This window comes from Brotaphodocola sp. (assembly GCF_050873365.1).
Classification (GTDB): domain Bacteria; phylum Bacillota; class Clostridia; order Lachnospirales; family Lachnospiraceae; genus Brotaphodocola.
Map to the genome: position 1 here is coordinate 115,343 of NZ_JBNMIQ010000006.1, position 42,226 is coordinate 157,568.

Sequence of the window (42,226 nt, forward strand, 5' to 3'; positions counted from 1 at the left end):
GATGGATCTCTGTCCTGCTCACAAAATCCGACTGTGCAAACGGAATCACCGGAAGTGGGCGATAGATCAGTGTAGAATCATCCGCAACCCGAATCTGCGTCTCGCGCTTTGCACATCCCTCATTCATCTTGTGGATCTTTTCAAAGGACTGGGAGGTACACTCCATCACCGCACCAGCCTCTGTCTCAAGCTCGATCTGCTGGGTATCTCCCTCCATGATTCCGGCGGACACAGCGAGAATCATCACCTCAATGCTCCCGTCTTCCCGCTTAAATGGCGAGAGCACCTTGTACGGAGCGGTAAAGCTCATCTCTTTCAGATAAGTCTCTGCCCGACCACTCTGGCTACTTCGCTCTGAGACAGATGCTGTCAGATGCAGGGTGGAAATTCGCCCAAATGGATTTTCTTTCATCGGATTTCTCTGCCTCCTTGCTTTCTCTGGTTTGCACGTTTCCTTTTATGGCTCTGTTTATGGATCTGTTTATAGATCCGTTTTTCTGCTTTTCTGCTTTTTTCTCTTAATTCTTCTACTTACTTTCCTGCTTTTCTTATTTTGCCTCTTCTAAAAGTACACTTCGCTTGATCCATCGCACAACCTCATCCACGCCCTGATCTCCGCGGATATTGGTGAAAAGGAACGGTCTCTCACCTCTCATTTTCTTTGAGTCTCTCTCCATGACCTCAAGACTTGCGCCAACCATCGGTGCGAGGTCAATCTTGTTGATTACCAGCAGGTCAGAGCGAGTGATTCCCGGACCGCCTTTTCTCGGAATCTTGTCTCCCTCTGCGACATCGATGACAAAAATCGTCGCATCCGCAAGCTCCGGGCTGAATGTTGCAGAGAGGTTGTCTCCACCGCTCTCAATAAAGATGATCTGAATGTCTGGGAAACGGCTCATCATCTCATCAACCGCCTCAAGATTCATCGAGGCGTCCTCGCGGATTGCGGTGTGCGGACAGCCACCAGTCTCGACACCGATGATACGCTCTCTCGGCATGATACTGTTCTTGCAGAGAAATTCCGCATCTTCTTTCGTGTAAATATCGTTGGTGATGACACCGATGCTGTATTCCGATGCCATCTTTCTTGTCAGGATCTCAATCAGTGCAGTCTTGCCAGATCCAACCGGACCTGCAACTCCGATTTTTACGTATGACATTTTTCTGCCCTCCCGTTTCTTTCTCATGTATCCTTACTCTTTAGATTTTCGTGTTCTACTTTTTCCACTTTTTAATCAATCTAAATCTATTCTCTTAATTCTATTCAAAATTTATCTTTTTCAATGGCTCCTCCGGCGGGTAAAGTCATGCAAACTAGTCACTGATTACGCGTTGCGTAACCAGTAACTGATTTTGCCGATGCTTCGCATTTCAAATCGGCAAAATCTGCAATTTTACTGTACTGTACGGTATTTTCGGTTCCGAAAATACCTATATCCACAAATAATGTTTTAAAAATGCACTCCTGGGTTCGACGTAGCGGTGCATAAGGTCGCATAGTACGCGACCTAAACACCGACGTCTCACACGGGTTTGCCTGCACTTTCCCGCCCTCCGTCGCCTTAACTAAACCGTTCTTACTCTCATATAAATTTCTATGCAAATAACAAAGGCTCCTACATACAATATCCAAGCCAAACTAATTGATCATCGCGAAAAATGATTTTCACCCTATATTTAGGACATATAAAGACGCGAATAAAGTGCCTCATGTTGCATACAACGGATCTCAAATCCCGGTGCTTCGGCGCCAAGGTCATCTTCATCTAATTCCTTCAATCGTGTCATAACTTCATCAAATAATTCCTGCGCTTCAAATAAAATCTGCTGTCCGGCAGTTTGACTAAGTGGCACGGTTTTTACGCAGTTTGTGACCATTGCGGAGGTCTGTGCATAGAGATAATGTTCCAACATCATCTGCCTGTCAATTCCCGCTCCCGCACAAAAAACTCCGTATACAACAGAATGATTCTTCGCTCCTGGAAGTTTGATATATTCATGAAAAATCTCACTTGTAAATGGAATCTCCCACGCCGAGACTGTCTTTATAAAACGAGAACCCAACTTTTCTCCTGCCTGACGAATTTCCATCGCAATACGAGTCGCTGTCACCATCTCATCCAGTTCTGCAAGACGCGCCAGAATCTCCATGCTTTTTTCAGATGTATCATCCTGCATTACACTTTTTTCTATATCAACGTTTACACGATTTGGGTGATTTTCATTTAAAGCAAAATCAAACTGTTCTGCAAGATCATACGCCATCGCCACCGTCAACAATTCATTCTGGCAAAAACTGTGCAGGAGCATGCTTCTGATATAAGCTCGTGCAGTCTTTACATCTTTCACGATTCCTTTTTGGATATACGTTTCCAAACCATAAGAATGAGAGTATCCTCCGATCGGAAACAACGCATCATTAATCTGCAACAGCAGGTAATGTTTTCTCTGTTCGCTCAGACTCCTCATGTCTCTGCCTCCGTCTTCTCTCTTAATTTCTTCACGTTACTTTAATATTATTGTGTAAATCCGATTTCCAACCTTATATTCTTTTAATGAGTATGACTGCTGACCGTTGAGGAGATTGCGCGGTCAAAATCAAGTTTTCTCACTGCCTTTTCAACAGTCACTCCATGCAGTTTTGCAAGAAGCTGAAATGTCGGCTCATTGTAAGGAGTGATGAACTCATTATCCTCCTCGCCCCACATCAGAGCACCATGTTTATTTCCAATCTCAAAGCAAACTTTATGTGCCATCTTCGGATGATGCGCATCCACATGAATGACAATGACCTCACACGGTGGAACATCCACTGCAATGACTTCATTTCCATCCTGCCACAGCACATCTCCCTGACGCAATCCCTTCGTGAGAATCTCCGTTCCAAGGCGAACTCCGATCTCTCGTCCGCTCTGCGTCATTTTCTGGTGAATTCTCTTATATGCTTCATGCCATTCGATCTCTACATAATCAATCTTATATGTTTTGCCGGAAAATTTTTCATCAGAAAGATTTCCCAGCACCGTTTCACAAAGTATCATGGCTTCCAATTTTCTTCCTTCCTCTACTTATCCTATTTTCAATTCAACTCTCGCGGAGCGTATAACTCAGAAGAGGATTGTCGCCCCTCCTTAAAATATTTGTTATATCTCTACTTATAGAGGAGGGGAACATCCACTCTGAGCTATAAAACACATCTCGACGCAGGCGACGTAGTGCAGGGAAGTCACTGGAAACCCGTGTGAAACGTCGGTGCTTAGGCTGTGTATTTTACAGCCTTATGCACCGTTACGTTGAACCCGGAGCGAGAGCGCGTTTTCAGGACTTTCTCTGCCGGAGGCGCCGTCCTTATCACGTCTATGTCTATCGGTCTATTATGTCAGTCTATTGTGTCGATTTATCATGTCGACGCTCTTAAAACAGCGCAATATTCCAACCTTAAAACAGCGAATACATCTGCGTCAGCGGAAGTCTCTCCGCCGGTTTTGACGTCAGCGACTCTCCATCCGCCTTAACCTCATACGTCTCCGGATCTACGGTGATCTCCGGTGTCTTATCATTCCACTTCATATCCTTCTTTGAGATATTCCGCGTGTTGTGAACCGGGAGAATCATCTTCTGAAGACCAAGTTTCTCCTTGATTCCTTCATCCAGAGCAATCTGCGATACGAAGGTCGCACAAGTCGCATACTTTGCTCTTCCGTGTGCTCCAAACATATGCTGGTACATCACCGGCTCCGTCGTCGGAATCGATGCATTCGCGTCTCCCATCTTCGACGCAATGATCATTCCACCCTTAATGATGATGTCCGGTTTCACTCCGAAAAATGCCGGATTCCAGATCACAAGATCTGCAAGTTTTCCAACCTCAACGGAACCAACATAATCCGAGATGCCGTGCGTGATTGCCGGGTTGATCGTGTACTTGGAGATATACCGGCGAATTCTCATATTGTCGTCGTTCTCCGTATCACCCTCAAGCGGTCCCCGCTCCTCTTTCATCTTGTGTGCCGTCTGCCACGTTCTCGTGATGACCTCTCCGATTCTTCCCATCGCCTGAGAATCCGAACTCATCATACTGAAAACGCCCATGTCGTGAAGCACATCCTCCGCCGCGATCGTCTCCGGTCGAATACGAGAATCTGCAAATGCGACATCCTCCGGAATGTTTTTATCGAGATGGTGGCAAACCATCAGCATATCGAGATGCTCATCGAGCGTATTCTTCGTAAATGGCATCGTCGGATTTGTCGAGGACGGAAGCACATTCGGGGCAGAAGCTGCGCGGATGATATCCGGAGCATGACCACCGCCTGCGCCCTCGGTATGATAGGTGTGGATTGTTCGCCCATTAATCGCTCTGAGCGTATCCTCAACGCATCCACCTTCGTTCAACGTATCGGTATGAATTGCGACCTGAACATCGTACTCATCTGCGACATTGAGACAGTGATCGATGACTGCCGGTGTCGCGCCCCAGTCCTCATGAATCTTGAGTCCCATCGCACCCGCCTTGACCTGCTCAATCAGCGATGCCTCATCGGAACAGTTTCCTTTTCCGAGAAAACCGAGATTCATCGGATACTCCTCCGCCGACTCGAGCATTCTCGCAAGGTTCCACGGTCCCGGTGTGCACGTCGTCGCATTCGTTCCGTCCGCCGGTCCGGTTCCTCCGCCGATCATCGTCGTCACGCCTGAAAACAGCGCGCAGTCAATCTGTTGCGGACAGATGAAATGAATGTGCGTGTCGATTCCGCCCGCAGTCACAATCATCCCCTCAGTTGCAAGAGCTTCTGTCGAAGCGCCGACCGTCATTCCTGGTGTGATTCCATCCATGATATCCGGATTGCCCGCTTTTCCGATGCCGACAATCTTTCCGTCCTTAATTCCGATATCTGCCTTGTAGATTCCCGTGTAATCCACAATCAGCGCATTTGTCAGCACGAGATCGAGATCCCCGTCCGCACTCGTCGTCTTCACCGACTGACCCATCCCATCGCGGATCGTCTTTCCACCACCGAACTTGATCTCATCTCCGTAGCGCGTCATATCGTATTCCACCCGCGCAATCAGATTGGTATCTGCAAGCCGAATCCGATCTCCGGTTGTCGGACCGTACATCATGCTATATTGTTTTCCACTGATTTTGAAACTCATCTCGCCAGTCCTCCTTGTCTATGCATCTAAATTCCTCTCATCTGTTTCGCTCTCGCACGCTCAAGCGCCCGATCAAGATTTTCCGGGATCGCCTCTCCGACGGTCAGATCGTTGCATCCGTAGACAATTTTCTTTCCTCCAAGTGCGACGAGTCTGACAAGTCGTTTCTCTCCCGGCTCAAAACGCACAGAAGTTCCGGATGGAATATCCAGCCGGAATCCAAATGCTTCTTTTCGATCAAATTCCAAACAGCGATTGACTTCAAAAAAATGGAAATGAGAGCCAACCTGAACCGGTCTGTCTCCCATGTTCGCCACCATCAACTCTCGCGTCTCTTTTCCCTCATTCAAAACGATGTCCCGATCAAGGGGCAAAATCTCTCCCGGTCTCATAAGCCAGCCTCCTTCGCATTTTTTCGCGCCTCCCAGCAGGACGGTCCCGGCTGAATCGGATTGTGGACTGTCACGAGCTTTGTCCCGTCGGGGAAGGTTGCCTCAACCTGAACCTCCCCGACCATATCTGCAACGCCGTCCATCACATCCTCCTCGCTCAAGAGTTTTCGCCCAAGCTCCATCAGCTCCACGACCGATTTTCCATCGCGGGCAAGCTCGAGAAGTTCTGAACTCAGGTAAGCGACTGCCTCCACATAGTTGAGTTTCAGTCCTCTCGCCCGTCGCTCCCCTGCAAGCTGTCCCGCCATATGGAGCATCAGTTTTTCCTGTTCCTTTGGTGTCAGTCTCATTTTGAAAATCCTCCTCCATCTATTCCAGTCAGCACGTTACAACGACATCGTTGCCTGAAGTTTTTCCTGATCGAGGTCTGCCGGAGCACCGTCCATGATGATGCGCCCGTTTTCCATCACATAACAGTAATCTGCGATTTCCAGAACGAATTCAAGATACTGTTCCACAATCAAGACCGCCATTCGGGATTTGAGTCCGGTGATGACTCTTCCGATCTCCTGAATGATCGATGGCTGAATGCCCTCTGTCGGCTCATCGAGAATCAAAATCTTCGGCTCTGACACAACGGCTCTCGCGATTGCCAACTGCTGTTGCTGTCCGCCTGAGAGATCTCCGCCCTTTCTCTGAAGAAACTCTTTGAGGATCGGAAACGTCTCAAAAATGAAATCCGGGATCTCGCCTTTTCCCTTCTTTGCTTCCAGTCCGAGAAGAATATTTTCCTCGACCGTCAACTGTGGGAAAATCTCTCTGCCCTGCGGGACATAGCCGATTCCCCTTCTCGCCCTCTCGTAAGCCGGAAGATGAATCAGTTCCTCCCCGTCAAGCTGGATACTTCCCTCCGGGGTCTTCACAAGCCCCATGATCGCCTTCATCGTTGTCGTCTTTCCTGCTCCATTTCTTCCCACCAGACAGGTGATCCGTCCGGTCGGTGCCTCAAGATCTACATGGCGCAGAACCATTCCCTCGCCGTAAGTTGCATACAAACTTTCTGTCTTAAATGTCATACCCGATCACCTCCATTTTAGCCTCTGCCCAGATACACGTCAATGACCTTCTGGTTCTTCTGAACCGAGTCCATTGTGCCCTCATCGAGCACCTGTCCCTCATGAAAAACTGTGACGGTGTCCGAGACATCCTTTGCAAACTGCATGTCGTGCTCCACCACGATGATCGAGCAGTCCTTCTTGATTTTTTTCAGGAGTTCCGCAGTCTTTTCCGTCTCTTTTCTTCCCATTCCTGCGACCGGCTCATCGAGGAGCATCAGCTGTGGTTTTGCCGCCATCAGCATGCCGATTTCAAGCCACTGTTTCTCTCCGTGTGAGAGACTTCCGGGATATTTAAAACGCTTGTCCTGAAGACCGATGAACTCGAGAACGTAGTTCATGTAGTCCTTTTTTTCTTTTGAGAGTTTCAGAAATGTCGTGCAGTAGATCGAATGTTTTCTCGCGACTGCAAGCTCAATATTTTCCTCGATCGTGATGCCTCCAAATACGCTCGGTGCCTGAAACTTTCGACCGATTCCAAGATCCGAGATCTTGTACTCTCGCATCTTCGTCACATCTTTATCGCCATCCTTGTCACTGTGGAAAATGATATGTCCGTCTGAGACTTTATTCTTTCCGCAGATCGCATCGAGAATCGTCGTCTTTCCCGCTCCGTTCGGTCCGATGAAAAACCGGATCTCATTTTTTCCGACACTCGTGGAGACATCCTTGATCGCCTTAAAATCACCAAATTTTATACTCACATCCTGAATATCCAGAACCGGATCTTTTACTTCCATGATTCATTCTCCTTTCGCGTCTCTGTCTCTCTGCTCATTTCCTATCCTCAATACCAAAACCGATATCCGCAATTCTCTTATCTTTCGCCCTCACTCATGAATGAAAGGGAAATCGTGCCCGCACTACGAACCAATCAATGTGCACGGCTCTGCTTTTCCTCTGAGACGAAATTTTCCGTCTCTCTCGGCTTCTCATTCTTTCTGACCTCGAGCGCATGACGGATTCTTCCCGGAACCTCTTTCAGGGAAACAAATCCACCCGGAAGCCACAGAATTACGACAACAAAGAGAACACCGATGAAATACGACCACAGCTCCGGGAAATTCTCACTCGCGATCGTCTTGAATCCGTTGACGGCAAGAGCACCGAGGATCGGACCTGCAAGCGTTCCCTTTCCTCCGATTGCAACCCAGATGATCATCTCAACCGACGGCGTGATGCCAACCTCGTTCGGGGAAATGATGCCGACCTGACCGACATAGAGCGCACCTGCGATTCCGGCAATAACTGCAGAGAGCGCATAGACAAATACCTTGTAACTTGCGGTGTTGTAACCTGCGAATCCGGCACGATTCTCTCCGTCACGGATTGCGATCAGCACGCGACCGACACGGCGACCGGTCAGGAATCGGCAGACTCCGTAAATCAGAACCAGCGCGATCAGAGTTGCATAAAACATCTGAATCTTTGTGACCGGGGAGCTGATGCTCTTTCCGAAAATCGTCTTAAAGTCTGTCAGACCATTCGAACCACCTGTGTATGCCTGACTTCCGATCAAAAGCGTGCTCATAATCATCGCCATCGCCTGAGACAGAATTGAGAAATACACACCGCGGATCTTATTTAAGAATGTCAAATATCCGATCAGGATCGCAAGCGCCATCGGCACAAGAACTGCCATCGCAATCGCAAAAACCGGATTTGCAAACGGCTTCCAGAAGGTCGGCAGGGCGCTCATTCCGGTCCACTGCATGAAGTCCGGAAGAGCTCCGCCCGAGGCTTCGAGTTTCAGATACATCGCCATGCAGTAAGCGCCAAGTCCAAAGTAAACACCGTGACCGAGACTTAAAATTCCCGTGTATCCCCAGATCATATCAAGTCCGAGGGCGACAATCGCAAAGCACATATATTTTCCAAACAGGCTGACACGAAACATCGGCATGTAAAACGGAAGTGTGCCGAGAAACAAAAAGATCAGAAGAACCAGAATCGTGGTTCCCTTTATTTTCATCGCAGGTCTAGGTTTCATCGCTGTACCATCCTTTCCTCACCTTAACTCATTCAACGTTACCGCTCATGCATTACACCAACCATCACGGCTTGTTTTCTTTCCCGCTGTTCCTTAATAATAACAATAAGTACTTGGAAATCTCGCTTTCTCAATGAATTCTCGATTAATCCTCAAGGGAGCGGGTATGTACGGCAAAAATGCCCTTAGGACGAAACTGAAGCAGGATGATGACGCACACAAAGATCAGAACTTTTCCCATTGAAGCGGTTGTCACAAACTCAAATGCAGTCTCACCGACTCCGATAAATCCAGCTCCGAATACCGAACCGATGATGCTTCCTGCACCGCCCACAACAACCGTCATGAATGTATCCACGATGTAGTTCGTTCCGAGTGTCGGTCCGATTGCTCCGATCCAGGTCAGCGCACAACCGGCAAGTCCCGCAAGTCCTGAACCGATCGCAAACGTGGAAGCATCGATCCGGCTTGTGTTGACTCCAAGGCTCGCAGCCATGTTTCGGTTCTGCATAACCGCACGAATGTTTCTTCCCTGACGGGTCTTGAACATCAGCGCATAGACACCGAGGAGACAGATAACTGCAATCAGGAGAATGAAAAGACGTTTGTACGGAAGGGCGAGCATACCGGAAATCTTTAAGCTGTTCTCAAGGAAGGACGGTGCCTCCACTCCGACGTTCGGAGAACCAAAAATGCTTCGTGCTCCCTGCTGGAGAATCAGGCTGATGCCCCAGGTCACAAGCAGGCTGTCCGCCGCTCTTCCATAGAGCTTTCTAATAATCAGCTTTTCCAGAATCAGACCGCAGAACCCTGCGACGAGAAAAGAAAGAAGAATTGCCACGATGCAGTAACTGTCAAATACCGATGCCGGAAGATACTTCTTAAAAAAGTTCTGAACGACGTAGGCGGTGTAAGCCCCGATCATGATAAATTCTCCGTGAGCCATGTTGATGACTCCCATAAGTCCAAATGTAATCGCCAGTCCAAGCGCTGCCAAAAGCAGAATGGAACTGACGCTGATTCCGTTAAACAACTGCATCAGAAATAGTTCCATAGTTTTCTCTCCCTTCCAGTTTTTTCTCAAACCAAATCCTGTTTTGCTCTCACCAAAATGAATTTTGCCTCTTAACGAAGACATCCCGACCGAAGTCGGGATGCCATTATCACCATTGTCTGTGAACGATATTCTCTTTTGCCAAGTTCTTTTTACTGAGTGGAAAGTCCGCTCGCCCACTCGTAAGTGCTTAAGTACGGGTCCGGCTTCACTGCCTCGTCCGTGCTCCAAACCTCATCGATCAGACCGTCTGCATTGATCTTACCGATTCGTACCGGCTTGTACATGTGCTGGTTGTCACCGTCGATTGTGATCGTGCCCTCCGGAGCGGAGAACTCAATTCCGCCTGCTGCCTCTTTTACTTTGTCAACATCGGTGGAACCTGCCTTCTCAACGGCTTTCGCCCAGAGATAAACAGCATCATAACCAGCCTCAATCGGATCATCCGTCACACGGTCCTCTCCGTATTCTGCCTTGTACGCCTCAACGAATTTCTCGTTTTCCGGTGTGTCGGTCGTCTCATAATAGTTCCATGCGGTCAGATGACCTTCCAGATAAGAAGCACCGATTCCGGCAACCTCCTCCTCTGCGATCGATACGGAGAGGGTCTGGATCTGATCCGGTGTCAGTCCTGCATCCTTGTACTGCTTGAAGAATGCAACGTTGGAATCACCATTCAGGGTGTTGAAAATGAAGTCCGGCTGTGCCTGCTGGATCTTGCTGATGATCGTCGTGTAATCGGTGTGACCCATCGGGGTGTACTCCTCACCGACAACCTCCATTCCAAGTGCCTCAGCCTGCTTCTTCACGATCTCATTTGCCGTGCGCGGGAAAACGTAATCGGAACCGAGCAGGAATACTTTCTTTCCGTAATTCTCGCTCATGTACTCGATTGCCGGAACAATCTGCTGGTTCGGAGCAGCTCCCACATAAAAGATGTTCGGGGATGACTCCATGCCCTCATACTGTACCGGATACCACAGAAGACCATTGTTGCTCTCAAATGTCGGAAGCACTGCCTTTCTGCTTGCAGAAGTCCAACATCCAAATACCGTTGCAACCTTGTCATTCAGAAGAAGTTTCTCTGCCTTCTCCTTGAATGTTGCGTTGTCGGAAGCTCCATCCTCCACAACCGGCTCGAGCTGTTTTCCGAGGACACCACCAGCCTCGTTGATCTCCTTGATTGCCAGAAGCTCTGCATCCTTCACCGACGTCTCACTGATCGCCATCGTTCCGCTCAGGGAATGAAGGATTCCAACCTTGATCGTATCACCCGATGATTCCGGGGTGCTCGCCTGCTCGCTTCCAGACTCTGAAGTCTTGCTCTCTGTCTCAGTTGATGCACTGCTTCCCGATACCTCCGACATTGCACCACCGCTACAGCCTGCGAGGGAAAATGCCATTGCAACCGCCATGACTGCGCTTGCCACTCTGTTCATCTTCTTCATAATTGTTTCCTCCTCATCAAGTTTTTCGTTCTGGCTTTCCGCCGTATGAAAAGTCCGATAAAAATTTTTTTGAAATAAAAAAATAGCCGTCCGTTCCCTCTTTTTGGAACATGACAGCTTCGTCTTTTCATACCGCTTATTTTGTTTTTCCTGCGTTCTGCAGATGAGAGAATCATACATGATTTGTGACGTAAAAAAAACCATACATTTTCGGTTTTATACCCGACATTTTCGGATTTCAGCATGATTTCCGGTATCCGGCAGGGGTGTAGCCCGTATAATTTTTGAACAGTTTTGTAAAATAATCCACGGTCGCATACCCGAGTTCCTCGCTGATTTCATAGACTTTTTTGTTCGTTCCGCGGAGCATTCCCTTCGCCTTTTCCATCCTCATTCGCATGCAGTAATCCGAGATCGTGACCCCGGTTCGCCGTCGAAATCGTTTTCCCATGTAGTCACGACTCAAGTCAAGCTGTTGCTCGAGATAATCCTGAATATTCTCCATCGAGGCATTCTGTTCCACAATTCCGGCAATCCGGTTGACAAGGGAATCCGGAGTTACCAGCTCATATCGACGGATGCGCTCTAAAAACTCTGTGATCACCTGCTTTGCAAACCGGCGAATCTCCGCCCCCTCGCTCTCCATTTTCTGAATTTCAATCTCTCCGGAATCTCCCTCTTTCCCACTCCATTTTTCACTGAGTTTTTTGCTGAGTTTTCCACAGAATCGCCCACTTCCGTCCGGAATATCCACAGGATCTAAGAAGCGCAACCAGAGCGCTTCCTCCTCCATCTTCTGCCAGATCTGCTCGAGAATATCCAGGACCCGCCCGCGAAGCTCCGCCTCGGGATTTAAACAACCTCGCTTTGCCTCTACACAGAGTTCCTCCACGATCGCTGTGATATTGATATCCGCCTGATCCGGGTTCTCAAGCAATTTGCGGTAAAACCGGATTCCCGTATCCTCCTCAGGCACAAGCCGACTCCTGCCGGCGAAAAACAGAGCTTCGGTCAATTTCTCCTCGCTGTACGGTTTTTCAATGTAATCGACTGCGCCGAGACGCATCCCCTCCCGCGCACAGTAAAAGTCATTCTGAGGACCGGCCAAAATCACACAGGAACCATATCCGCTATCCCGGATCTGCCTGCAAAGTTCCAGCCCTCCCATCACCGGCATCGTCACATCTGCAATCACAATGTCATAGCGGTTCACCGCCATCTTTTCGAGGGCATCCTTTCCGTTCACTGCAACTCCAGCCAGCCTGTAAAATCCATGTCTCCAGAGCGGATACGAACACGCCTGCGCCCTCGTCCGCTCCTCATTCTCCACAAGAAGTACCTGATACACGATTCGGATTCCTCCTCTCTAAAAAAATGTGCCTTGATTCCAAAAAGAATGTGCTTTAGCACAAAAAGAGGCGGAGCACCCGATCACGATATTCGCCATCGAATGCTCCGCCTCTGCTCTTATGTTGTTGGATTATACCGAATTATTTGTGAAATTGCAAGTGGTGATTAAAACTTCTCTCATTCCCACCCGTATACTGTAACGTGAGAATTTATTTTCCGTAGTAAGCCTTCAGGTACATCTCCTTGATCTCGCTCATCAGCGGGTATCTCGGGTTTGCACCAGTACACTGATCATCGAATGCCTGCTCGGTCATTGCATCCAGAGTGTCGAGGAAGTACTTCTCATCTACGCCGTAGTCTGCGATCGTCTTCTTCACGCCGACAGCCTCTTTGAGTGCATGGATCTTCTCGATCAGCTTGTTTACAGCCTCCTCATCGTTCTTAGCCTGGATACCTACGAAGCGAGCGCACTCTGCGTATCTTGCGCGGGTGTGCGGATACTCGTACTGCGGGAAGGTACCCATCTTTCTCGGAACCTCTGCGGAGTTGTATGCAATTACAAGCTCAAGCATCAGCGCATTTGCGATGCCGTGCGGGATGTGATGGAAAGCACCCAGTTTATGTGCCATGGAGTGACATACTCCAAGGAAGGCATTGTTGAATGCCATACCAGCCATGCAGGAAGCATCTGCCATCTTGCATCTTGCCTCAACATCGTTTCCGTTGTTGTAAGCGCGTGGGAGATACTCGAATACGTTCTTCATTGCCTTGAGTGCGAGACCATCGGTGTAGTCGCTTGCCATCACGGAAACGTAAGCCTCGAGTGCGTGTACCAGAACATCGACACCAGATGCGCTCGTCAGACCCTTCGGCTGGCTCATCATGTTGTCTGCATCGACGATGGACATATCCGGGAGCAGTTCGTAGTCAGCCAGCGGATACTTGATTCCGGTCTCCTGATCGGTGATAACTGCGAAGGAGGTCACCTCAGAACCGGTACCGGAGGAGGTCGGGATTGCTACGAAGTATGCCTTCTCACCCATCTTCGGGAAGGTGTATACACGCTTACGGATATCCATGAAGCGCATTGCCATATCCTGGAAGTCTACTTCCGGATGCTCGTACATTACCCACATGATCTTTCCGGCATCCATTGCGGAACCACCACCGAGTGCGATGATGACATCCGGCTTGAATGCGCTCATTGCCTTTGCACCTGCCTGTGCGTTTGCCAGAGTCGGGTCCGGCTGTACATCGGAGAAGCACTGGTATACGATACCCATCTCATCCAGCTTGTCGGTGATCGGCTTCGTATAACCGTTCATGTATAAGAAGGAGTCGGTTACGATGAAAGCTCTCTTCTTGCCAAGTACGTCTTTCAGCTCGCTTAATGCGACTGGCATACATCCTTTCTTGAAGTATACCTTCTCAGGTGCACGGAACCACAGCATGTTCTCTCTCCTCTCAGCCACAGTCTTGATATTGATCAGGTGTTTTACACCAACGTTCTCGGATACGGAGTTGCCACCCCAAGAACCACATCCAAGTGTCAGAGACGGAGCCAGTTTGAAGTTGTAGATGTCACCGATACCACCCTGAGAAGACGGGGTATTTACAAGGATACGGCAGGTCTTCATTGCTGCTGCATGCTTTGCGAGTTTCTCTTTCTCGTTGACATTGACATACAGGGAAGAAGTATGACCGTAACCGCCATCTGCTACCAGTCTCTCTGCCTTTGCGATTGCCTCGTCGAAGGTCTGTGCCTTGTACATAGCCAGTACCGGAGACAGCTTCTCGTGTGCGAACTCCTCGCTCAGCTCTACGGACTCAACCTCACCGATCAGGATCTTGGTATCTTCCGGAACATCAACACCTGCGAGCTTTGCGATCGTGTGTGCCTTCTGACCAACGATCTTTGCGTTCAGCGCGCCGTTGATGATGATTGTCTTTCTTACCTTATCAAGCTCATCCGGCTTTAAGAAGTAGCATCCGCGGTAGATGAACTCTTTCTTTACTTCTTCGTACACCGGAGCCAGAACGGTTACGGACTGCTCAGATGCACAGATCATACCATTATCAAAGGTCTTGGAGTGGATGATCGAGTTAACTGCCAGCTTGATATCAGCGGTGTCATCGATGATTGCCGGAGTGTTTCCTGCACCTACGCCGAGTGCCGGTTTGCCGGAGGAGTAAGCTGCCTTAACCATTCCCGGACCACCGGTTGCAAGGATGATGTCTGCATCCTTCATAACGGTGTTGGTCAGCTCCAGTGACGGAACATCGATCCATCCGATGATGCCTTCCGGTGCACCAGCCTTAACTGCTGCATCCAGAACAACCTTTGCTGCTGCAATCGTGGATGCCTTAGCACGCGGATGCGGGGAAATGATGATCGCATTTCTTGTCTTCAGACAGATCAGAGTCTTGAAGATTGCGGTAGAAGTCGGGTTCGTCGTCGGGATAACAGCTGCAACCAGACCGATCGGCTCTGCGATCTTCTTGATGCCGTATGCCTTATCTTCCTCGATGACTCCGCAGGTCTTCGTGTTCTTGTAAGCGTTGTAGATATACTCAGCTGCGTAGTTGTTCTTGATGACCTTATCCTCTACGATACCCATTCCGGTCTCTTCCACAGCCATCTTTGCCAGCGGGATTCTCATCTTGTTCGCTGCCAGTGCTGCACGGTAGAAAATCTCATCTACCTGCTCCTGAGTATAGGTAGCAAATATCTTCTGCGCCTCGCGCATTGCTTTCATCTTGGCTTCCAGAGCTTCCACGTTGTCAATGATTCCGGAAGTTACTACTTCTTCTTTCTTTGCCATCTTGATTCTCCTCCAAAAATGTTATTCTCTAACTCAATGTCTTGATGTCTGTGTCTCATAATCGATGAATCGATGTTAGGTTGACGATGTTTCTTTGTTGTAATGTTCTCGTTGTTTTTTGCTTGATATTTTTTTAACAACTTGATTCTATATGCATTATATCGAATCGTTAAATAATTGTCAATATGTCTTTTCAAGTTTTTTTCTATTTTTTAAAAAAATACATTTCTGTTATTTTTCGATGATTTTGCGTTACTGTTCACGCGCACATGCCCAGTAACGGAATTTGCCGTGGCTTCGCATTTAAATACGGCAAATTCCCGCAGAGCGTCGACTTAAATCAAACGAATTCTCCCCTGATACAAGAAAAAGTCCGGCATCCCGGACTCTCCTCATTTTTCGTATTTGATTTTTTGTATTTAACTTTTTATATCTTACTGCTCTCTTTCCTTATATCCGAGTGCCTGCTCCAATGCCTCCTTCTCCTCATTTCCGAGAAGAACTTCGGTCTCTCCGCGATCCACCTCTTTCAGATACAGGTAACAACCCTCTCTGCTGTGAACCGAATTGATGACAAATCCGGTGTTCGTGTAGTCGAGGATGGCAAGGGCGAAGCTCAAATTTCCGCCCATCCCCTGAAATGCATTGTACTTTACAATTCCAATTTTCTGAAAAGCCGCCCGGCTGTTCTTGTTCGCCGTCCGGATCGCGTCCTTATTTGCGCGATCCTGAGAGCGCAGTTCGAGAATCTCATCCATCTGCTCGGAGATCAGCTCCTCGAGAGATTCCGCATCTTTTCCTCTCATGAAATAATCGTATCCGCGATAGAGCTGTTGCATCTTCAAAACTCCCACAAACACGACGATCAGAAGGATCAGATTCAGAACTGCCAGCGCCAGAATAATATAAAACGGATCAATCCCAAGATTATTGAGAATGCTTCCTTCCATTCTGTCTTCCACTCCTATCTATTTCTGTGTATCTTTTGTCACTACTTTGTCTGCAATCCGATGTTACTGATGTTACTGAATGGACTCAAGTAATTCGATGATCCGCTCAAGCTCAGACTGAGAATAATACGAGATCTCGATCTTTCCTCTGTTGTTATCCTTTCGATTGATGACAACCTGAGTTCCGAGAATCTCTTTCAGACGATCCTCAAGATCCCGATAGACCATCGCAATCTGCTCATCCTCCCTCGTCTCCAAAGGTTTCTGATCCAGATTTTCAGTCATTTTCTCGGTGATCTTCTCTTTCGCTGTCTCCGCTTCCTTCGCCGTCGAAACAGAGGTCTCCGCCATATCCGCAGTCTTCTCGGCAGACTCTGCACTTACACCTGCATCCTCCACCACTGCCTTTGCGTTGGTCTCTTCTGCCATCTCTTCCTTCTTCTCTTTTCCGAAGGTTTTGACGGCTCTCTCAACCTCGCGGACGTTGAGGTGATCTCTCTCCACGATCTTTGCCAGTTCCAGCTGTTGATCCTGATCCTGAAGGCTCAAAATCGCGCGCGCATGACCGCTCGTGATTCTCTTTTCCGAAACCATCTTCTGAACTTCCGGATTCAGATAGAGCAGACGAACGCTGTTTGTGATAACGGTACGGCTCTTCGATACGCGCTTTGCAATCTCTCCCTGCGTCATGCGGAATTCGAGCATCAGGCGCTCATATGCCTTTGCCTCCTCAATCGGGTCTAAGTCCTCTCTCTGAAGGTTCTCAATCAGAGCGATCTCCATCGCCTCCTGAGGGCTGAACTCGCGGACGACAACCGGAACTTTCTCAACTCCTGCGATTCTCGCCGCACGCCATCTGCGCTCTCCTGCGACAATCTCATAGTGATCTCTCTTCTTCTGGACGAGAAGTGGCTGAAGAACTCCATACTGCTTGATGGACTCTGCCAGCTCGTTGAGCTGTTCCTCGTCAAAATATTTTCTCGGCTGATCCGGGTTCGGCTCAATCTCCGTCACCTTGACGAAAAGCTCCTTCTGAGCCTCTGCACCGTCTGCACTCTTTCCGGAAACCTCGTCTACAACTTCCTCTCCGAAAAATGCACCAAGTCCTCTTCCAAGTCCCTTTCTGCTTCTTCTCATTCCTCTCCCCCTCTGTTGATTACTTCTGAAGCAAGCATCCGATAGCTCTCCGCACCGCTCGAACGTGAGTCATAAAGATTGATCGGCATTCCGTGGCTCGGGGCCTCCGCCAGTCTCACATTTCGCGGAATGATCGTCTTATAAATCGTCTCGTTGAGATGTTTCTTTACATTCTCCACCACCTCAAGCGAGAGATTTGTTCTCGCATCGTACATCGTGAAAACGACACCCTCCAGTTCCAAATCCGGATTCAGGCGCTTCTTCACCATCTCGACCGTCTGAAGAATCTGGCTTAAACCCTCCAGCGCATAGTACTCACACTGAATCGGGACAAGCACCGTATCCGCCGCAGTCAGCGCGTTGATTGTCAAGATATTTAGAGACGGCGGACAGTCAATGATAATGAAATCATAAGAATCCGAAATCTTCTTGAGTTCTGTGCGAAGAAGAGATTCCTTATTCTTCACATCGAGAAGCTCAATCTCTGCCGCCGCAAGATTCATATCCGACGGCATCACATCGAGATTTTCCTGTACGTCCTGATAAATGCATGCATCCAGTCCGCAGTCTCCAAGTAACAGCTCATAGACAGTCTTGTCCATGTCTTCCTTCTCAAATCCCAGTCCGCTCGTGGCATTTCCCTGCGGATCAAAATCCACCGACAGAACCTTCTGTCCTGCCTCTGCCAGACACGCCGAAAGATTGATCGCCGTGGTCGTCTTTCCCACGCCACCTTTCTGATTTGCAATCGCTATTATTCTACCCATTCTGCATCCTTTTTATATGTATCTCTCATGGGTCTCCCTGCGGAAAGGTTCGGATTCTCCGCGGAAACCCGTTCTTTTTTACGGGGAATAGTATAACACAATTTTTTTTGTTTTCCTATAAGAAATCAATGAAATGCTTGCTGGAAGTTGTCTGATAATTCGTTCCTGTGAAACTGCTCTATCTATCTGATTCTAATTTTCTGTCTTTTTATTGTCTATCCCGACAATTTGTACTATAATATCAACAGATCTGTTGCTCTTTACGCTCAGATCAAACCTGTCTCGCCTGCAACAAGGAGGTATTCTATGAAGGCAAAAAACAAATTATTGACCCTGCTGATCCTGTCTGCCACTACCGCTGCCTCCGTCGCAGCTATCAATAAAATCATCAAAGTCACAGCTGTGTCAAAGAATCTTTTAAACGATGATAAGTCCAAGTCGCTGTGCTTCAAATGGCGTCTTGGAAATGTACACTACACAAAATCAGGAAGCGGAATGCCTCTGCTTCTGATCCACGATCTGAATTCCGCCTCAAGCGGTTACGAGTGGAGTCGAATTGTCTCCTCTCTTCAGAATGATTACACCGTCTACACGATCGATCTTCTCGGATGTGGACGCTCAGAGAAGGCAAATATGACGTACACAAATTATCTCTACGTCCAGCTGATCTCTGATTTCATCAAATCTGAGATCGGTCACCGCACAAGCGTCATCGCAACCGGAGAGTCCGCATCGATCCCGATCATGGCATGCGCCAACAAGCCGGAGCTTTTTGACCAGCTGATGTTCATCAATCCGCTTAGTGTACAGGATTTCTGTCAGATGCCGGGAAAAGCATCAAAGATGTATAAGTTCGTCGTAGAGCTTCCGATGATCGGAACCCTTCTCTACAACATCGCAAACAGCCGTCAGGCAATCCATGAGCGTTTCGTTGCGTCCGGCTTCCAGAATCCGTATTCCGTCAAATCCTCGTATGTGGATGCCTACTATGAGTCTGCACATCTCGGTGCATCTTCAAAATCCATGTATGCGAGCATAAGCTGTAATTACACGCGCTGTAACATCGTCAACGCACTCCGCAAGATCGACAACAGCATGTACATCATCGGCGGAAATGGAATCGAACACATCGAAGACCGACTGAATGAGTACAAGGAATACAATTCCGCGATTGAGACTGCGCTGATTCCGGGCGCAAAGGGACTGCCTCAGCTTGAGACTCCGGAAGAACTCGTCGAGCTGATCCGTACCTATATTCACTAAGTTCCGCTCACTGCGCACAATTTTCTGTGAAATTATGAAATAAAAAAGCGATTTTCCAATCTCATCTGAGGTATCCCCTCAACCGGATAGGAAAATCGCTTTTTCTCTTAATGTCCTAATATCACTCAGCCTTATTTATTACTCTTACTCATTCATCGCCTTGATTGCAGAGATTGTGCGAGCATAATCTGCCTGCACCTGTGTCCAGAGACGATTTGCCTCAGCCAGATCAATTGCCTTGTCCTCACCTGCCGGACGAAGGCACTCCGTCAGATCGGAAGAGGACTGCGCAAGACCGTCAAATCCCATGTTCTGGGCAACGCCCTTGATCGTGTGTGCGGCACGGAATGCCTCTTTATAATCCTCCGCCTGCATCGTCTGCTCCAGCTGTGAATAGCTCGGATCATCCACAAATTTAAGTACAAATTTTTTAATCAATCCTTCACTGCGAAGACGAGACAGAACTGCATCAAAGTCTGCTCCCATTGCTTCATAACACTCTCTCAGATTCATCTTCTCTATCTCCTTTCATCCAGCCGGAAGACTTCTTCCGCTCTTCCAATCACACCTACTCTGAGGGCTTCCTCGCCATCAGACCACAGCGTTCTCGCTACCAGACGATGTTCCTTCAACTCACCGAACGCATGAATCTTGATCTTGATATCGATCGACGGATTCTCCGGTGTCGTCTTTGCAAGCTCTGCCCGAACCATTTCCAATGTATCCTGATCCTGAAGTAACGCAGATTCTTTTCTGAGATCAAGCTGGTTCTTTTTCAATCCCAGAAGACGTCTTCCCCAGTTTGAGAACAGGATCACATTCGTCAGCTCGCTGTAATCAAATACCAGCGTTCTCTCATGCTCAAAGAAGAATTCCTTCTTTGCCTGCTCAATTCGCATCTGGTTGATCGAGTAGCCGTATCCGTGTAATTTCTTATGCTTGAGAATCTGCTCCACCGTCTCATGCACCTGAAACTCTCTCTCCGGTGAATTTACAGCAAGCTCTCTCTGAATATCTCCCGCTACTTCAAGCAGGCAGTCCAGCAACAGCGGATTGAATGCACCGCACTCTCCGTTCATGATCATGTTGATCGCAGTCTCATGCGAAAATGCCTTCTTGTAACATCGCTCACTCGTCAGCGCATCGTAGACATCGGCAAGGGAGACAATCTGTGCGGAAATCGGAATCTCATCTCCTTTGAGTCCATCCGGATATCCCTTTCCGTCGTATCTCTCATGATGCCAGCGACAGATCTCATATGCCGTCTTCACAAACGGCTCATTCTGATAAGCCGTGATCGCAGACAGCATCGAAGCTCCGACTGCCGAGTGCGTTTTCATAATCTCAAATTCTTCTTTGGTCAGTCTTCCCGGTTTGTTGATGATCTCATCCGGGATACTGATCTTTCCAATGTCATGAAGTGCCGATGCCGTGGAGATTCGGATGATATCTTCCTGAGTCAGTGGATATCTGTCCGTCTTTTCTACAAGGTGCTGAAGCAGAATCTCTGTCATCGTATTTATGTGAAGGACGTGAAGTCCACTTTCGCCATTTCTAAACTCCACAATATGACTGAGGATATTCACCATCATACTGTTGTTTCGTTCTTTCTCATAAACCTGATCCGCAACAAGACCTACCAGACGTTTCTGTTTTGCATAAAGCATCAGGGTATTTTCTACTCTGCGCCGTACAATCAGCGCGTCAAACGGACGGCTGATGTAATCCGTTACACCAAGTTCATAGGCGCGCTCCATGTAAGAAGATGCTCGCTCTGCTGAAATCATGATGACCGGAATATTGTCAATCAGATGATACTTGTTCATGATTGCCAATACCTCAAAACCATCCATCTCCGGCATGGTAATGTCCAGAAGAACCAGATCAATAGCATCGGAATATTTGCGGATGAGTTCAACTGCCTGTACTCCATTTTCTGCTTCCAGAGTCCGATAATCTTCCTGAAGCATATCCGTCAGGATCGCACGATTCATCTCAGAATCATCTACAATTAAAATGACCTGTTTTTCCTGAATCTTGTCATCCGTTTCTGTCTGTCTCATTCCATCCCCTCCTTTATCTCTGAATTTCAATGGATTTTTCCAAAATGTATCCCATTTCCTTATTATACGGGAAAATTCAAACGAAAACAAGCACTCATATATATAACGCTTGAGTTTTCTTCTCATTCCGGATACAATGAAAGGAAAAACAGGAAAGGAAGTGTTTATCCAAATGATTCGCTTCAATCACTTTAACTTCAATGTCCTTGATCTGAAAAAAAGTATCGCCTTCTATGAGGAGGCTCTGAACCTGCTTCCGGTCAGAGAAAAAACTGCGGAGGACGGCTCTTTCAAGCTCGTTTACCTCGGTGACGGAATCTCTGACTTCACCCTCGAACTGACCTGGCTCAAGGAGCGCACCGAACCTTACGATCTCGGCGAATGTGAATTCCATCTCGCTTTCACAACCGACGAGTTCGAGGCACTCCACGCCCGCCACAAAGAGATGGGGATCATCTGCTTTGAGAACGAAGCAATGGGAATCTACTTCATCGGCGATCCGGACGGATACTGGATTGAGATTGTACCTGCAAGATAAAAAGATACAAAAAGGGGACTGGCAGATGCCAGCCCCCTTTTATTTCAATCTTCCACAAGTATCTTCTTTATGCGATCGGCTCCTTCGCCGGAACTCCGGCTTTTCTCGGAAAACGCTTCGGCGTCTTCTCTGTCTTCTTGATCATCACAAGACTTCTGTCCGCCTCTGCACCGGAAAGTGTAAATCTCACAACGTTTTCCACATTTCCGCCGAGAACCTGAATCGCCTTCTCGCCGGCTTTCAGCTCCTCATCGATCTTTCCCGACTTGTACGGCACAAAGTATCCACCGACTTTCACGAACGGCAGGCAGTACTCCGACAATGATGCAGTATTTGCAACCGCCCGCGATACACTGAAATCGTACTGCTCGCGATACTGTGGATTCTTTCCAAAATCCTCAGCTCTTCCGTGGATTGTCTCGACATCCTCAAGACCAAGCTCCCCGATGACCTCATTCAAAAATTTGATTCTCTTATTCAGCGAATCGAGAAGTGTCACCTTGAGCTCCGGAAATGCAATCTTGAGCGGAAGTCCCGGAAATCCCGCTCCCGTTCCGACATCGATCAGCTTCGCGCCATCAAGCGCGGACGCCTCAACGGCGCGCACGAGCGCAAGGCTGTCCACAAAATGCTTCTCTGCGACATCCCCGACCTCGGTGATTCCGGTCAGGTTCATCACCTTGTTCCACTCAACAAGAAGTTCATAGTAGCGATAGAACTGTTCCATCTGCTTCTCAGACAATTCCAGTCCTGCCTCCCGAACTCCGACTTCCATTTTTTCTCTAAAAATTTCTTCCATTCCGGCTTTTTTCCCTTATCCTCTCTTAGCTTTCCTGTTTCTTTTCGTGACTGCCATGACTACCATGACCGCTGTGACGCAACTGCTCCAAATGCACCAGAAGAACGGAGATGTCCGCCGGTGAAACACCGGAGATTCTGGATGCCTGACCGATCGACGCCGGCTTGTAGAGATTGAGCTTCTGCACTGCCTCAATTCTCAGGCTGTTCACCGTGCTGTAATCAAAGTCCGGATCAAGACGCTTGCTCTCGAGCTTCTTAAACTGTGCGACCTGTTGCATCTGACGCTTTAAATATCCCTCATACTTCACATTGATATTGACCTGCTCGGCAGTATCGCGCGGAAGCTCCGGACGCTTCGGATCAATCTCTGCAAGCATAAAGTAATCAAGCTCCGGTCGTCTCAGAAGCTCTGCCATCGTCGCTCCGGTCTTGAGCTCGGTACTTCCGTGTGCGCGCAAAAATGCCTGCACTCTCTCGTTTGCTCCTGTCGTTGTGTGCTCAAGGCGATCGACCTCCGCCTCAATATCCTTCTGCTTCTGGCAGACTCTTTCATACTCCTCATCGCTGACGAGTCCGATCTCATGACCGATTCCACGAAGGCGAAGATCCGCATTGTCCTGTCTGAGGAGCAGACGATACTCGGCACGCGAGGTCATCATTCGATACGGCTCATGGTTCTCCTTCGTCACAAGATCATCGATCAGAACTCCGATATAAGCCTGAGAACGGTCAAGAATCACCGGTTCCCGTCCGAGTACCTGCATCGACGCGTTGACTCCTGCCATAAATCCTTGAACCGCTGCCTCCTCATATCCGGAACTTCCGTTAAACTGACCACCGCTGAAAAGTCCGTGAATCGCCTTAAACTCAAGCGAAGATTTGAGCTGACGGGAATTGATGCAGTCGTACTCAATCGCATACGCATTTCGCACGATTTTCACATTCTCAAGTCCCGGTACGGTGCGGTACATCGCATACTGCACATCCTCCGGCAGAGAACTCGACATTCCACCAAGATACATCTCATTCGTGTAAAGTCCCTCCGGCTCCACAAAGACCTGATGGCGGGACTTATCCGGGAACTTCACAACCTTGTCCTCGATCGACGGGCAGTAGCGCGGACCTGTTCCCTCGATTGCTCCGGAAAACAGCGGGGAGCGATCAAGGTTGTCGCGGATAATCTGGTGCGTCTCCTCATTCGTGTAAGTCAGCCAGCAGGATACCTGATCCTTCTGCACCGACTCCGGATCGGTCGAAAACGAGAACGGCACAATTCTCTCATCTCCAAACTGCTCCTCCATCTTTGAGAAATCAATGCTTCTCTTGTCCACACGCGCTGGAGTTCCGGTCTTAAATCGGAACATCTCCACCCCGTTTGCAATCAGGGAATCCGTCAGGTGGTTTGCTGCCTGAAGTCCGTTCGGACCTGTCGCATTGCTGACTTCCCCGTAGATACAGCGCGCACGCAGGTAGGTTCCGGTTGCCAGAACAACTGCCTTCGCATGGTAGATGGCTCCTGAGAACGTCTTAACTCCCTTTATGCAGTGATCCTCCACGATCAGCTCGGAGACCTCCGCCTGACGAATCGTCAGATGGTCGGTATTCTCCAGTGTCCGGCGCATATGACGGCTGTACTCCTGCTTGTCTGCCTGAGCACGCAGAGAGTGGACTGCCGGTCCCTTCGACTCATTGAGCATCTTTGACTGGATAAACGTCGCGTCAATGTTTTTTCCCATCTCTCCGCCGAGCGCATCGAGTTCGCGGACGAGATGTCCCTTCGAGCTTCCGCCGACATTCGGGTTACACGGCATCAGCGCAATGCTGTCCACGCTGACCGTAAATACAATCGTCTCAAGTCCCAGTCTCGCACACGCAAGCGCTGCCTCACAGCCCGCATGTCCGGCTCCTACGACGACCACATCATAGCTTTCTTCCAAACATTTCATAACTAAATCCTTTCATTTGTTATGGGCAAAAATCTACTACCTTCAAATAACAGATCGTTTGCTTCTATCCAAATTTATTTAACACGATTTTATTTTCCCATACAGAACTTGCTGAAAATCTCATTGACGAGATCATCCTCCACTGCCTCGCCGATGATTGTTCCAAGCTGGCGGTATGCGTCCATCAGATCAATCGTGAGGAAATCCTCCGGCATCTGATCTGCGATTCCCGTCTGAACCATCCGAAGCGAAGCCAAGGCCTGTTCGAGAGCCGTCTTGTGGCGCACATTTGTGATCAGAATCTCATCGTTGAAATCCAGATTTCCCTCATAGAAGAGTTTCTCAATCTCCTGCTCAAGGCGATCAATTCCTGTCTCCTCCCTCGCAGACACACTCAGAACCGTCTTTCCTCCGGTCAGCTCTGCCAGCTCTTCTTCCGAAACCTTTGTCTCAAGATCAGATTTATTCAGCAGAACAATCGCCTTGCGGTCACGGATCAGATCGATGATCATCCGGTCATTCTCATCGAGCGGACGCGAACCGTCGACCACATAGATAATCAGATCTGCCTCATTTGCAACCGCACGCGCTCTGCTCACACCGATCTGCTCAACGCGATCTTCGGTCTCACGGATTCCCGCCGTATCAATGATATTGAGGCTGATTCCTCTGAGGCGAATCTGCTCCTCGAGCGTGTCTCTCGTCGTTCCCGCAATGTCCGTGACAATCGCGCGCTCCTCGCCCACCAGAACATTCATCAGCGAAGATTTTCCTGCATTCGGCTTTCCGAGAATGACGGTCTTGATTCCCTCTGAGAGCAGTTTTCCGTTATCCGCCGATCTCAGCAATTTTTCGAGTTCCTCCACCATCGGTGCGAGAAGCCCATTTAACTTCTCCTCATATCCATCCAGCGAGATGTGCTCCGGATCGTCAAGTGCAGACTCAATGAAGGCAATCTGATACAGAATATCCTCCCTGAGTTTCTTCACCTTTCTTGAGAGTGATCCGCTAAGCTGGCTGACGGAAGAGCGCATCGCATACTCACTGCGGGAGTTGATCACATCGATCACCGCCTCCGCCTGTGACAGATCCATTCTTCCATTCAAAAATGCACGTTTCGTAAATTCTCCCGGTTCCGCCGGACGGGCACCGTTTCGGATCACAGTCTCGAGAATCCGCTTCATGACGAGAACACCGCCATGACAGTTGATCTCAACCGTATCCTCCGCCGTGTAGCTGTGCGGTCCGCGCATCACCATCGCGAGCACCTCATCGAGTGCTTCCTCCCCGTCATACACCATTCCATAATGAATCGTGTGCGTCTTTGCATCCGCCAGACGAAAGCCCTCTCTTCGGCTCCTAAAAATCCGATCTGCAACCTCAATCGCCTCCGGTCCGCTGATCCGGATGATTCCGATTCCGGAACTGCTCATCGCCGTGGCAACCGCTGCGATCGTATCGGTAACATTCTCCATATATTCCTCTTTTCTATCCTAATTTCTATAACTCAGGGTAGATATCCACTCCTGAAAAAGTTTGTGATACCTCCACCTATAGAGGAGGGGGACATCTACTCTGAGTTATATGTTACACTGAAGGCTCCGAAGGCAGGAAAGTTCATGCAAACCCGTGTGAAATGTCGGTGCTTAGGCTGTGTCCTTTACAGCCTTATGCACCGCTACATTCGCCCAGCGTATCGAGGAAGCGCCAGTGACGCTTCCGCTGATTTACCCGGAGCGAGAGCGTGTTTGCATAACTTTACCTTGCCGGAGGAGCGTCGCCAAAATCAACTTCTAACCAAGACGTGAAATATATATTCTGAATTATATCACATCCACTGACATTGCGTGAAAATTTCCAACACAAACGGGGGGCATCCGGCGGTGGTCAAACCCACTACCAGACACCCCCGTTTTTTCCAAAAACCGTCTGATGTTTTTTAACTATCCTATGATTCTGTTGTCTCAGAACCCGTTGTGATCGTCTCCACAACCGTGGTCTCCATCTTCACGAGAACGACTTCCTCCGTAGAAACAACCTGCTCTCCGATTTTCTCACTCTGCACGCTCAGACTCTGTGCATCCTGTGCATTTTTTGCACCCGGTACACGGTTCTGTGCAGAACGATTGCGAGAGCGATACGGCTTCTTTCCGCCCTTCTTGCCATCTGCCATCTCCGCTCCATTCTTGTCACGGCGTGACGGATAGCGATCTTTGCGGGTTGCATTTCCACTGTAAGGAACTTCCTTCTTCAGAGAAATCACAACATGGCGGTAAGGATCTTCTCCCTCGCTTCGCGTCACCACATAGCGATCATTCTGAAGAGCGGAATGGATGATTCTGCGCTCATACGGATTCATCGGCTCAAGTGCAACCGGATGCTTCGTCCGCTTTACCTTATAAGAAATATTCTTGGCAAGCGTCTCAAGCGTTTCCTTTCTGCGCTCCCGGTAGTTCTCGGTATCCAGCTTCACGCGCAGATATCCTTCGGTCTCCCGGTTCACGACAAGGCTTACGAGATACTGCAAAGAATCAAGGGTCTGACCGCGCTTTCCGATCAGGATTCCCATATCTCCGCCCTCCATCATCACGCGAAGTTCGCGCTCAGACGGATCGTACTCTGCCTCAACAGAAACTTCCATTCCCATCGCATCAAAAACCTGACTCAGGAAATTTTTCGCCGCCGTCTTGACAGCCACCTCATCGATCTTTGCAGACGCCTTTGTCTTCTTCTCAGACTCTGCCTGCTCCGGCTTCTCAGAGATTTCGGATTCTGCCATAACCTCAGCATTCTCTTTACTCTCTTTCTTCTCCGATCCTGCCGGTTTTGCGATCTGCCGTTCGGTCTGCGCTTTTGCTCTCAGCTCTCTCTGCTGTGCCTCTCTTGCTTTCTGCGCTTCCTCCTCGGCAATCTGAGCCGCTTTGATCGCTTTCGCCTTCTCTTCTTTCAGGGTCTGTTCTTCCGCCTCGCTCATCACTCTGGCGCGAATCACACAGGGTTTCGCAAATAAGCCAAGAAGACCTGAGCTTTCTTTCTGAACCACCTCATAATCAAGGTGATCACTCGTCGTCTGCAATTCGATCAGCGCCTTTGTGATCGCCTCATCCAAGGTCTTGGCAGAAACCGTAATCTTCTCCTCCATTGTGTCCCTCCCCCTTATTTATTATTGTGTTTCTCGTTGTACTTCGCAACCATTCCGGCCTTCGCCGCAAGACTGCCAGGCTTTGCATCCTTATTGTAGTAAGCAGTGGACTCTTTTACCAGCTCCTCGTTCTTCTCGAGCTTCTCCGCACGCTTCTTCTCTTCCTTCTCAGCCTCAATCTGCATGTTCTTTAACTTTGCAGTTGCGTTCTGAGTAATCTGCTGTGGCGGAAGACCCTGCTTCTCACGCTTCTTGTTTGCCTTTGCAACATTCTCTGCGATCAGCTGATCGAGATCCATGCTGTTTAAGTACTTGTTTACGATTAACTGCTGAAGAATCTGGAACACACTGCTGGATACCCAGTAGATACCAACTGCTGCCGGGAAGGTGAAGCAGAAGAAGACAGACATCAGAGGCATGGTAATGTTCATGCTCTTCATCATCTGTGCTGCCTGATTCTCATCCTGACCTGCGGAAGACGGGTTTGTGTTCATCATCAGCTTCGTGCTCAGGTACTGGCTCAGACCTGCCAGAATCGGGATCAGCCATGCCAGATTCGGAACAAAGCTTCCGTCAAACGGCTGTGCTGCCAGATTGATTCCGAGGAAGGAGTTCATACCCTCGATAACTTTATAATTTTCATGAATGACGTCTGCCGCATTCGGGAATGCGCCTGCCAGCTCGCCCCACTGGCTCGGGTTCATCTTGTAAAGGATGTCCACCATCTTGTTGCCGAGTGCCGTTCCGGTCACTCCGGTCAGATCACCGATGGCATTCATACCCTTTAAGTTCACACCATGCTCGGTTGCAAACTGAAGAAGGGAAGCTCCTGCTCCGTCTGCAAGGTCAGTCGCACTTGCCACTCCGGTCAGCGCGAAAACAATGTTCATGAAGTGTGTCTTTACAGAACCTACATATGCCGGGATGTTATAAATTACCCGGTACAGTGCCAGAAGGATCGGCAGCTGGATTACCAGCTGTAAGCATCCGCCTGTCATGGAAGTGCCGTATTTCTCGTAAACAGCCTTTGTCTCCACATTCATCTTCATCATGGAGTCATTGTCTGTTTTTCCCTTATACTTATTCTGAATCGCCTGAATTTCCGGTTGCATCACAGCCATCAGCTTGGACGCCTTCTGCTGTTTGATGGTCAGCGGGAACATCAGGACCTTAACGACCAGCGTAAATAAAATGATTGACAAGCCAATGTTCTGAACACCGAACAGGCTTGTGAACTTGAACAGCGCGCTCATGATGTAGCCCATGATCTCTACGATCCACGCGAACAAGAAAAATCCCCCGGTCTTTGTCAATGCCAAGTATTCCAATCTGTTACCTCCTCATAAGCTACGGAACTGGATCATAACCGCCTTCTGCCCACGGATGACACCGCAGTATCCTCTTCGTGGCCAACCATAGTCCTTTCACCACACCGTACCTGGTGAGTGCCTCAATGGCGTATTGAGAACACGTCGGCGTGTAAATACAGTGAGTTCTTACTTTCAGCGGGGAGAGGAAAATCTGGTACCCCCGAATCATTAAAATCAAGATTTTTTTAATCATGTTCTCACTTCGATTCTCTTACAATGTTATGAAGTCCGCACAGGTGCATAAATGCACGCTCAATGGTTTTATAATCTGAGTCCTTTGCAGTAGCTCTCGCCACCACGACGATGTCACAACCAGTCTCCAACATGTCCATGTGAAGACGGAAACTCTCCCGCACCAGACGGGTGATATGATGTCTCACCACACTGTTTCCGACTTTCTTGCTGACGGAAATTCCGATTCTGGTTGCCGGCTCCTCCGTCCGCTTTACATACATCACCAACTGTCTGTTGGCACAGGATTTTCCCGTCCGGTATACCGTCTGAAAATCCCTATTTTTTCTGATACTTGGAAATCTCTTCATATTATCCCTAAATTTAAGAAAAAGGCCACAATTTCTTGTGACCTTCGTTCATTAAGCTGATAATTTTGCTCTGCCCTTAGCTCTTCTAGCAGCAAGTACTTTTCTACCGCCCGGAGTACTCATTCTGGCTCTGAAGCCATGAACTTTCGATCTCTGTCTGTTCTTCGGCTGGAAAGTCATTTTCATATCGCAGCACCTCCTCTTATTCTCTCTTATCTGATGAACACATTACGACTATTTTAATTGACATCGTTTCAATTATAATGAAAAGCCCCCACTTCGTCAAGTAGTTTCTTATGTTTTCGAGTTGTTTTCAAGTGTTTTCCATTATTGTTTTATTCCCAATTGTACTACCTGGTTTTATGAGGAGGATTCCATACGGTTCCATTCCTATCCAATCAGAATCACGCGCCAAGTCGATGCTTGCGTCGACTGGAACAACTTTTAATCGGAATCTCTGCAAAGTTATCCACTTATGCACAATGGTTTTCAACCACTCTCAATGTGGATAACCTCCTCGTCTGCGACAGAATCTTCCCTTTCTTCGCACAGATTCTACATTTTGGGGATAAATCCGACAAAAAACAGGATATAGTTGTTTGGGGATGAGTTATCCACAAGATGTGGATAACTCTGTTGATAATCCACAGAAAACCTCCCCGTTTTTACTATTCTCGTTGAAAAAAACCCCATTTTGGTATACAATAATAGTAGATTGGGTTCTTATAAGTATCCACAATTTGTCCAGAGTTATCCACAAACAAAGTCTTGTTTGATTTGTCCGCTATCTATGCGAGCTCCGAGGATTATCCACAAAGATATCCACAGAGTTATCCACAATTTCAACTCTGGTCCACACTCTCGTAACTGCCCCACAAGTTTGCAGTTACCATCTTTATCATGTCGGGGATATTCGCCCTGGCATCATTTATTTATCACGATGTAACGATTCAAGTCACTGTGTATCCGATTGAGTGGACGATCGAGTATCTTCCTATTTATAGTGTTTTTTATATTTATTTTATATCTATATTTATTATTTATACGGATGATATTGATTGTATCACAGGATCAGCCATCTGGCAATTTCCGAATTGCAGGCAACACTTGTGGAGACTTGGATAGAATTAGGAGACATGGTATGTTAGAAACACTAAAAGAAAAATGGCCGGAAATTATCCACTTTCTGAAAAATGAGTACGATATTTCCGAGGTTTCCGTTGAGACCTGGCTTCTCCCGCTCGAGATTTACTCCATTGAGGACGAATCGGTAGTCAAGCTCATCGTACCGGATGCCAATTTCCTTGGGTATCTCAAAAAGAAATACAGCACGATGCTGGCGGTCTCCATCGGAGAAGTCACGGGATTCAAATGCAAGGTTGATTTCGTCGTGAAAGATCAGATTCAGGAAGAACAGCTCAAGGCAAACCAGCTGATTCAGAACAATCAGCTCATGGTCAGCCAGACGACGCTTCAGGAAGCCGGTCTGAACCCGAAATACACCTTTGACACCTTCGTTGTCGGCGCTAACAACAGCTTAGCACATGCGGCATCCCTTGCCGTTGCAGAATCCCCGGGAGAGATCTACAACCCTCTTTTCATTTATGGAGGTGTTGGACTCGGCAAGACGCATCTGATGCACTCGATCGCAAACTTCATTTTGAAGAATAACCCAAGCACCAAGATCATGTACGTGACTTCCGAGAAGTTCACGAACGAGCTGATCGATGCGATCCGAAACAAGAACAACTATTCCACAACCGAGTTCCGCGAGAAGTACCGGAGCATCGATGTGCTTCTGATCGATGATATTCAGTTTATCATAGGAAAAGAGAGCACGCAGGAGGAGTTTTTCCACACATTCAACGCGCTTCACGACGCGAAGAAACAGATCATCATCTCCTCGGATAAACCACCGAGAGAGATCGAGACACTCGAAGAGCGACTGCGTTCCCGTTTTGAATGGGGATTGTCTGTGGATATCCAGTCGCCGGATTACGAGACGCGTATGGCGATTCTGCGCAAGAAAGAGGAACTTGAGGGCTACAACATCGACAACGAGGTCATCAAGTATATTGCAACGAACATCAAGTCCAACATCCGAGAGCTCGAAGGCGCTCTGACAAAGATTGTCGCCCTCTCCAAGCTCGGAAATAACGGAAGCTCCAACAAGGAGATCAACCTTGCGCTCGCAGAGGAAGCGCTCAAAGACATCATATCACCTGACGGTGTGCAGAGCATCACCCCGGAACTGATTCTTCAGGTCGTAGCCGATCATTTTGATCTGACTCCGCAGGAAATCATTTCCCAGAAGCGCAACAAAGAGATCGTTTACCCGCGTCAGATCGCGATGTACCTGTGTCGCAACATGACTGCGATTCCGCTCCAGGTTATCGGAAAAGTACTTGGAGGACGTGACCACACAACGATTCTTCACGGAATCGAAAAAATCACAAAGGATCTGCCAAATAATCAGAGCCTGCAAAACACGATTGACATCTTGAAAAAGAAGATTCATCCGTAAAAAAAGCATGCTTTTTTTTATCCACATTATCCACATTTTATCCACAATGGCTTGTGGATAGTGAAAAAATCGAAAAAAATGGGGTGTGGATAACTCTGTGGATTGTTTGTGGATATTGTGTGGATACTCTGTGGAAAACTTTTTCGCGATTTTTTACACATTTTTCATTGTGGATAAGTGTGGATAAGTCCACAAGTTATCTACATGGTTTCCACATAGTTATACACATCAACTTTCCTTTAACCACAAGGATTTGAGGCACTTTTCCACATATCCACAACGCCTACTACTACTGCTACGGAAACTTACTTATATCTTTCTATATATAAGGACCGCCCCTACTAGATCACCAAGAAAGGAAGTTATCAACAATGAAACTCGTTTTTCAGAAAGACGCACTGCTGAATGGAATCTCTATCGTCTCCAAGGCAATCCCATCCAAGACGACCATGACCATCTTGGAATGCATTCTGATCAATGCAGATGCAAACGACATTAAGCTGACCGGAAATGACATGGAACTCGGAATCGAAACGAAAGTGGAAGGCTCTATCCTTGAGCGTGGAAAAATCGCTCTGGAGGCAAAGCTTTTCTATGAGATCGTCAGAAAGCTCCCTGATGGCAACTCTCCTGTAACGATCACAAGCGACAATCGCTTCAACACCTCGATTGAGTGTGAGAATGCATCTTTCCACATTCAGGGCAGAGATGGGGATGAATTTTCTTACCTGCCATATATCGAGCGTGATCAGCACATTTCCTTAACGCAGTTCACGCTTAAGGAATCAATTCGTCAGACGATTTTTTCCATCTCTCCGAACGACAGCAACAAAATGATGGCTGGCGAGCTGATGGAAGTCAAGGATGATGTATTCAAGGTTGTCTCTCTTGACGGTCATCGAATCTCGATCCGCAACATCCGCCTTAAAGATCATTATGAAGATCACAAGGTCATCATTCCTGGTAAGACTCTCTCTGAGATCAGCAAAATTCTCAACGGAGACAATGAGGCTGAGGTTCAGATCTATTTCAGCAAGAACCACATCCTGTTCGAGTTTGGGGATACCGTTGTCGTTTCCCGTCTGATCGAGGGAGAATACTTCAAGATCGATCACATGCTTTCGAGCGATTATGAGACCCGCGTGAAGGTCAACAAGAGAGAGTTCATGGACAACATTGAGCGTGCGATGATCATGATCCGTGACAGCGACCGCAAGCCGATCATCCTGAATGTCACCGACAACAGCATCAATATGAGAGTCAAATCTTCCTTCGGTTCGATGAATGCGGATATGACGGCGCACAAGACCGGAAGCGACATCATGATTGCATTCAACCCGAAATTCCTTCTCGATGCCCTGCGCGTCATCGATGACGAGGATGTGGAGCTCTACATGATGAATCCGAAGTCCCCGTGCTTCATCAAGGATGAAGATGGAACTTATATTTATTTGATTTTGCCGGTAAACTTTATCGCATCTGAGGTATAATGGAGTTGGGATTTTTTTCGTCAACAGCCAATTTAGATATCTACAACTCAGAATGGGTATTCCCCTCCTGAGTTATACGCTCCGCGTGGATGCGCAGTGATTCTGATGGGAAGATGTCAGCAGAGCTGACCAGAATCACGCGCCAAGTCGATGCTTGCGTCGACTTGAAGGTTATGCACATTTTATCCACATCGATGTGGATGAAACGAAGAAATTCACGAAACGGGTGCATAAGAGCGCAAGATCTGCTATAATTTGCAGATAGTTTGTGAGAACATGTATCGGTTTCGCACCTTTACTGTTACGAGGACGGAAAAAATCTGTCTGGAAAGGAAAATTATGGAGACAATCAAATTAAGAGATGAGTATATCAAACTTGGTCAGGCGCTCAAAGCTGCCGGACTGTGCGAGACTGGAGTCGATGCAAAGTATGCGATCGAGGATGGTCTGGTAAAAGTAAACGGAAATGTGGAATACCAGAGAGGAAAGAAACTTCGTGACGGCGATGTCGTGACGTATCAGGGAGAGACCATCCGGATTGTATTATGATTATTGAATCCATCGAACTGAAGAATTACCGGAACTATGAAGAACTTCACCTGGAGTTTTCCCCCGGAACGAACATTTTCTATGGCAACAATGCACAGGGAAAGACGAATGTCCTTGAGGCTGTCTATGTCTGTGCGACGACGAGATCGCACCGGAGCAGTAAGGATCGGGAGATGATCCGCTTCGGTGAGGATGAGTCTCACATCAAGATGACAGTGAGAAAACGAGATGTGCCTTACCGGATTGACATGCATTTGAAAAAGAATAAGGCGAAGGGTGTCGCGATCAACGGCATCCCGATCCGGCGGGCGAGTGAGCTGTTTGGGATTGTGAACGTTGTATTTTTCTCCCCCGAAGATCTGAATCTGATTAAGAACGGACCTTCCGAGCGCAGAAAATTCATCGATCTCGAGCTCTGTCAGCTCAATAAGCTCTATGTGCACTCTCTCGTCTCGTACAACCGTGTTCTGATGCAACGCAACCGTCTGCTCAAGGAGCTCGCGTTTCATCCGGAATACGAGGAGACGCTCGATGTGTGGGATATGCAACTTGTTCAGTACGGTCAGGAATTAATTCGCTACCGGGAAGATTTCATTCGTCAGCTCAACGAACTGATTTTGGGGATTCATCGAAAATTGTCCGGGGAAAAGGAGACCTTGAGAATCGTCTACGATCCGAATGCGCGGGCAGAGGACCTTGAGACGGCGGTTCGCCAGAGCCGAACTCAGGATCTCAAACAGAAGACGACGCTGTCTGGACCGCACCGGGACGACATTGCATTTTTTGTCAATGATATTGACATTCGCAAGTTTGGTTCCCAGGGACAGCAGAGAACGGCGGCGCTCTCACTCAAGCTCGCTGAGATTGAGTTGGTGAAAAAACTGGTGAAGGATTATCCGATTCTTCTGTTGGATGATGTTCTTTCAGAACTGGACGGAAGCAGGCAGAATCAGCTTCTCGATGCGATCTGTCATATTCAGACGATGATAACCTGTACGGGACTTGAGGATTTTGTGAATAACCGTTTCCACATTGACCGGCTGTTTCAGGTTGTGGAGGGCACGGTTTCCGAGGCTGTGAATTGAAATACAGAAATACAGATTTAGATTTATGTGGAATTTGAGTGATTGTGAGGGTACTGAATGAAGGTACTGAACAGTTGCGAATTTGAATGGAATTGAGAATGAGGAGGACATAACATGAGTGCAGAATACGGAGCAGATCAAATTCAGATTTTGGAGGGACTCGAAGCAGTCCGGAAGAGACCTGGAATGTACATCGGCAGTACCTCATCGCGGGGTCTTCACCATCTTGTGTACGAGATTGTGGATAACGCGGTGGATGAGGCATTAGCCGGTTTCTGCGACAAGATTGAGGTTACCATCAATGCTGATAATTCCATTACCGTCATTGATGATGGCCGCGGAATTCCGGTCGGCATTCAGAAGAAGGCCGGCATCCCGGCGGTCGAAGTTGTATTTACGATCCTTCATGCCGGCGGTAAGTTCGGCGGTGGAGGATACAAGGTATCCGGCGGACTGCACGGCGTGGGTGCATCCGTTGTAAACGCCCTTTCCACCTGGCTGGAAGTGCGCGTTTATCAGGACGGAAAGATTTATCAACAGCGTTATGAGCGCGGAAAGGTTATGTATCCGCTGAAAGTTGTCGGTGAGTGTGCTCCGGACAAACACGGTACAGAGGTGCACTTCCTGCCGGATCCGGAGATCTTCGAGGAGACGGTTTATGACTTTGAGATTCTTCGTGTGCGCCTTCAGGAGACGGCATTTTTGACGAAGAATTTAAGAATTGAGCTTAAGGATGACCGCGAGGAGAAAAAGGAGAAGATTTTCCACTATGAGGGCGGAATCCGTGAGTTCGTAACTTATCTCAACAAGGGAAAAGCACCTCTCTATGAGAACGTGATCTACTGCGAGGGAACGAAGGACAATGTCTATGTGGAAGTCGCAATGCAACACAACGACTCTTACACGGAGAATATTTACAGCTTTGTCAACAACGTCAACACACCGGAGGGCGGTACGCACCTCGCAGGTCTGAAAAACGCTCTGACAAAGACGATTAACGATTATGCGAGAAAAAACAAACTGCTCAAGGACAGCGAGGACAATCTGAGCGGAGAGGACATCCGTGAGGGTCTGACTGCGATCATCAGCGTCAAGATCGAGGAACCGCAGTTTGAGGGACAGACGAAGCAGAAACTCGGAAACAGCGAGGCGAGAGGTGCTGTCGACAACATCGTCAGCGAACAGCTCACCTACTTCCTCGAGCAGAATCCGGTCGCAGCAAAGACGATCTGTGAGAAGTCGATTCTCTCCCAGCGCGCTCGTGCGGCTGCGAGAAAGGCGAGAGATTTAACCCGCAGAAAGACTGCGCTCGAGAGCATGACGCTTCCGGGCAAGCTCGCAGACTGTTCGAATAAAGATCCGCAGAAGTGTGAGATCTTCATCGTTGAGGGAGATTCCGCAGGCGGTTCTGCAAAGACGGCGCGCTCGAGAGATACCCAAGCGATCCTTCCGCTTCGCGGAAAGATTCTGAACGTTGAGAAAGCCCGTCTCGACAAGGTCTATGCAAATGCGGAGATCAAGGCGATGATCACTGCGTTCGGAACGGGAATCCACGACGATTTCGATATCACAAAACTGCGCTACGGAAAAATCATCATCATGACGGATGCCGATGTCGACGGTGCTCACATCAGCACGCTGATGCTGACCTTCCTGTACCGCTTCATGCCGGAGTTAATCAAGCAGGGCCATGTCTATCTGGCACAGCCACCGTTATACAAGCTCGAGAAGAACAAGAAAGTCTGGTATGCATACAGCGATGAGGAGCTCAATCAGATCCTCAAGGAAGTTGGACGAGACAACAACAATAAGATTCAGCGATACAAGGGTCTTGGTGAGATGGATGCCGAACAGCTTTGGGAGACGACAATGGACCCGGAGCGCCGTATTCTTCTCCGCGTCAACATGGACGACGATGTGACCTCCGAGCTGGATCTGACCTTCACAACGCTGATGGGCGATCAGGTAGAGCCGAGACGTGAATTTATCGAGACGAATGCGAAGTATGTGCAGAATCTGGATATTTAAGCGCGTGTAAATCGAAATACGAACGGAATACCGAAGAGATAGGAGAGAAAGATGGAACCGAATATTTTTGATAAAGTTCACGACATAGATTTGAAATCCACCATGGAAAAATCGTACATCGATTACGCCATGAGTGTTATTGCTGCGCGTGCGCTTCCGGATGTCAGAGATGGTCTGAAACCGGTACAGCGCCGTGTGCTCTACTCGATGATTGAATTGAATAACGGACCTGACAAGCCACACAGAAAATGTGCGCGTATTGTCGGTGATACAATGGGTAAATATCATCCGCACGGTGACAGCTCGATTTACGGAGCACTTGTCAACATGGCGCAGGAGTGGTCGACCCGTTATCCACTGGTGGACGGTCATGGAAACTTTGGTTCTGTGGATGGAGACGGCGCGGCAGCAATGCGTTACACCGAGGCGCGTCTGAGCAAGATTTCGATGGAGATGCTTGCGGATATCGGAAAGAACACCGTTGACTTCATTCCGAACTTCGATGAGACGGAGAAGGAGCCGGTTGTTCTGCCGGCACGTTTCCCGAACCTTCTCGTAAACGGAACAACCGGAATCGCAGTCGGTATGGCGACGAACATCCCGCCACACAACTTGAGAGAGGTGATCTCCGCTGTTGTGAAGATCATCGACAACCGCGTCGAGGAAGATCGTGAGACCTCGATCGAGGAGATTCTTGACATCGTGAAGGGACCGGACTTCCCGACCGGAGCGGAGATCCTCGGAAGAGCCGGAATTGAGGAGGCTTATCGAACCGGACGCGGTAAGATCCGTGTGCGCGCAGTCTCCGACATTGAGACGATGCCGAATGGAAAGAGCCGGATTGTGGTTACCGAGCTTCCGTACCTCGTGAACAAGGCAAGACTGATCGAGAAGATCGCAGAGCTTGTCAAAGACAAGCGTGTGGACGGTATCACCGATCTGCGCGATGAGTCCGACCGTCAGGGAATGCGGATTGTGATCGAGCTTCGCCGTGATGCGAATGCGAACATTGTGCTCAACCAGCTTCTGAAGCACACCCAGCTTCAGGATACCTTTGGCGTGATCATGCTTGCACTTGTGGATAACCAGCCGAAGGTTTTAAATCTTCTGGAAATGCTGACCTACTACCTGAGCCATCAGGAGGATGTTGTGACCCGCCGTACCAGATACGATTTAAACAAGGCAGAGGAGCGTGCTCACATCCTCAAAGGTCTGCTGATTGCCCTCGACCATATCGACGAGGTGATCCAGATTGTCCGCAGTGCGTCGACTCCTCAGATTGCAAAACAGCAGTTGATGGAGAAATTCGAGCTCAGTGATGTGCAGGCTCAGGCGATCATCGATATGCGTCTTCGTGCGCTGACTGGTCTTGAGAGAGAGAAGATTGAGAATGAGTATCGGGAGCTGATGGCGCGCATCGAGGAACTCAAGGCAATCCTTGCAGACGAGAAGAAACTGCTCGGCGTGATTCGTGAAGAGATTCTTGCGATCTCCGAGAAATACGGCGATGACAGAAAGACTTCGATTGGATTTGACGAGTTTGATATGTCGATGGAGGATCTGATTCCGAACGAGAATACCGTTGTCGCAATCACGAAGCTCGGATACATCAAGCGCATGAGCGTGGACAATTTCCGCAGTCAGAACCGTGGCGGAAAGGGAATCCGCGGAATGCAGACGATTGATGAGGACTATATTGAGGATCTGCTGTTGACGAAGACGCACAACTACATCCTGTTCTTCACGAACCGCGGACGCGTTTACCGCCTCAAGGGATATGCGATTCCGGAGGGAAGCCGGACGGCGCGCGGAACGGCGATTGTGAACCTGCTTCAGCTTCTGCCGGAGGAGAAGATCACGGCGATCATCCCGATGAAGGAGTTCCATGAGAGCGAGTACCTCTTCATGGCGACGAAGAACGGTATGGTCAAGAAGACCCCGATGCGTGAGTATGAGAACATCCGAAAGAACGGACTTCAGGCGATTGTTCTTCGCGAGAACGACGATCTGATTGAGGTTAAGGCGACGGATGACACGAAGGATGTCTTCCTTGTGACGAAGAAGGGTCAGTGCATTCGCTTCCATGAGACGGATGTGCGTGTGACTGGTCGTGTCTCGATGGGTGTCATCGGTATGAAGCTCAACGAGGGCGATGAGGTTGTCGGCATGCAGGTGCATACGCAGGGCGATTATCTGCTGATCGTGTCGGAGAACGGCATGGGCAAGCGCACCCCGATTTCTGAATTTACGGCGCAGAACCGTGGCGGAAAGGGCGTTCTCTGCTACAAGATTACCGATAAGACCGGCGACATCGTCGGCGCAAAGATCGTGAAAGATGAGCATGATCTGATGATCATCACGAATGAGGGAATTGTGATTAGAATCTCCGTGGATGATATTTCCGTGATCGGAAGAAATACATCCGGTGTCAAACTGATGGCGATTGACCAGGATTCTGATATTCGTGTGGCAAGCATTGCGAAGGTGCGCGACGATGGAAACAAGTCAGAAGGAGACGGAATTGAGGAGTTGAATCTCGAGACGGGAGGAAATGATGGTGAGAACAGTCAGAACTGAGGAGATCTCCAAGGCGGTAAAGGAAATGTGCATTGAGGCAAACCATTTCCTTTCCGACGATATGAGAGCTCGCTTTGAGCAGGCAGTCGAGAAGGAGGAGTCCCCTCTCGGAAAACAGATTTTGAATCAGCTTCAGGAGAACTTAAAAATCGCGGGAGAGGATATGATCCCGATCTGTCAGGATACGGGAATGGCAGTGATCTTTGCGCGCGTGGGACAGGATGTCCATGTGGAGGGCGGAAGTCTGACTGACGCGATCAATCAGGGCGTTCACGACGGATATGTCGACGGGTATCTGCGCAAATCCATCGTGCGCGACCCGCTTGAGCGCGAAAATACGAAGGACAACACGCCGGCAGTCATTCACTATGAGATTGTCGAGGGAGATCAGATCGACCTGACGCTTGCACCGAAGGGCTTTGGAAGTGAAAATATGAGCCGTGTCTTCATGCTCAAGCCGGCAGACGGCATTGAGGGCGTGAAGGAGGCGATTCTGACCGCAGTGCGCGACGCAGGTCCGAACGCCTGCCCTCCGATGGTCGTTGGTGTCGGAATTGGCGGTACGTTTGAGAAGTGCGCGATGATGGCAAAACATGCGCTCACGAGAAACCTTGAGGAGGTTTCTCCGGTTGCGTATGTCAGAGATCTTGAGAAAGAGATGCTTGAGAAGATCAATGCGCTCGGAATCGGACCGGGAGGTCTTGGCGGTACGGTCACGGCACTTGCGGTCAACATTGAAACCTATCCGACTCACATTGCGGGACTTCCTGTGGCAGTCAATATCTGCTGTCATGTAAACCGGCATGCTCATCGGGTTTTGTAGGAGGAGAGAAGGATGAATCGAACTATTCAGGTACCGATCAGTAAAGAAGATGCGAAGAGTCTGCATGCGGGCGACTATGTGCTGTTGAACGGAACGATCTACACGGCTCGTGATGCTGCCCACAAGAGAATGTATGAGGCGCTCGCAGAGGGAAAGGAACTTCCGCTTGATTGGAAGGGAAATGTGGTCTACTATATGGGACCATCCCCGGCGAGAGAGGGTCGACCGATCGGCTCGGCAGGTCCGACAACCGCAAGCCGTATGGACAAGTATACCCCACAGCTTCTCGATCTCGGTCTCGGTGCGATGATCGGAAAGGGAAAGCGCAGTCAGGCGGTCATTGATGCGGTAGTGAGAAACGGAAGCGTCTATTTTGCCGCAGTCGGAGGAGCAGGTGCTCTGCTCTCCCAGCGAATCAAGTCTTCTGAGGTGATTGCCTATGATGATCTCGGAACGGAGGCAATCCGCAAGCTCGAGGTTCGCGATTTCCCGGTGATCGTCGTGATTGACTCGGAGGGAAACAATCTGTATGAGACTGCGATCAAGCAGTATGCAAAGTAAGAGATTGATTTCTCGTATGATATATGCTCCGCGAGGATGCGCTTGAATTATACTTGTTTTTGAAAAAGAGTCCGGTTTGCCGGGCTCTTTTTCTGTATTTTCTGTAATTTCTTGTTTTTTTCTTTGGCTTTTTGAAACTTTTTATTTTGCCTTAATTAGGAAGAAAGGCAAATTTCCGGGAGAAGATTGGAAGAAAAATAAAAAACTTCAAAATACCTGTTGACAAACACGAATGGATCAAGTATAATTACTCATGCGTTTGACAACAAAATACGTTTCAAATCGCGATCATATGGAATCACAAGTTCGGAGAAATACTCAAGAGGCCGAAGAGGCGCCCCTGCTAAGGGTGTAGGTCGGGCAACCGGCGCGAGGGTTCAAATCCCTCTTTCTCCGCTCAATTCCAAATGATTCTTTTTTTCACTCTAAAGCAAATTGCTGGTAAAGAGCTTGAAAAAATAAAGTAAAAAAGTTGTTGACAAACACAACAAGGTATGATAAACTACCAAAGTTGCTGTTGAGCAACTGAGAAGCGGAAACGCTTCAAAAAAACTTTTTAAAAAAGTGCTTGACAAAATCAAACAGCTCTGATATAATGAATGAGTTGCTGATGAGAACAAGCAACAGACTGAACCTTGAAAATGAAAGATTGAACAGTGTTTAAAACCCTGAAAATTCTTATAAAAAAGAGTCTTTTGGTAAAGACATCTTTGAATTGAGAAATTCAGAACAAAAACAAACC

36 protein-coding genes, 1 tRNA gene and 1 pseudogene (1 of these 38 only partly in view) are annotated in these 42,226 nt (G+C 48.5%); 11 read left to right on the forward strand and 27 right to left on the reverse strand.

Annotated elements, in window-relative coordinates:
* The 17 genes from ACR0QT_RS04895 to ACR0QT_RS04975 all read right to left on the reverse strand — a co-directional run.
* Window positions 1-412: the start of an urease accessory protein UreD gene (locus tag ACR0QT_RS04895; protein WP_432629755.1), read on the reverse strand. The gene continues 437 nt to the left of window position 1, outside the view; only the first 412 of its 849 coding nucleotides appear in the window; its start codon is at window positions 410-412; the stop codon falls past the left edge of the window.
* A 136-nt stretch (window positions 413-548) separates the two neighbouring features.
* Window positions 549-1,160 carry an urease accessory protein UreG gene (gene ureG / locus ACR0QT_RS04900; RefSeq protein ID WP_177976661.1) on the reverse strand — a complete coding sequence of 204 codons (612 nt, stop codon included), beginning with the start codon at window positions 1,158-1,160 and terminating at the stop codon, window positions 549-551.
* A 517-nt stretch (window positions 1,161-1,677) separates the two neighbouring features.
* On the reverse strand, window positions 1,678-2,469 hold the full coding sequence (locus tag ACR0QT_RS04905; protein ID WP_432629756.1) for an urease accessory protein UreF: 792 nt from the start codon (window positions 2,467-2,469) through the stop codon (window positions 1,678-1,680).
* An 83-nt stretch (window positions 2,470-2,552) separates the two neighbouring features.
* Window positions 2,553-3,041, reverse strand: coding sequence for an urease accessory protein UreE (locus tag ACR0QT_RS04910; RefSeq protein WP_432629757.1), 489 nt, complete (start codon window positions 3,039-3,041; stop codon window positions 2,553-2,555).
* Window positions 3,042-3,438: 397 nt separating this feature from the next.
* Complete coding sequence (gene ureC / locus ACR0QT_RS04915; protein ID WP_432629758.1) at window positions 3,439-5,157, reverse strand: urease subunit alpha; 1,719 nt, start codon at window positions 5,155-5,157, stop codon at window positions 3,439-3,441.
* A 26-nt stretch (window positions 5,158-5,183) separates the two neighbouring features.
* On the reverse strand, window positions 5,184-5,549 hold the full coding sequence (gene ureB, locus ACR0QT_RS04920) for an urease subunit beta (RefSeq protein WP_432629759.1): 366 nt from the start codon (window positions 5,547-5,549) through the stop codon (window positions 5,184-5,186).
* On the reverse strand, window positions 5,546-5,899 hold the full coding sequence (ureA, locus tag ACR0QT_RS04925) for an urease subunit gamma (RefSeq protein WP_177976666.1): 354 nt from the start codon (window positions 5,897-5,899) through the stop codon (window positions 5,546-5,548). Before ureA ends, ureB begins: the two co-directional genes overlap by 4 nt.
* Window positions 5,900-5,935: 36 nt before the next feature.
* On the reverse strand, window positions 5,936-6,625 hold the full coding sequence (gene urtE / locus ACR0QT_RS04930) for an urea ABC transporter ATP-binding subunit UrtE (protein ID WP_177976667.1): 690 nt from the start codon (window positions 6,623-6,625) through the stop codon (window positions 5,936-5,938).
* A gap of 17 nt (window positions 6,626-6,642) precedes the next feature.
* On the reverse strand, window positions 6,643-7,404 hold the full coding sequence (gene urtD / locus ACR0QT_RS04935) for an urea ABC transporter ATP-binding protein UrtD (RefSeq protein WP_432629760.1): 762 nt from the start codon (window positions 7,402-7,404) through the stop codon (window positions 6,643-6,645).
* Window positions 7,405-7,538: 134 nt separating this feature from the next.
* On the reverse strand, window positions 7,539-8,654 hold the full coding sequence (gene urtC / locus ACR0QT_RS04940) for an urea ABC transporter permease subunit UrtC (protein WP_432629761.1): 1,116 nt from the start codon (window positions 8,652-8,654) through the stop codon (window positions 7,539-7,541).
* Window positions 8,655-8,799: 145 nt separating this feature from the next.
* A complete protein-coding gene (gene urtB, locus ACR0QT_RS04945; protein ID WP_432629762.1) occupies window positions 8,800-9,708 on the reverse strand; it encodes an urea ABC transporter permease subunit UrtB in 909 nt (302 codons plus the stop codon).
* 152 nt (window positions 9,709-9,860) lie between these two features.
* Window positions 9,861-11,156 carry an urea ABC transporter substrate-binding protein gene (urtA, locus tag ACR0QT_RS04950; protein WP_432629763.1) on the reverse strand — a complete coding sequence of 432 codons (1,296 nt, stop codon included), beginning with the start codon at window positions 11,154-11,156 and terminating at the stop codon, window positions 9,861-9,863.
* 238 nt (window positions 11,157-11,394) lie between these two features.
* Entirely contained in the window at window positions 11,395-12,504 is a 1,110-nt protein-coding gene (locus tag ACR0QT_RS04955; RefSeq protein WP_432629764.1) for a response regulator transcription factor, read from the reverse strand.
* Between the two features lie 211 nt (window positions 12,505-12,715).
* Window positions 12,716-15,328: a bifunctional acetaldehyde-CoA/alcohol dehydrogenase gene (gene adhE, locus ACR0QT_RS04960; protein ID WP_432629765.1), complete on the reverse strand. Its 2,613-nt coding sequence runs from the start codon at window positions 15,326-15,328 to the stop codon at window positions 12,716-12,718.
* Between the two features lie 434 nt (window positions 15,329-15,762).
* Window positions 15,763-16,278, reverse strand: coding sequence for a DUF4446 family protein (locus ACR0QT_RS04965; protein ID WP_177976815.1), 516 nt, complete (start codon window positions 16,276-16,278; stop codon window positions 15,763-15,765).
* Window positions 16,279-16,350: 72 nt separating this feature from the next.
* Window positions 16,351-17,415 carry a ParB/RepB/Spo0J family partition protein gene (locus tag ACR0QT_RS04970; protein WP_432629766.1) on the reverse strand — a complete coding sequence of 355 codons (1,065 nt, stop codon included), beginning with the start codon at window positions 17,413-17,415 and terminating at the stop codon, window positions 16,351-16,353.
* A complete protein-coding gene (locus tag ACR0QT_RS04975) occupies window positions 17,412-18,182 on the reverse strand; it encodes a ParA family protein (protein ID WP_432629767.1) in 771 nt (256 codons plus the stop codon). Before ACR0QT_RS04975 ends, ACR0QT_RS04970 begins: the two co-directional genes overlap by 4 nt.
* A gap of 306 nt (window positions 18,183-18,488) precedes the next feature.
* Here ACR0QT_RS04975 and ACR0QT_RS04980 point away from each other — a divergent pair, with 306 nt between their 5' ends.
* A complete protein-coding gene (locus ACR0QT_RS04980; RefSeq protein ID WP_432629768.1) occupies window positions 18,489-19,445 on the forward strand; it encodes an alpha/beta fold hydrolase in 957 nt (318 codons plus the stop codon).
* A 144-nt stretch (window positions 19,446-19,589) separates the two neighbouring features.
* Here the strand turns inward: ACR0QT_RS04980 and ACR0QT_RS04985 are convergent, their stop codons facing one another.
* Both ACR0QT_RS04985 and ACR0QT_RS04990 read right to left on the reverse strand, forming a co-directional pair.
* Window positions 19,590-19,958: an Hpt domain-containing protein gene (locus tag ACR0QT_RS04985; RefSeq protein ID WP_432629769.1), complete on the reverse strand. Its 369-nt coding sequence runs from the start codon at window positions 19,956-19,958 to the stop codon at window positions 19,590-19,592.
* 5 nt (window positions 19,959-19,963) lie between these two features.
* The gene (locus ACR0QT_RS04990) at window positions 19,964-21,508 is read right to left on the reverse strand and encodes an HD domain-containing phosphohydrolase (RefSeq protein WP_432629770.1); all 1,545 of its coding nucleotides are present in this window, start codon (window positions 21,506-21,508) and stop codon (window positions 19,964-19,966) included.
* Between the two features lie 172 nt (window positions 21,509-21,680).
* Here ACR0QT_RS04990 and ACR0QT_RS04995 point away from each other — a divergent pair, with 172 nt between their 5' ends.
* Window positions 21,681-22,046, forward strand: a complete 366-nt coding sequence (locus ACR0QT_RS04995) for a VOC family protein (RefSeq protein WP_432629771.1) — start codon at window positions 21,681-21,683, stop codon at window positions 22,044-22,046.
* A gap of 67 nt (window positions 22,047-22,113) precedes the next feature.
* Here ACR0QT_RS04995 and rsmG read toward each other — a convergent pair whose 3' ends face one another.
* The 8 genes and pseudogenes from rsmG to rpmH form a co-directional block, all read right to left on the reverse strand.
* On the reverse strand, window positions 22,114-22,845 hold the full coding sequence (gene rsmG / locus ACR0QT_RS05000; RefSeq protein ID WP_432629772.1) for a 16S rRNA (guanine(527)-N(7))-methyltransferase RsmG: 732 nt from the start codon (window positions 22,843-22,845) through the stop codon (window positions 22,114-22,116).
* Between the two features lie 25 nt (window positions 22,846-22,870).
* A complete protein-coding gene (gene mnmG, locus ACR0QT_RS05005; RefSeq protein ID WP_432629773.1) occupies window positions 22,871-24,793 on the reverse strand; it encodes a tRNA uridine-5-carboxymethylaminomethyl(34) synthesis enzyme MnmG in 1,923 nt (640 codons plus the stop codon).
* An 89-nt stretch (window positions 24,794-24,882) separates the two neighbouring features.
* Window positions 24,883-26,268, reverse strand: coding sequence for a tRNA uridine-5-carboxymethylaminomethyl(34) synthesis GTPase MnmE (mnmE, locus tag ACR0QT_RS05010; protein WP_432629774.1), 1,386 nt, complete (start codon window positions 26,266-26,268; stop codon window positions 24,883-24,885).
* Between the two features lie 770 nt (window positions 26,269-27,038).
* Window positions 27,039-27,935, reverse strand: a pseudogene (gene jag, locus ACR0QT_RS05015) (RNA-binding cell elongation regulator Jag/EloR); the annotation flags it as partial.
* Between the two features lie 14 nt (window positions 27,936-27,949).
* On the reverse strand, window positions 27,950-29,263 hold the full coding sequence (locus ACR0QT_RS05020; protein WP_432629775.1) for a YidC/Oxa1 family membrane protein insertase: 1,314 nt from the start codon (window positions 29,261-29,263) through the stop codon (window positions 27,950-27,952).
* Window positions 29,264-29,282: 19 nt separating this feature from the next.
* Window positions 29,283-29,498, reverse strand: coding sequence for a membrane protein insertion efficiency factor YidD (gene yidD / locus ACR0QT_RS05025; protein WP_177977293.1), 216 nt, complete (start codon window positions 29,496-29,498; stop codon window positions 29,283-29,285).
* A 4-nt stretch (window positions 29,499-29,502) separates the two neighbouring features.
* Complete coding sequence (gene rnpA / locus ACR0QT_RS05030; RefSeq protein ID WP_432629776.1) at window positions 29,503-29,847, reverse strand: ribonuclease P protein component; 345 nt, start codon at window positions 29,845-29,847, stop codon at window positions 29,503-29,505.
* A 51-nt stretch (window positions 29,848-29,898) separates the two neighbouring features.
* On the reverse strand, window positions 29,899-30,033 hold the full coding sequence (gene rpmH, locus ACR0QT_RS05035; RefSeq protein ID WP_118532075.1) for a 50S ribosomal protein L34: 135 nt from the start codon (window positions 30,031-30,033) through the stop codon (window positions 29,899-29,901).
* Window positions 30,034-30,988: 955 nt separating this feature from the next.
* Between rpmH and dnaA the strand changes: the two genes are divergently transcribed.
* The 9 genes from dnaA to ACR0QT_RS05080 all read left to right on the forward strand — a co-directional run bounded on the left by dnaA (window position 30,989) and on the right by ACR0QT_RS05080 (window position 41,880).
* Complete coding sequence (gene dnaA / locus ACR0QT_RS05040) at window positions 30,989-32,371, forward strand: chromosomal replication initiator protein DnaA (protein ID WP_432629777.1); 1,383 nt, start codon at window positions 30,989-30,991, stop codon at window positions 32,369-32,371.
* Between the two features lie 371 nt (window positions 32,372-32,742).
* Window positions 32,743-33,861, forward strand: a complete 1,119-nt coding sequence (gene dnaN / locus ACR0QT_RS05045) for a DNA polymerase III subunit beta (protein WP_177977296.1) — start codon at window positions 32,743-32,745, stop codon at window positions 33,859-33,861.
* 339 nt (window positions 33,862-34,200) lie between these two features.
* Window positions 34,201-34,410, forward strand: a complete 210-nt coding sequence (locus ACR0QT_RS05050) for an RNA-binding S4 domain-containing protein (RefSeq protein WP_177977297.1) — start codon at window positions 34,201-34,203, stop codon at window positions 34,408-34,410.
* Window positions 34,407-35,495 carry a DNA replication/repair protein RecF gene (gene recF / locus ACR0QT_RS05055; RefSeq protein WP_432629778.1) on the forward strand — a complete coding sequence of 363 codons (1,089 nt, stop codon included), beginning with the start codon at window positions 34,407-34,409 and terminating at the stop codon, window positions 35,493-35,495. The genes ACR0QT_RS05050 and recF overlap by 4 nt, the downstream gene beginning before the upstream one ends.
* 114 nt (window positions 35,496-35,609) lie before the next feature.
* Window positions 35,610-37,523, forward strand: coding sequence for a DNA topoisomerase (ATP-hydrolyzing) subunit B (gyrB, locus tag ACR0QT_RS05060; RefSeq protein WP_432629779.1), 1,914 nt, complete (start codon window positions 35,610-35,612; stop codon window positions 37,521-37,523).
* 51 nt (window positions 37,524-37,574) lie between these two features.
* Entirely contained in the window at window positions 37,575-40,100 is a 2,526-nt protein-coding gene (gene gyrA / locus ACR0QT_RS05065) for a DNA gyrase subunit A (RefSeq protein ID WP_432629780.1), read from the forward strand.
* Window positions 40,078-40,923 (forward strand): fumarate hydratase, encoded by an 846-nt coding sequence (locus tag ACR0QT_RS05070; RefSeq protein WP_308451040.1) that lies wholly within the window; start codon window positions 40,078-40,080, stop codon window positions 40,921-40,923. Before gyrA ends, ACR0QT_RS05070 begins: the two co-directional genes overlap by 23 nt.
* Window positions 40,924-40,935: 12 nt before the next feature.
* The gene (locus ACR0QT_RS05075) at window positions 40,936-41,484 is read left to right on the forward strand and encodes a Fe-S-containing hydro-lyase (RefSeq protein WP_432629781.1); all 549 of its coding nucleotides are present in this window, start codon (window positions 40,936-40,938) and stop codon (window positions 41,482-41,484) included.
* A 308-nt stretch (window positions 41,485-41,792) separates the two neighbouring features.
* Window positions 41,793-41,880: transfer RNA gene (locus ACR0QT_RS05080), tRNA-Ser, on the forward strand.
* The last annotated feature ends 346 nt before the right edge of the window (window positions 41,881-42,226 follow it).

Coding starts and splice junctions, on each gene's coding strand:
- ACR0QT_RS05070 (WP_308451040.1), top strand. CDS start 40,078: ATGGTGAGAACAGTCAGAACTGAGGAGATCTCCAAGGCGGTAAAGGAA.
- urtA (WP_432629763.1), bottom strand. CDS start 11,156: ATGAAGAAGATGAACAGAGTGGCAAGCGCAGTCATGGCGGTTGCAATG.
- adhE (WP_432629765.1), bottom strand. CDS start 15,328: ATGGCAAAGAAAGAAGAAGTAGTAACTTCCGGAATCATTGACAACGTG.
- recF (WP_432629778.1), top strand. CDS start 34,407: ATGATTATTGAATCCATCGAACTGAAGAATTACCGGAACTATGAAGAA.
- ACR0QT_RS04905 (WP_432629756.1), bottom strand. CDS start 2,469: ATGAGGAGTCTGAGCGAACAGAGAAAACATTACCTGCTGTTGCAGATT.
- dnaN (WP_177977296.1), top strand. CDS start 32,743: ATGAAACTCGTTTTTCAGAAAGACGCACTGCTGAATGGAATCTCTATC.
- ACR0QT_RS04970 (WP_432629766.1), bottom strand. CDS start 17,415: ATGAGAAGAAGCAGAAAGGGACTTGGAAGAGGACTTGGTGCATTTTTC.
- ureB (WP_432629759.1), bottom strand. CDS start 5,549: ATGAGACCGGGAGAGATTTTGCCCCTTGATCGGGACATCGTTTTGAAT.
- rsmG (WP_432629772.1), bottom strand. CDS start 22,845: ATGGAAGAAATTTTTAGAGAAAAAATGGAAGTCGGAGTTCGGGAGGCA.
- dnaA (WP_432629777.1), top strand. CDS start 30,989: ATGTTAGAAACACTAAAAGAAAAATGGCCGGAAATTATCCACTTTCTG.
- yidD (WP_177977293.1), bottom strand. CDS start 29,498: ATGATTAAAAAAATCTTGATTTTAATGATTCGGGGGTACCAGATTTTC.
- ACR0QT_RS05075 (WP_432629781.1), top strand. CDS start 40,936: ATGAATCGAACTATTCAGGTACCGATCAGTAAAGAAGATGCGAAGAGT.
- urtB (WP_432629762.1), bottom strand. CDS start 9,708: ATGGAACTATTTCTGATGCAGTTGTTTAACGGAATCAGCGTCAGTTCC.
- urtC (WP_432629761.1), bottom strand. CDS start 8,654: ATGAAACCTAGACCTGCGATGAAAATAAAGGGAACCACGATTCTGGTT.
- urtE (WP_177976667.1), bottom strand. CDS start 6,625: ATGACATTTAAGACAGAAAGTTTGTATGCAACTTACGGCGAGGGAATG.
- mnmG (WP_432629773.1), bottom strand. CDS start 24,793: ATGAAATGTTTGGAAGAAAGCTATGATGTGGTCGTCGTAGGAGCCGGA.
- ureC (WP_432629758.1), bottom strand. CDS start 5,157: ATGAGTTTCAAAATCAGTGGAAAACAATATAGCATGATGTACGGTCCG.
- rpmH (WP_118532075.1), bottom strand. CDS start 30,033: ATGAAAATGACTTTCCAGCCGAAGAACAGACAGAGATCGAAAGTTCAT.
- ACR0QT_RS04995 (WP_432629771.1), top strand. CDS start 21,681: ATGATTCGCTTCAATCACTTTAACTTCAATGTCCTTGATCTGAAAAAA.
- gyrA (WP_432629780.1), top strand. CDS start 37,575: ATGGAACCGAATATTTTTGATAAAGTTCACGACATAGATTTGAAATCC.
- ACR0QT_RS04965 (WP_177976815.1), bottom strand. CDS start 16,278: ATGGAAGGAAGCATTCTCAATAATCTTGGGATTGATCCGTTTTATATT.
- ACR0QT_RS04990 (WP_432629770.1), bottom strand. CDS start 21,508: ATGAGACAGACAGAAACGGATGACAAGATTCAGGAAAAACAGGTCATT.
- ACR0QT_RS04985 (WP_432629769.1), bottom strand. CDS start 19,958: ATGAATCTGAGAGAGTGTTATGAAGCAATGGGAGCAGACTTTGATGCA.
- ACR0QT_RS04975 (WP_432629767.1), bottom strand. CDS start 18,182: ATGGGTAGAATAATAGCGATTGCAAATCAGAAAGGTGGCGTGGGAAAG.
- rnpA (WP_432629776.1), bottom strand. CDS start 29,847: ATGAAGAGATTTCCAAGTATCAGAAAAAATAGGGATTTTCAGACGGTA.
- gyrB (WP_432629779.1), top strand. CDS start 35,610: ATGAGTGCAGAATACGGAGCAGATCAAATTCAGATTTTGGAGGGACTC.
- ACR0QT_RS04980 (WP_432629768.1), top strand. CDS start 18,489: ATGAAGGCAAAAAACAAATTATTGACCCTGCTGATCCTGTCTGCCACT.
- ureG (WP_177976661.1), bottom strand. CDS start 1,160: ATGTCATACGTAAAAATCGGAGTTGCAGGTCCGGTTGGATCTGGCAAG.
- urtD (WP_432629760.1), bottom strand. CDS start 7,404: ATGGAAGTAAAAGATCCGGTTCTGGATATTCAGGATGTGAGTATAAAA.
- ACR0QT_RS04910 (WP_432629757.1), bottom strand. CDS start 3,041: ATGATACTTTGTGAAACGGTGCTGGGAAATCTTTCTGATGAAAAATTT.
- ACR0QT_RS05050 (WP_177977297.1), top strand. CDS start 34,201: ATGGAGACAATCAAATTAAGAGATGAGTATATCAAACTTGGTCAGGCG.
- ureA (WP_177976666.1), bottom strand. CDS start 5,899: ATGAGACTGACACCAAAGGAACAGGAAAAACTGATGCTCCATATGGCG.
- mnmE (WP_432629774.1), bottom strand. CDS start 26,268: ATGGAGAATGTTACCGATACGATCGCAGCGGTTGCCACGGCGATGAGC.